A 57,671-nucleotide genomic window follows, 5' to 3' on the forward strand; every position below is an offset into this window, starting at 1 on the left:
ATGCACGTCGGACGCGCCCAGGCGCGCGGCCTCGGCGATGATGCCGTTGATCAGGCGAATGATCGGCGCATCGTCCTGGCTGTCGAGCAGATCGGCGGTGGGGATATCGTCGATCAACGAATCCAGGCTGCCGTGCAGGTCCAATGCCTCGACCTGCACGCCCTGCTCCAGCCCGGCGTCGGCGTAGATCTCCGACACGTGCCGGTCGAATACCGCCGGTGCCAGCGTGCGCACCTGCAATGGCATGCCCAGCGCCCGGCGCAACTCGATCAAGGCCTGCACATCGCCGCCTTCGCGCAGGCCGATCTGCGCAGTGTCCTGTGCGCCAAGCAGCACCACACCATGGCGTTTGGCGAAGGCATAGGAAATGGCGGCGCGTGCGGTGGTCATGGCATCAACGCTGCATGGGACGGCTGGTGGGTGCGGGGGTGACGGCTGGCGCCGGGCGCACGGACGGGGTCGCCGGCAGCTGCGGCGGCTGCGCGCGCAGGTAGTCGCGCACCAGCGCATCGAGCGCGGCCTCCGGGTCGCCATCGGCCAGCTGCCGATCGCGCAGGTAGTTGTAGCGCGGTGCGGTCATGCGCTGCGCATCGGCCGCATCACGGATGATGGTGGGGCGAATGAACACCATCAGATTGGTCTTGTCGCGATTGCGCGACTTGTGCCGAAACAACGCGCCCAGGCCCGGTACGTCGCCCAGCAACGGCACTTTCTCCACGGTCTGGCGATCGTTCTGGTCGAGCAGGCCGCCGAGTGCGACGATGGCGCCGTTCTCCACCACCACACGCGTTTCGATCTGGCGCTTGTTGAACACCAGCTCGGACGACTGCGCGCTGACCGGCCCGGCGATGGCCGAGACTTCCTGCTTGATCGCCAGCGTGATGCCGCCGGCGGTGTTGATCTGCGGGCGCACTTCCAGCTCCACCCCCACGTCCTGGCGCTGGATGGTACGGAAGGGATTGTCGTTGGCCGCACCCAGCACCTCACCGGTGGTGATCGGCACTTCCTGGCCTACCAGGATGCGCGCCTGTTCGTTGTCCAGTGTCATGATCGAGGGCGTGGACAACAGGTTGGAGCCGGTGTCGCTCTTGACCGCATCGATGATCATGCCGAACACCGCATCGTTGCTTTGTCCGGCCAGGCCGATCAGTCCGCCGCTCAAACCCAGCAGGGATTGCGCGGCCACATTGCGCGCCTGTTCCAGCACCGAATCGTCGTCGTCGTTGCCGCTGCGCGTACCGGCCGCCGCTGCGGCCAGCGGCACGATGCCCGGCGAGGCACCGCTGTACTGCGTGGCGATCAACGGCACGGTGCCGTTGCGGCCCGCCAGCAAGAGCTGCACGCCCAGGCGCTTTGCGGCGGTGTCGGAAATCTCCACCACGATCGCTTCCACCAGTACCTGCTCGCGATGCACGTCCAGCTGGCGGATCACATCCATCAGTGCGCGCTGCGTCTCCGGGTCGGCATTGATGATCAGGGCGTTGGAGCCGGGGTAGCGCACGATCACCGGGCGCTTGCCTGCCGCCGGTGCAATCACTTGCGTCTGCGCAGCGCCGCTCACCGCTGCCACATCCACCGCAGTCGAACGCGTGTCCTGCCCGGGCTGCGCCTCGTTGCCGGGCGTCTGCCCAACCAGCTGCTGCAGCACCGGCAACAGCTGTTCGGCACTGGCGTGCTGCAGCCGTACCACGCTGACATCGCCGCGGCGCTCGGCGCGCCCATCCAGATCCACCGCGGTGCGCACCACCCGCTGCACCAATGCCGGGTCGCCGCGCACGATCAGCGAATTGCTGCTCTCCACCGGCAACACCGACAGCACCGCGCTGCGCTCGCCGCCCTGGCCGAACAACGAGGTCAAGGTGCGCGCCAATTCCTGCGCGGAACTATTGCGCAAGGTCACCGTGTCGATCGCCGCGCGGTCGGTATCGATCTGCGCCACCAACCCGCGAATGCGCCGCAAGTTGTCGGCGTAGTCGGCGATCAGCAGGCTATTGCCTTGCGGCATCGCCATGATCACCCCACCGCGCCCGACCAGCGGCTTGAGGATTTCCGCGGCGCTGCGCGCATCCACGCGCTGCAGGGTGAACACCTGGGTGGCAAACCCCAGGTTGCCACTGGCCGCGCTGCCCGGCTGCTGCGCGGCGGTGTCGTCGGGAATGATGCGATACGTCGACGGGCCGCTGGACACCGCAATCAGGCCATTGGCGCGCAACACCGCCAGCAACATGCCGAGCAGATCGGCTTCGCTCATCGCCTGCGCGCGCGCCACGTTCACCGTGCCCTGCACGCGCGTGTCCACGATGAAGGTGATGCCGGTGGCGCGCGAGACATCCTGGATGAAGGCACGCAGATCCACATCCTGCAGGCGCACCGCCGGGGCATCGGCCGCGCGCAGCGAGACTGCCGGCATGACAGGGAGTGCAAACAACAACGTGGCCGAGATCAGCCAGAGAGGACGAACGGCAGTCATTGCGGGCGCTTCAAGGTCATGGTGTGGGTCTGGCCATTGCGGCGATAGGTCAGCGTGGCCGCCTGGCCACCGCGCAGTTCGTCCTGCAACTCGCGCAGGTGTTCGGCATCGAGGGTGCGGCCGTTGATCTGGGTCAGCACATCGCCGGCCGCCAGGCCGGCCTGGCGCAGCAGCGCGCCATCACCACGCGGCATGATCGTGAAGCCGCTGCCGTCCTCGCTTGCGCGCAGCCCGGCGGTGCTCAGCAGCTGCTGCGGGTCCACGCCAGCGGCAGAGGCGGCATTGGTCGCGTTACCCACGTTCGACATCACCGCAGCGGCGGTGCCTGCCGTTGTCGTGCCCGCTACCGGTGCTGTGGAGGCGGGCACCTGCGGTGCGGCATCGATCAACGCCAGGCGGCGCACGCCACTGCCGGTGCGCAGCAGCACATGGTCGGCAGCGATCGCCTGCACCACCACACCGGGCAGCACCGCATCGCCCACACGGTAGGCGCCCTGCCTGCCCTCGCCGTCACTGAGATAGACCGCCGCTTGCGTGCCGCCCGCACGCACGCCATGCAGCACGACGCCCTCGCTGTTGACGTCGCTGACAGTGCGATAGAACACATCGCGGCCAAGCGCAGACAGATCCGATGTCGCCTCGATGGCAGGCGAGTGCGTGCCCAACGGGCCGATCGGCGTCACCACCAGCCACACCAGGCGCAGCGCCTGCACCGCCAACACCACGGCCAGCACACAGACCACGGCCGTGCGCGCACCGCGCAGCGACATGACGGTATTCAACGAGGGCAACACGCGCTGCAAAGCAGACATCCGTCTTGAGGATTGCGAACGGATGACAGAATGCGGCAGCAATGTGTCAGTTAGAAGAAACTGATGACACAGGCCGACACATACCGATGTACGGTGAAACGCAAACGCCCGCCGTGCCAGGCACAGCGGGCGTTTGCGGCGCTTCCCGCGCGCTGCGGATCAGAAGCGCGCTGTCACACTGATGTCATAGCTGATGCCGGGCTGGTAGGTGTACAGGTCCACCCGGTTGCTGCCCACCTTCTGGTATTCCTGGTACTTGGTCTTGAGCAGATTGCGTGCGGCAAAGTTCACCGACAGCGTATCGCCCGACCAGACCAGGCCTTTCTTGATCACCAGATCCAGCGAAGTGCCCGGCTTGTCGATGTAGTCCGGCTGGCCGGGGCGGCCGCGCGCCGACACCCGCTCGCCCACGTAGTTGGCGATCAGGGTGGCCTGGCTGTTGGTGCTCTCGCTCTCCACGCCGATCTGCAGGTTGGCGATGTCGTCCGACTGCCCCTGCAGTGCGGAGCCATCGCGAATGAACAGCGTGGCCTGCACCGGCGCGCTGAAACCGAACGGCTGCACGGTGTCGCCGGCGCTGGCACTCACCTCGGAGGTGGTGCGCGTGTAGTTGCCGGACACGAACAGGCGCTTGTCGCCCCACCAGTCGGCAGCGATCGGCAGGTCCAGATACTTCTTGGCTTCCAGCTCGATGCCGTACAACGTGGCCTTGGGGGCGTTGATGAAGCTCTGCACGATGCCGCCACCGGGCGCGTCGTTGACGATGGCTTCGATTGGCTTGTCGATGTCCTTGTAGAACGCACCGACGGTGACGTACTGGCCCGGCTCGAAGAACCATTCGTAGCGTGCATCCAGATTGACCAGCTCGCTGTCGACCAGGAACGGGTTGCCGAAGAACTGGCGGTCGATATCCGGGTCCAGATACTGCTGCGGCGCCATTTCGCGGAACTGCGGCCGCGCGATGGTCTTGGACGCACCAAAGCGCAACTGCTGGTTGTCGGCGAAGTTCCAGGTCACCGTGGCCGACGGCAGCGCGTAGCTGTTCTCCAGCGGCGCCACGCTGTCCTGGCGCGTGCCGCTGAAGATGTCGTACGGATGCACCGCTTGCGTGGCGTCTTCGTAACGCACGCCCAACGTGGCACGCAGGGTCGGCACGATCTCGCCTTCGGCTTGCAGGTACGCCGCCTTGACCTTCAAGGTTGCGTCGTAGGCCGCCGCACCGAAGCTGCCGGTGGTCTCGCGCAGCCGCAGCAGATCGTTGCTGAGGTTGTAGTCGGAGATCAGGTAATCCACGCGCTGATACTGATTCAGGAACGGCAACGGGCCATCCAGCGCCAGGAAGCGGAACTCGCGGCTCCACGCGGTGCGGTCGTTGTCCAGATACGCAAGACCGCCCTTGACGGTGATGTCGTGCTCGATCGGCAGGCGCCAGGTCACATCCACGCCGCCGCTGGCGACTTTGTCGTCGACCTTGCTGAAGCGGGTGTAGTTCTGCACGCGCGAGGCATCGTGCGCCCAGTAACCATCCAGCAGTTCATAACGAATGCCGGTCTCGTAGGGCACATCGCGGCTGGCGTTGGCCACCGCGGCACGCCATTCGACCTTGAGGTCGTCGTATTCGCCAAACGCATGCGAGCCCAGCAGCTGGTTGTTGATCAGCTGGCGTTCGTACCACTCGGTGTTGTCATCGCGCACATCGAAACCGGCCAGCTCATCGCGGCCGGCACGGCTGCGCGCCACCTTCAGTGCATCGTGCACATACAGGGTGGTCCAGCCGATGGTGTGGCGGCCATATTCCCAGCCCAGGCCGAGCATGCCGTTGGTGCGCACGTTGTTGCGGGTGGTGGCGAAATCGTAGTTGGAATTGAACTCCACGCTATCGCCGACGAAGATGCCGTCCTGCTGCTTGCCGGTGCGGGTACGCCATTCGTTGTCGTAGCTGGCCACCGCCAGGATGCCCAGCTTGGCTTCGCCGATATCCATGCTGTAGCCGGCGCTGGCGCCCACATTGACGTCCGGGTCGAGGCTGTCCTTTTCCTGCAGCACATACAGGTTGGCATTGTTCATGCTGCGCCCGATGCGGCGGATGTCATCGCGCGAGAAATTGCCCAGATCCACGCGGCGCCCGCTGGCGATGGCATCGCGCAATGCGCCCGGCTGCTTGCGCGTGCCGTCATCAAAGCCCCACTCGTCATCGCCGGAGCCGTAATAGGTCAGGCCCTTCTCGCCGGTGCTGACGCTGTTGGCGCCGCCGCCTACGGTGAGCGAGAGGAACGGTTTGTCCGGCACGGTCATCGATTGCAGATCGATCACGCCGCCGCCGAATTCGCCGGGATAATCGGCCGAATAGGTTTTTTGCACGGTCACGCTTTGCAGCACGTCGCTGGGAAACAGATCCAGCGGAACCACGCGCTGCATCGGCTCGGGGCTGGGCAACGGCGAGCCATTGAACAACGCGGACGAATAACGCTCGCCCAGGCCACGCACATACACATACTTGCCGCGCGACAGGCTCAGGCCGGTCACACGCGTCAGCGCCACCGCGGCGCTGCTGTCGCCGGTGCGCTCCATGTCCTCGCGGGTGACGAACGAGGCCACTTCGGAGGTCTGCAGCATCGGCTCGGGAATGTATTCGCCGCGCACCACGACCTGGTCGAGTTGCTTGGGCGCGATGGCAGCAGCACTGGAACTGCTGCCGCCGGCAGCATCGCTGGTAGTCGACTGCGCCAGTGCGGCGCCGGACATCAGCAAGGTGGAAATGGAAAGAGACAGGCCCGTCCGCGAGAGACGGGCAACAGTGGAGGTTCGCATCGTGGGAGCCCTGGCAACAGAAAGATGAAGCGGGACGCATCGCGCGGCGGCATCGGGTCGCCGCGCGATGCCGTGCCTCAGCAGGGACGATCGGCGGTCAGGCCGCAGGTCCAGCCCTGCCACCAGGTGTCGTTGGCATCACGCACGCCACCGATGTAGTTCACCTGCTGGAAGAAGCTGCTCACCCCGTTCAAGCCCTGGAAGGCCGGCACGGCGCTTTCGTTGGCGCCATTGACGAACGTGTTCTGCAACGTGGACACGCCATTGGCGACATTGTTGGTGCCGGCTGCGAACTGGGTGGCCGCACGCGCGTCGCTACCGAAGGCCGTCGGGCAGGCGAAGAACACCGAGTTGAAGGTACCGAGCGTGTCGGCATCGGCAAGGTTGAAGCACACCAGACCATCACCGGTGCCACCGGCCGGACGCGTGACGACCGAGTTGTAGAACGCGGCCTGCGTGCCCTGGTTGAGCATGATTGCTGCACCGGCGCGCGTATTGCCCACGTAGGTGAAGTTGGCCACCTTCGGGCGCGAATACGGCTGGCGACGCAGGCTGCTCCATTCGTTCATGCGGTCGCCGCCGCCGGCGCGCTGCACCACGATGCCGAACTGCAACGCACCGCTCCAGCCAGCATCGGTATCCAGCGAATCGTCGTCGGCGCCGGTGATCACCACGTGGCTGCCGTTGACCGTGCCGCCGAACCATTCGATGCCGTCATCGGAACTGTTGTGGATCTGCACGTAGTCCAGACGCGTGCCGCTGCCCACGCCGGCCAGGGTGATGCCCTGCAGCTCGTTGTTGGGCGAAATTTCGAAGCCCGAATACATCACGCGCAGGTAGCGCATCGACCCGCTGTTGTCGGTGGCGCTGTTGCCGCCGTAGAACGCGTTGGTGCCTTCCACCTGCGCCTGACACTCCGGCGTCCCCGACACGGTAGCGCCCGGGCAGTTGTTGATCGCCGCGCGACCCAGCACCACGATGCCGCCCCACAGGCCGATGGTGTTGGCGTTGACCTGGCCTTCCAGCGCCTGGCGCGCGGTGAACACGATCGGCGCAGTGGCGCTGCCTTCGGCAAAGATCTGCGAGCCGCGGTTGACCACGATGTAGTCGCTACCCGAAGAGCCATACAGGGTGACGCCCGGCTCGATGGTCAGCACGCCCTGCACGCTGCCGGCGGCCGGCGCGGTGGCGTTACCGCCACGGTCGGTACCGACGTTGACGCGGCCGCTGATCGAATACGCAGTACCGGCGCGCGCAGGCACGACCAGATTGCCGCTGACGGTTTCCGGCAACTGACAGGCGCGCAGCGTGTTGTTGGCGATGGTGCCGACGTTGGAGAAACCGGTCGGGCAATCGGCGGCCGGGCCGGTCGGCGATGGCGTGGGCGTCGGTGCAGGCGTGGGCGCCGGGGTCGGCGCGGGCGCCGGTGCGGGCGGAAACGCGCCCTCGCCCGGCGAAGCGACGCGGTCGGCACCACCACCGCAGGCCGACAGGGCCAGGGCGGTACCAAACGTCATGAGAAGTGTCTTGCTGCTGTTGCGAACGGACATGCGGCTGATCTCCAGGTCAAAAGGTCCGGTATGAAGAGGAGTCGTCAAGAATTGGTTGCGTTCCGCTCACTGCAGTGGCGAGCACGTTCAAGATCCCCGTCACCTTTATAGGGGCCGTCTGTTGCATTTGTCTTACCGCGACACATTTGACATATCACTGACACACGCCGACATGCACTGTAGTGGGATGACATCCACCGTAATTCCTAGCCCACTGGCCGACTGGATCGTGGCGCAGGCACTGGCCGGCCAGCCGCCCGAACAGGCGTTACAGCCGCTGATCGATCAAGGCTGGAACGAACAGGACGCCATCGACGCGGTCGAGGCATTGGTGCGCGACCATATCCAGCGGCATGCACAGGCCAACGGCCTGCCGCTGCCGGTCCGCGTGCCCGCGCTGCTGCAACACGACGATGCCTCGTTGCTGGACCTGGGCGACCGCCAGGTGCGTGTACTGATGAGCCTGCTACTGCCACGCGTGGTGGTGCTTGGCAGCTTTCTCGCCGATGACGAGTGCGATGCCTTGATCGCGCTCGCACAGCCGCGCCTGGCACGCTCGCGCACGGTGGACAACGGCAGTGGCGCGCAGATCGTGCACGCCGCACGCACCAGCGACAGCATGTGCCTGCAGCTGGGCCAGGATGCGCTGTGCCAACGGATCGAGGCACGCATTGCGCGCCTGCTCGACTGGCCGGTGGCGCACGGCGAAGGACTGCAGGTACTGCGCTACGCCACCGGCGCGGAGTATCAGCCGCACTACGATTATTTCGACCCCGACGCGGCCGGCACGCCGGTGCTGCTGCAGGCTGGTGGCCAGCGCGTCGCCTCGCTGGTGATGTACCTCAACACGCCCGCACGCGGCGGCGCCACGCGTTTTCCCGATGTGCACCTGGACGTTGCCGCAGTGAAGGGTAACGCGGTGTTCTTCAGCTACGACCGACCGCATCCGATGACGCGCAGCCTGCATGCCGGCGCGCCGGTGCTGGCCGGCGAAAAATGGGTGGCGACCAAATGGCTGCGCGAGCGCGCAGTGCGCATGCCTGGCTAAGGGCGGAGATCAACGCTTACGCATTCGCCAGGTGGACGACCATCGTCCTGAAATGACCCACCCAGATGATCGGATCGGCTCCTCGCGACCGGGGTGTTGCATCGTGGCGGGGATACCGTCAAAAGCCGAGTGGGCCGAGCGCGCGGTGCCCTCGCCACTCGCGGGACACGCGGTGAACCCATCCATGGTGGCTCGATGGCGGCATCCATGCCGCAAGCGGCAAGGACACCGCACCAGAACGTTGACTGTCGTTTTATCGAAGAGCGACACGCTGCTTCGCCAGCTTGCTGATTGCGTGTTGAAAGCCTTGCACACCGGCCATCTCGACTGGTCCTTGCCTACCCACCGTCGCGGGACCTTACGCACCATGGATGCCGCCTAAGAGCTGACAAGGACGTACTTGCAGCATGTCCCACGATGGCGGCGGGCAAGGGCCCTGCAGTGAATCTGCAACCCCCACTCGCGCCGTCTTGCGAAACGATCAACGCGACCCGAACAAGCGCTGATCGATCCGCAGCATCACAAACCGCAACGGCGTCCACGCCAGGCACACGCCAGCCAGGATGCCCAGCGTATCAGCCAGCGCATCGTAGGGATCTGCGCTGCGATTGGTGGTCAGCGCACCCTGCGCAATCTCGATCCCGATCCCCAGCAGCACCAACCCGAACGCGGCCAGCAACAGCGCACGACGGGTTGCGAACAACTGCACGGCGCCCCAACTCAGCAGTGCGAAACTCAGGAAGTGCTCGACCTTGTCGCTGTTGGACGGCAGCTCGGGAAATTCCGGTGGTGGTCCAAGACACACAGCGATCAGTACCACGATCGCCGCGATCCACAGCCCCATCCACAGCGCCGGCCGGTGGAACGGCCGCAGCGCCACCGTCACAGCCGCCACGTGAGATCGCCAGCCAGGAAGGCAGGAGCGAAATCCACGTCGCGCGAGAAGCCCATCACCTGGAAACGCTCGCCCATTTCGCTGGGCAGGGTGAGCTGCTTGACCTGCTGACGCAGGCGCATGCGCCCGACTTCATCGGTGCGCGCATCGGCCTGGGTCAGCAAGGTATCCAGACCATTGCCCAGCAGGAAACTGGCCTGCGTACAGTAACCGGCCAGTTCGAAACCGGCGCCGGTGCCGGCCTCGGCCAACGCAGTGAAGTCCACCGAGGCGGTCAGGTCCTGCAGACCCGGCCAACGATACAGATCCTCGTGCATGCGGTGGCGATAGAAGGCGCGCAAGGTGCCGTCCTCGCGCTGCGCACGATAGAACTCGCCACGCGGATAACCGTAGTCGACGAACAGCATCGCACCGCGTTTCAGTCCACCAGCCACCGCCTGGATCCAGTACGGCAGCTGCGGCAACAGCTCGGAGCGGTAGCCTTCGGCGAACGGCTGTTCCAGATAGCGCTCCAGATGCCGTACCGCCGCGCTCAGCAAGGCATCGGCCGGCTGCTCGCCGCGCGCGAACTGCTGCTGCGCATCCAGTACCACGGTTTCCTCATACACCTGCCCATCGCGCAGCGCAAAGCGTGGCGTAGGCAGGGCATCGATCACCTCGTTGGCGAACAGCACGCCGTCCCAATCGTCGGGGAATGGTGCGTCCAGCCACTCGACCAGATCGAACACCGGCGGAATCAGGCTGCGTCCCAGGCGCTCGCGCTGGCGTTCGCGCAGGTCGGCACTGGGCTCGAGAATCGCATAGCGCTCCGGCAACGCATCCAGTTCCAGCAACCGCTTGAGCGTGACCTCGGCAAACGCACCGCTGCCGCCCCCCACTTCCAGCACCCGCGCCTGCGGCCCCAGTTGCTGCAGCACCGGCGCCAGCGCACCGGAGACGGTGGCGGCGAACAGCGGCCCCAGCTCGGGCGCGGTGACGAAGTCGCCGGTCTCGCCGAACTTGCTCGACCCGGCGCTGTAGTAGCCCAGGCCCGGCGCATACAGCGCCAGCTCCATGAAACGCGAGAACGGAATCGCTCCGCCGGCCGCCTGGATCTCGGCGCGCAGATGTGCGGCCAACCGCTCGCTATGCGCCAGGGCGTCCGGATCGGGTGTGGGAAGGTCGGCGTGCATGCGGGTACCGGTTGCGAAGACAATGCACAGGATAGCCGAGCCCTCCGCAACGCCGAGCGAGTACGCCATGACAGACAGTTCCAAGGTGGTGTTGATCACCGGTGCAGGCCGCCGCATCGGCGCGCAGATCGCCACCACGCTGCACGCCGCCGGCTACCGCGTCGCGCTGCATGCGCACCGCTCCGGCCAGGCGCTGAGCGCGCGCGTGGCTGCGTTGTGCGCGCAGCGCGCCGGGAGTGCATGCGCCCTGCAGGCGGACCTGCGCCTGCCGCAGGCGCCGGCGCAGCTGGTGGATGACTGCATCGCCACCTTCGGCCGCCTGGATGCGGTGGTCAACAACGCCTCGGCGTTCTATCCCACCGCGCTGGGCCAGGCCACGCCGGCACAGTGGGACGAATTGTTCGCCGTCAACGCACGTGCGCCGTTCTTCATCGCCCAGGCCGCCGCCGCGCAGCTGCGTCTGCACCGCGGCGCCATCGTCAACCTCACCGACCTGCATGCCCGGCAGCCGATGCGTCATCACCCGCTGTACGGCGCCTCCAAGAGCGCACTGGAAATGCTGACCCGTTCGCTCGCACTGGAGCTGGCGCCGGACGTGCGGGTCAATGCGGTGGCGCCCGGTGCGATCCTGTGGCCGGAAGAAGGCAAGGCCGCCGAGGCCAAGCAGGCACTGCTTGCACGCACTCCGCTGGCGCGGATCGGCACGCCGGACGAAATCGCCGAGGCGGTGCGCTGGTTGCTCGATGACGCCAGCTTCGTCACCGGCCACACGTTGAATGTGGATGGCGGCCGTCAACTGAGCTGAGAACCGCTGCCCACACGGCTGCGCTCACCGCCATGCGGGCGCGGCCGCTGCTCGGTGACAGGTGCGCGTGGCTACGGGTACATCCCGATCCCAAGCGCGCCATCCACACCCGCCTGACGACCCCTCGATACCTAGCGTGCGCCGCGCGAAGGCAGACGAAGCACGCACACGCTGCGCGACATGCCTCGGCAGCGATCGGCAGGCGCATGCGCAGAAGCCAATCTGCAAAGAGCCCGACGTGAGCTCGCTTGGTGCAGCACGGCCAGCTGCACGCACACCTGCGCTACTGCGCAGCATTCAGCGCAGGCGCGTCCAGCTCTACTGTGGTGAATGCACTGCCATGCTGCGGATGCGCCTGCCATAGCGCGGCCAGCGTCTGCCCGCTCAACGGGTCCACGAAGTCCGGCGCGATATCGGCCAATGGTTTGAGCACGAAGGCATGCTTGAGCTCGGGCCGCGGAATGCGCAACTGCCCGGGTCCTTCGACGATGCTGTCGCCGAAGAACACCACATCCACATCCAGGGTACGGTCGCTGAAACGCGGCCCGCTGCGATCGCGGCCATGCGCATCTTCCAGCGCATGCAACCACTGATCCAGTGCCTGCAAGCCCAGCTCGGTCTGCAGTGCCACTGCATTGTTGACGAAATCCGGCCCATCGAAGCCCACCGCCGGCGTGCGGTACGCCGCAGACACAGTGAGCGGGCCAAAGCGCGCGCGCAGGGCTGCCACGGCCAGGCGCAGGTAATGGGTCGGCTGGACGTTGCTGCCGAGACTGAGGAGCACGGTGGTCATGCGGTATTCGCGCATGCGGCCGGCGTCAGCGTCAACTGTTGCAAGCGTGCCCACTGCCAAACAACGGGCACACCGCACGCGACGCTCCGGCTCAGGCCACTTCGAGCGCGTGCGCCACCGCGCGGAACACGCGGCGCATTTCCAACGGCTTGCGCAATACGTGCACCGGGATGTCCGGCGGGAAGTGCACCCGCTGCAGCGGCGAGCCCATGTCTTCCAGCACGATCGCCGGCCCCTGATAACCCAGCTCCTGCATGCTCAGCAGCACGTTCACTGCGGACAGCTGGATGATGTCGCTGTCGATGATCACCAGGTCCGGCATCGCATGCTGCTGTACCAGCTGCAGCGCCGCAAAGCCATCGGTGGCCAGCTGCGGCTGGTATCCCTGGCTGGACAAGGCATTGCCCAGCAGCGACAGGCGCGTGGCCTCGCCATCCACTAGCAGGATGCGCTGCCCATGGCCCAGCGCGAGCGGCAGTTCGGTATCGGCGATCGCTACCGCCGCTGCGCGCATCGGCACGATCATGTCGAAGCGCGTGCCCTCACCCAGCCGGCTATCGACCTGGATGCTGCCGCCGTAGCTTTCCACGATGCGCTTGCACGAAATCAGGCCCAGCCCGGTGCCATCGGCCTTGGTGGTGAAGAAGGGGCTGAACAACCGCGCGCGGGTTTCATCGCTCATGCCCACGCCGGTATCGGCCACGCTCATGCGCACGCGGGTGGCATCGAAGCGATCGGCCGACAGCATCAAGGTGCCGCCGCCGGGCATCGCCTGGATCGCATTCAAGCCCAGGTTGAGCAGGCATTGCTGCAACTCGGTGTAGTTGGCTTCGATGGTCAGGTCGGCGGCGATCGGGTCCATCTGCAGGCGCACGCCATCGGGCAGGCTGCTCTTGAGCAGCATCTGCACCGCCGAAAACAGGTTGGCGATGGATACCTGCTCGCGCGGTTTGTTGGAGCCACGCACGAACGACAGCATCGACTCGGCCATCTCATGCCCGCGGCGGCCGCATTCGGCCACCACGTTGGCCAGCTGGCGCAGCTGCGGGTCGTCGGTACGCCCGGCCAGCAGATCGGGCACGATCAGCAACGGTTGCAGGATGTTGCGCAGGTCATGGCTCAGCCCGGCCGCCAGCATCGCCAGGCTTTCCAGGCGCTGCGCACGCATCAGCTCGCTCTCCACGCGCTGGCGCTCCAGCTCCGCACGCGCCTCGCGGATGGCGCGCATCACCGCGCTCGGCAACCGCGTGGGGTTGTGCTTGATGATGTAGTCGTTGGCGCCGTCCTGCAGCGCCTTGACCGCGGTCTCCTCACCCATGGTGCCGGAGACGAAGATGAAAGGGATGGCGCCGTTCTGGCGCACCAGGCGCAACGCCTGGTGGCCGGAAAACCCGGGCATGCTCAAATCCGACAGCACGATGTCCGGGTGAAAGACGTCCAGCACGCTGCGCAACGACGGCTCGCTGTCCACGCGCTCGAACACGGCATCGATGCCGGCATCCAGCAGCTGATCGGACAACAGCTCGGCGTCTTCGGGTGAATCTTCCACCAGAAGGATCTTCAGCTGCTCCAGTTTGCCCCCCTCATGCGGCATGGCTCAGTCCAGCTCCGGTGCCTGGTTGATGACTGCCCAGAAGGTGCCGAGCGTCTTGACCGCGTTGAAGAACTGGTCGACATCCACCGGTTTGACTACATAGGCATTGACGCCCAGGTCCCAGCTGCGCGCCAGGTCGCTCTCTTCGCGCGAGGACGACAGGATCACCACCGGCAGGCGCTTGAGCGTTTCATCGCTGCGCACCTGCTTGAGCACTTCCAGTCCGTCCAGGCGCGGCATCTTGATGTCCAGCAGCAGCACCGCCGGCAAGCCTTCCTCGCGGTTGGCGTAGGCGCCACGGCGCAGCAGGTAGTCCATGGCTTCCACGCCGTCCTCGACGTGCACGATGGGGTTGGCCAGGCGCGCATCGCGCAGAGCGTCGACCGCCATCTCCGCGTCGGCCGGGCTGTCTTCTGCCAGAAGAATGGTACGAATGGCACTCATACGGTGAACTCTTGGTTGGGCGCCTCATGCGCAGGGGGAAGCTCGAAATAAAACGTGGCGCCTTCATCGACGACACCTTCGGCCCAGATGCGGCCGCCGTGACGCGTCAGCACGCGTCGCACGCTGGCCAGGCCAATCCCGGTGCCGGCGTACTCGCTGGCCTTGTGCAGCCGCTGGAACACACCGAACAGCTTGGCGCTGTACTCCATATCGAAGCCGGCGCCGTTGTCGCGCACGCTGAACCGGTGACCACCCTCGGGCGTCGGGACATAGGTGATCTCGATCCTGGCCACCTCGCGCTTGGCGCTGTACTTGACCGCGTTACCCAGCAGATTCATCCATAGCTGGCGCATCATGTTTTCGTCGGCCACCAGTACCGGGAGCGGCGCGATCTGCCACTCCACACGGTGGCCGGTGTTCTCGCTCTTGACGCTGGAATCCAGGATCGCGCGCGTTTCGGCGACCAGCGATTGCATGTCCACCGCCTGCAGCCGCAGCGCACCACGGCCCAGGCGCGAATACACCAGCAGATCGTCGATCAACGACGCCATGCGCCGCGCCGAGCTACTGATCACTTCCATGTAATGGCGCGACTTCTCATCGGCGGCGTCGCCCAGATGGCGCGCCAGCTTGTCCGAGAACCCGGCCACATGGCGCAGCGGCGCGCGCAGGTCGTGCGAGACCGAATAGCTGAAGGCCTCCAGTTCGCGATTGACCTCCGACACCTGCTCCACCTTGCCCTCCATCTGCCGATTGAGCTCGGTGATGCGCAGCTGCGAGGCCTTCTGCAGGCTGATGTCGCTGACCGTCATCAGCACCACGTCCTCGTCCGCGGTATCGGGCAGCGGCATGCGCCGCGCATTGATCAGCATGGTGCGCAGCACGCCATCGGCGCCGCGTTGCTCATGCTCGAAGTCCCACAGTTCGCGCCCGCGCAGCAACACGTCGGCCAGGCGCTGGTGAATCTGCTGGTCGCGCCAGACGCCGTCGCCTACATCTTCCAGCGCCATCAATTCATTGCCGCGTTCTTCCAGGCCGTACAGCTCGGCGAACGCGGGGTTGTGCAGCACGATGCGCTGACTGGCATCCAGCAGCACGATCGGCTCGCGCACGGTCTGCAGCACCGAGCTGGCGCGGCCGTTGGCGCGCAGGTATTCCTGCTCGGCCGCCAGCCGGCGCCGGATCTGCCGTTGCAGCAACCAGATCACCGTGGCCAGCAACAGCAGCTGCACCGCCAGCGCGGCCCAGCTCAGCACCGTGTAGTGCATGCGCTCGGTGTCCGCGCGCGCGTTGCGCAGCGCCAGCAACCGGCCTTCGGCACCTTGCAGGTCGTCGATCAACACGCGGATCGGGTTGTTCACCGTCATGTCGTCGATCAGCGTGCGGATCTGCTCCGGCTCGGTGGTCACGGCGATCCGCTCGGCTAATAGCAGCCGGCGCTCGATCGTGCTCTGGATCCGCCCCATGCGCACCAGCTGCGGCGGGTTGTCGTTGGTCAGCGCCACCAGACGGGCCACTGCTGCCATGGATTCGCGCCGGCCCCGGCGCATGCGTTCCAGCAACGCCGGGCGCTCCACCCCATGCGAGCGCATCAGCGCGGCCGATTCGGTGTCGCGCATCGCCGCTTCCAGCCGCTGCGCGGTCTCCTGCACTTCCTGGCTATGCGACACCCACACCGCTGCCCGGTTGGCGTTGCGCGCCATCTGCTGCAGCAGCAAGGACGGCACCACCACGATCAGGCACACCGCCACCGCCAATGAAGGCAGTCGCCAGCGATCCCATTTCTCTGCTTGGGCCGTTGTCTGCATTACCAGGTCTGTGTCCGCTCGCTGCAAGTGCCCAGGTCGGGTCGGCATTGTCTCCGATCGCGCCCCAAACGAGATGAATGATTCAGCAAATTTCGGTTACCACCGTGACATAGCTGAATGGGCATATCATAAGTGCAGCAAAGGTGAAAATGGCGCGAGAAGGCCGCCGTCTGTCGGCGTCGTGGCCGGCGATGGGCCTGCGGGCGCATCGGGTTGATCGAATCGGGCCGCCCAGGCTGATGAAGCACAATGCGCCAGCTCTGACGGCCCTGCATCGTGCGATTGATCCTACGCCCCAGCCAGTGATCCCCAACGCGTGGCCACTGCTCCATTCTGCTTACCGCTCCAAGTGCCACCGCTGGCTGTGCGGCCTGAGACACCAGTCTTGCGCCCAACTCCCATGCGCAGCTGCAGGCTCCACATCGATGCCGCCGGGGCGCCTTGCTGAACCTCCGGCACCCCGTATCACCGCTGCAGCGAATTGTGTTCTGACGAACGGTTCCGCTATACAGGAACCCGTCCAAGGTTTTGCAACGTACGCAGCTGATGAAAGACATCAAGACATTGGATCTGAACCTGCTTAAGGCCTTGGATGCGTTGCTGGACGAGCATAACGTCACCCGTGCCGCGGCCAGATTGGGCGTCACCCAGCCAGCCATGAGCGGCATGCTGACGCGGTTGCGCAAGACCTTCGACGACCCGCTCTTCGTGCGCGCGCAGCGCGGTATCGTGCCCACGCAGCGCTGTCTGGAATTGGCCGGGCCGCTCAAGCAGGTCATCGGCGAGATCGGTGCCCTGTTGCAACCCTTGGTGTTTGAGCCGGCCACCGCCACGCAGACCTTCACCATCGCGGCTACCGATTACGCGTTGCGGGCAATCGCCATTCCGTTCCTGGCCGCACTCAAGCAACAGGCGCCGCAGATCCGCGTGGCCCTGGTGCCGGTGGACGACCGGCAGATCTACGCCCAGCTCGAACGCGGCGACATCGACCTGGCCCTGCTGACGCCGGACAGCACGCCCCCGGATCTGCACGCCAGGGCCTTGTTCCACGAGCGCTATGTCTGCGTCTTGCGCAGCGATCATCCTGCCTTGCAACGTAGCCGCAAGCGATTGAGCATCGATCAGTTCTGCGCGCTCGACCATGCACTGGTGTCGTACCTGGGCGGCGGATTCCGCGGCGTGACCGACGCGGCGCTGGCAACGCTCGGCAAGCACCGCCAGGTCACCCTGTCGGCGCAGTCCTTCCTCATCGTTCCCGAGATTTTGCGCGCCAGCGATAGGGTGGCGATCCTGCCGAGCCGGCTGGTTGCCGGCTTCGACGGGTTGACGATGCTCGAGCCGCCCATCGATGTCCCGGGCTTCACCAAGGTTGCCGCCTGGCATGCGCGCACCCACCGCGATGCGGCACAACGCTGGCTGCGCCAGTTGCTGTTCGACCATTGCGGGGACCGCGCCACGCACCGCCGACAATAGGCTGCATTCGCGTTGCAGGCTGTGGGCACCCGCCGGCGACACGCCATCGTAGCAACCGGAAAATGCCGCGCTTACCGGGCAGCGCGGGCAGCGGCGACCAGGCCGTCCAGCCAGTCCTGGTGGCCGTTGATCATCGGATTTGGCCTGGCGTTGCGTAACGCTTCGGCCGGCTTACCTTTCTGGGTTTCCTGCGTGAGGATGCGTACGCGGCCGCCATCGAGGTCTTCCACCAGCCAGGCATGGTGCACGTCCAACCGTGCGGAGCTGCCTTCCTCGCCCGACCAACCATGCCATGCAACGCGTCCGGGCTGGCTATCGGTCGGCGGGACGAACTCATTGCATCGGGCATGCACCGGAAACCCGAAGGTCTCGAAGTAAAAGCGCACTCCCTCGCAGAGCTGCGGACCTGCTGCATCCTCAAAACGCACGTTCGCCGAGTTGGCGTAATAGCTGGGCCAAAGCGATGGCTCGCTCAGCAGCGGCCAGATCTGGGCGGCGCATAAGCCGGCGACGACCACCTCGTTGGACGCAAAGTTTTCGGTGAAACCCGGTACGTAGCCTTCCGGCCAGACGATGGCAGTGGCATGCGCGAGGTTGGTTTGCATAAGGACAGTCCTGAGTTCGATGAAAGTGGGTTGGAAGGCAGTGCTGCGGCCGTGCGATTGCGGGCCGCGCCTGTCTGCCCGGTCAACGATGGCGACCGCTCAGATATAAATCCAATCCTTACTTTTTATATTCCCCATCATCCAGCCCGATACCAGCGAGCAAGCGCCTTGTGCGATCCGCCGCGCACGCCCGGACGATCATTGCTGGAATGCAACAGCCGGGCTGCCCTAAACCGGCAGCGCTACTGCGCCAACGGGGCGTATGGACTGAAGAACTCGGCACCGGCCCAGGCCGGCATCTGGAAGTCGATAGCCGGGCCGCGCACGAAGCTGGATGCCTTGCCTGGGTCGCCCTTGCCGTCCCACGCCGTCGTAGACGGCCAGGGATAAACCGGACGCGCTCGCACGGTCTGCGCAGTCGTCCGCTTGTCCGGCCCAAGCGCCGCCGCCTGCGCTCCTGGCGCAGGCGCCGTGCGTGCTGCGTGCATTCCCCCTGCACCGCGCGGCGCTCCAAAGTCGCTCGCGGCATCCAGCTGCGGTTGGCGCGCCTGGATCGCATCCGGCGCAGTGCCGCGCTCGACCCAGGCCATCAGCGGCGTCAGCAGATCCATCTGATAAGGCCCCTCGCCGTTGGAGCAGTGGTACATGCCGGGGAACGCGTACAGGCGCGCAAAGCTGTCGGCACGCCGGGGGCGCAGGTGTTCGCGCATCGCGGTGTAGTAAGCAATGCTGTTGATCGGCGAAATATGCGGGTCGGACCACCCGTGGAAGAGGATCAGCTTGCCGCCGCTGTCGGCAAACGCCGACAGGTCGGGGTTGGTAGCGTCGAACAGACGATGCCGAACGCGAAGCTTCTGAAAGGTCGCCAGATCGAACTGCATGTCGGCCAGCGTGAAATCGCTCGGCGGATCGACCTCAAACGCCATGTTGCGCAGGACCGGCAGGCTGACCTTTTCACTGAAGATCGCATCGTTGGCCGACTGCGGCACATACACGCCGGCCCAGGCCAGTTCCGACCCGTATTGCGGGCCACCCGGACTCAGGCGCGTGCCGGTGGCCTGATCGCGTGGGCCATCGTAGAACTTGCGGACAACCGCAATCTCCGCCGCACTCAGGCAGGCAGAACGCTCACTCGCAGCGGCTGGACACTGCAGCGTTGCCGGATCGAAGTGGCACGCCAGCGGATTGCCGATCACCCCGTCGGCCAGCCCGTCGAGCGCATCACAGGCCTTCAACACCGCGGCATGCAACACCGGCAGCCGCGCTGCCAGCAACACCGGCTTGCCGTCGGCACCGGTATTGGCACGTGCCTGCCACGCATGGAAGACCGCGTTCTGTACAACGAAATTCAGCGCCCCCGCACCGGCGATGATGCCGTCGAAATCGTTGGGATAACGCTGCGCCTCGATCAATCCCTCGCGCCCGCCATCGGAGCAGCCGCTGAAGTACGCGTAGCGCTGCGAGCGGCCGTAATACGCGCGGATCAATGCCTTGGCAGCGACCGCAGTGAGGTGCTGACCCCGATAGGCGAAGTCGGCGCGTTTGCGTGCGTCCTTGCCGAATGTGCCGTCCTGATCCTGATGCCCCATGTCGGTGGACGCCAACACGAAGCCGCCACTGTTCAATGGCGCGCAGCCGTCGGCCGCGCCAACGTTGCCGGCAATGCTGCCGCACAGGCCGCCACAGCCAATCTGCAGATAGCGCTGCGTCCACGTCTGCATCGGCAACTGCACCGCGAAGTCGATTGCAGGCAAGAGCGTGCCTTCGACTGCGCAGATGGACTGGCCCGCCTGGTTGGTGGTCTCGACAGCAGCGGTGATCTTGCTGCCTGCCCCTGCGATAGCGGAAAGGTCGAAGCGGCCCAGGTCCGCGCAGGCCATCACCGGCTTGACCACTGCCAGCGCAGTCGATTGTGCTTGCGGCCCCGTCGCCGTCACTGCGGCAATGGACGCCTCGTGGGTGCGCGCGCACCCTTGCAGCCCGCACCCGAACAAGGCGACGACCGCAGCCGCCCTATGCGCGTAGAACGTGTTACTGCGCCTGTTGGCATTGCTCGGGCTGAACATGATGCGGATCCTCTTTGTTCAATGGACGATCGGCAGAAGCCTGCAGTCGCGCTCCGGCCTATGCCCAGGGACTGCGATGATTCAAGGCGAAACAACGCGCTTTGCGCATCGCAGGTAACCGTCGAGCGTAGGTTGATCAGGCGGCCGATCATCGGCAGATACGCAGCATCCGATTGAAGCAAGCAGCCCAGGCTGGTGTGGCGGCACATGCTCTGCAATGTTGCGCAATCACGCATCGCATCAATGAGCGCTACAACCATGCGCGCCCTGCATTCAGGCGTAAGCACCCGCCGAATAGGTCAGCTCATAACTATGACTGTAGATTTCCAGGATGTTGCCGAACGGATCTTCCATATAGACCATGCGATACGGCTTTTCGCCCGGAAAATACTCGCGTACCGGCATCCGCTGCCTGCCCCCGGCGGCGACGATCTTCGCCGCCAGCCCTTCGACATCCGGGTCCTGAATACAGAAGTGAAAGACACCGCTCTTCCAGTACTCGAAATTGTTGGCAGGCTTTTCGGCGTTGCGAAACTGGAAGAGTTCCACTCCCATGCGATCGCCCGTCGACAGGTGCGCGATACGGAACGAGCCCCACCCGGCACCGAAGACATCCGTGCACATCACGCCAATGGCACTGTCGTCTTCGGTGATCCCGGTCGGCGGCATGATCAGATACCAGCCTAATACATCGGTATAAAACGCAACCGCCGCCTCGATATCAGTGACCGACAGACCGATGTGGGAGAAATTTCGCGGATATGGGGCAGTCATGGACAGGCGCATAGCGAAAGGGGACTTGATACTAAATGGCAACGACAGCCATGAGACCCGGCCCCGACTTATGGCCACGATAAGATCCTGATATGAGCGCGGCTGGCATTGCAGCGACAAGCACCTGCCAGCAATACACAACACGCCATCTGCCGAAGCTGATCGCGCAAGCGTCGGCGAGAACGCGCCAACAAAAAAAGGCGCACTCCGTGGAGTGCACCTTGAGCTCGGTCCCGCCGCCTCGCCTCGGCCGGACCGGCATTCGCAGCAGCTGCGCTTACTTCTTCGCAGCAACGACCTTCAGGCCGGTCGACTTAACGCTCTTGACGCCTTCGATGCCCTTGGCCACGGCCACGGCCTTGTCGTGCTCAGCCTGGGTGGCGACCGAACCGGTCAGCGTCACGATGCCGTTCTTGGTCTCGACCTTGACGTCGGTGCCCGACACGTTGTCGGTGGCCAGCAGATCGGCCTTGACCTTGGTGGTGATCCAGGTGTCGGTGACCGGCTTCTTGGACTCATTCATGCCAGCGGCATGGTCCTTGTGGGCGCCCATGTCCTGCGGCGCGGCAAAGGCCTGCGTGGCACCCAGGGTCAGGCCCAGCGACAACGACAGCGCCAGCAACTTGCGTGCATGCTTCATGTTCTTCATCCGAGACACTCCTGTTGAACGTGGCTGCAGCTTGCGGCGGTGCTCGTCGAGCAGACGTGACCGCTGCATGCAGGCGCCGTGAACCCGGCGAACACGGGTGGGTGCAATACCATGCAGGTTCCTTCCGTCGTTGCGATGAACCGTTTTCAATGCCTAAACCGTTCAATCTGGCTGTCGTCGGCTACGGCTATGTCGGCCACACCTTCCATGCACCGCTGATCGCCAGCACGCCCGGCCTGCAGTTGCACAGCGTGGTGTCGTCCAAGCCGCAACAGGCGCAGGCGGACTTTCCCGGCATCCACGTTGTCGCCGACCTCGCCACTGCGCTGGCCGATCCCGCACTCGATGCGGTGGTGCTGGCCACGCCCAACCAGACCCATGCACCGTTCGCGCTGCAGGCGCTGGCAGCCGGCAAGCACGTGCTGGTAGACAAGCCCTTTGCGCTGGATGCCACGCAGGCGCGCAGCATGGCAGAGGCCGCCACCGCTGCCGGGCGCATCGTCAGCGTGTTCCAGAATCGCCGCTGGGACGCCGACTTTCTGACCTTGCGCCGCCTGATCGACGAAGGCCAGTTGGGCGAGGTGGTGGAATTCCACTCGCACTTCGATCGCTATCGCCCGCAGGTGCGCGACCGCTGGCGCGAAAGCGATAGCCTCGGCGCCGGCCTGTGGTACGACCTGGGCCCGCATCTGCTCGACCAGGCCCTGCAACTGTTCGGCATGCCGCAGGCGATCGGCGCAGACCTGCAGCGCCAGCGCAGCCAGGCGCGCAGCGACGACTATTTCCACGTCACCCTGCACTACCCGCGGCTGCGGGCGATCCTGCACGCCGGCTCGCTGGTGGCCGACAACCGCCTGCGTTTTGCGGTGCATGGCACGCGCGGCAGCTATCTCAAGCATGGCCTGGATACGCAGGAAGATCAGCTGCGTGCCGGGCGTCGCCCCGGCACGGTCGGCTGGGGCGTGGATCCGTTGCCGGGCACGCTGACGCGCGTGGACGAAGAAGGCCGCGTGCATACCCATCAGCCTGAAAACCTGCCCGGCGATTATCGCCAGTGTTACGCCGCCTTCCGCGACGCGCTGGCCGGCACCGGTCCGGCGCCGGTCGCCACTGACGACGCGGTGCAACTCATGCATCTGCTGGAGCTGGCCCAGCGCAGCGCAGCAACCGGCCAGGTGCAGTGGCTGGAGGGCATGCGCACGCCCTGATGTAGGCGCAGCCAGCTGCGTGCGCTTGACGGCGCATAGCCGGCTGCGCGCAAGACATCGGCTATTGGCGTGACGGTTTACCGCACTCGCGTTCGACGTTCACAGTTCGATGCCGACAGTATGTGTGTTCAAGGCACGCTGGCCGGTGTGCAAACGCTCCGCCGGGCTAGCGGCCGAGCATGTTGCGTGCGCGACGTACTGGAAGCCGACGCCATCGCTGCGGGCATTCAATCGACGGGCTGGATTCGCAGCGCGGCGATCTCCAGCCAGCGAGCCTTGCAACGCCTTGAAGCGCGGCCGCTACGCTCAAAACAGCGTTGCATCCACCGGCATGCTGCTCAGCCATGACTGCGCCTTGCAACAGGCGCAGTCACCGAAGGCCGCTTATGCGTCCTTGCTGCCGATCGTCGGGGAGGCCGCCTTGGTGGTCATCACCGCATGCCCGCCGAACTGGTTGCGCATCGCTGCCAGCAACTTGTCGGTAAACGAATCCTTGTCGCGCGAGCGCAGCCGCTCCATCAGCGACAGCGTGATGATCGGCGCCGACACTTCCAGATCGATCGCCTCGGCCACCGTCCAGCGGCCCTCGCCCGAATCGGCCACGAACGGCGCGATGCCATCCATCGCGGGATTGTGCCGCAGCGCATCGGCGGTGAGATCCAGCAGCCACGAGCGCACCACGCTGCCGTCGCGCCAGATCTCCGATACCTGGTGCAGATCCAGCGCAAAGTCGGTCTTGTGCTGCATCAATGCGAAGCCTTCGGCATAGGCCTGCATCATCCCGTACTCGATGCCGTTGTGGACCATCTTGGTGAAGTGGCCGGCACCGCTCGGGCCCACCCGCCCCCAGCCTTTGTCCGGCGCAGGCGCCAGCGTGGCCAGGATCGGATGCAGCGTGGTCACCGCAACCTCTTCGCCGCCGACCATCAGGCTATAGCCTTCCTTCAAGCCCCACACGCCACCACTGGTGCCGCAATCGACGAAGGCGATGCCGCTTTCCTGCAGCAGCGCCGCGCGACGTTGCGAATCCTTGTAGTACGAATTGCCGCCGTCGATGACGATGTCGCCGGCCTGCAGCAGCGGCAGCAACTGCGCCAGGGTGTCATCGACGATTTTGCCGGCCGGCACCATCAGCCAGACCACGCGCGGGCTCGGCAATGCGGAGACCAGCGCTTCCAGCGCCTCGGCAGTCACGATCCCCTTGGCCTGCGCACTGCTACGCGCGCTCGCGCCTGGATCGTAGCCATGCACGCGGTGCCCGCCGTGCACCAGACGCTCGGCCATGTTGGCGCCCATGCGGCCCAAACCCACCATACCCAGTTCCATAACCACTCCTCAATGCTCTGATCAGTGCAGGGTGCCACGCCCGGCGTACGCCGGCGTGGCGGAATTCTCAATGGATTGTTCCGTGGCGGTGCTGGTGGCGCACTGTTGCAGCTGCCAGTCGATCCAGCGCCAGTACAAGGTGGTACGCAGATTGTGCAGCGTCAGGTCGATGGCGTAGGGCGTGCGCGGGTTGCGGTCCAGCAACCGCGCCACGTGATAGCCGATCGGCTTGATGCCCTTGGGATGCACGTACACCAGAAACCCTTGGTAGAACGGATCGTCCAGCAGCGTCTGCAACTCCTGCAGCTGCGCCTGCTGCTGCGGATCCAGGCTGGCGCGCAGCGAGGCGTCGCGCTCATACAACAAGCGTTCGAAGCGTCGCTTACCCGGCCCGCGCAGCGACTTGGACACCTCCCAGATCCGCCGGTTGAGTGCGTCGTAGTGCGCAAAGCCACCATGCTTGGCCAGTGCCTGCGCCGCCGCATCGCTGACATCCACCACCACGAAATTTTCGGCCTGGTTGTGGATATCGTCCAGGTAGGCCTTGTCGAACACGTGCGCGATGAAACCCGGCGCACCCACAAAGGCCTGCCGCCCCAGCTGCGCGGTCTTGGTCGCCTTGCCATCAGCGAACAACGTGCCGGCGTGCGCGCCAAGCAGAATGCTGTCGGTGTCGTGCAGGGTCAGGAAGGTGCCGATCGACAACTCGCCGGGCGTGAACACCCGATCGAATCCGGCATCGCCATACAACTCACGTTGGGTGGCGAGCTGGGCCACCTGCCGCCCCACCCCGCATTCGGAGCGCACATGGCCGCGGTAGAACGCATCCAGTGCCTGCGCATTGCTGCCGTGGGGCTGATAACCGCGGCCGAAGCTGCGAAACCCGCTCCAGCCCTGCGCCGTCGCGCCGCGCCAGCCAAAGCCGATCCAGCCCAGCTGCACTGCCGAGAACCGGTAGTTCGGATTGTTCTGCAGTTGGGTCACCGCGCGCCGTGTTGCGGCCCCGACCTCGAACCCATAGGCGCAGTGCGTGGCCGGATCATCCAGCAGCGCGTTCAGTGCGGCGCGGCGTTGCGGCGTGCCCCAGGCTGCCGGCAAGGTTGCCTGCAGGTCGCCGGCCGCGTGCGCCTGCGCCAGCGATCCCCGTGTGCAGGGTGCGCCGCGCGCAATGACCGGCGCGTCGACCGCTGCTTGGCGAATGGTCCAACCCAGGCGTTGCAACAGCGCCTGCACGCAGTCGGCGCTGGCTGCGCCTGCCGCATCGCCGGGCGCAGCGGTCGCTGCCTGCAGCAGCTGCGCCGCGACCAGCACCATGGCACAGCACCGCGTCGCCAAACGGGTACGCACGCTATGCCGCGTGGCCACGCAGATGGAGGGCGACGCACGCTGACGGCACGGCAGCTGAAGGTTGCTCATTCGCACAACGGCGGAGATTGAAGGCGTTGTCTTCTTGACTACAACAGAAAGCCCCGGCATGGCCGGGGCTCTGCGGATTCACTGCATCAGGCTCAGCGGCGTTCGCAAACGCGCTCGACGCGGCGGTTGCCGTTGGCCTGCTGGCGGTTGCCCTGGATGGTGCGGCCTGCCGCGCCACCTGCCACTGCACCAGCAACCGTTGCGAGCTTCTTGCCGTTGCCGCCGCCCACCTGGTTGCCGAGCAGGCCACCGATGGCCGCGCCGGCCACGGTGCCGCCAATGCGATTGGGGTCGGTTGCATTCTTCTGCACTTCCACGTTGCGGCAGCGCACGCGTGTGCCATCGGAAAACTTGCGGCCTTCGTCGGCTTCCGTATACGACCCCTGATGCGAGTAGCGCTGTGCCTGCGCAAGCGTACTGGTCGCCATCAGGCCGATCATGGTCAGGCCCAGCAGGGATGTCTGGATTTTCATCGTCGCTCTCCATCGTTCTCGCCCGCTCGGCGAGTCATGGCCCGCACTCTGTTCGCCTGGTCGAGAACACAACGTGAAGCGCGCTTACGGCTATTCAGGCTTTGGAGCGGAGCATGAACCGATCGTCACGGCTGCGTCGACGGCTCGTGTTGCGGTTCCTTTGCCGGCGCCGGCGGCGGGTCCTGCGCCTCCACCGGCAACGGCGCCACCGGAGGCTGCGCCACCGTCGCTGGGGACGCAGTGGCCGAAGCAGCGGCCCCCACCGGCGCATTGGCAGCCGACGCCTGCGCAGGTGGCGCTGCGGGCGCCAATGGTGCGGCAGGTGCTGCAGGCGGATGTGTCGGCACCGGTGCGGGCGCTGGCGCCGCCGCAGCGGGTACCGCTTCGGTCACCTTGGGCAGATACGAGGTCAGGCGCTCGAAAAAGCGCTTGTAGAAGGCCGCGTCCTGCACGGTGGTGCTGGACACGCGCACCAGCGAATCGCCACTGCTGCCTACCGGCAGCGACAACGACCCCAGCACCCCCACACCAACGCTGGCGGAGGTCGAACTCTTCTTCAGCGCATACCGGTCCTGCAGCGCACTGACGAACACCTGCGCCTTGCCGCCGTCCTGAGTGGCGCAGGAGATCCGCAAGTTGAGTTGCTCGCTCTGGTCGGCTTCCTTCAACTGGAAGTTCTTGCTGCCCTCCACCGCCGCCGCATCGGCACGGGTGACGGCGTAGCCCTGGCTCAACAGCACGCGCCGAGCCGCTTCGCAGGCCTGTGGCGAGCTGGCCGCCACGCTGCGGGAGTAGGTGTCGTCGGAATTGAACGACTCACGCATCAGCATCGTGTCGCCCTTGCTGCCACCGCAGCCGGCCAGGGTTGCCAGCGCGCCAAGCAGTGCGCCATGCGCGATCAGGGAAGTACGAGACATGGGAAGCTTCCATCATCCAAAACCGGCCAAAGCATAGCCGCAACGCATGTGCGCGCGGTGTCGCCTCGCCTGCTCAGGGCATCGGCGGTTCATCCGCTGGCAGTTGCAGGTCTACCTGCAGGCGGCTGCCATCGGCACCGATGCGTTCGGCGCGTAGGTAGTGATGCGTACGGACCGCCGCCAACGGCACCGGTGCCCGGCACGGCTCGCCCCACAGGCTCAAGCTGAAGCCCTGCGCCTGCAGCCAGGCGGTCAGCCGGTCCCATAACGGCTGCTCGGCGCGCAGCATCAGGTCCAGGTCGGCCGGCCCGTCAGGCACCAGGGTGGGCGACTGCAGCCAGCGTGCGTAGCTGCCATGCACCCGCACCGGCACCCCCAGCGCCTGTAGGGCCAGCACCAACTGCGCGGCCTGCGCCAGGTCCAGTTGCGCCCGGCAGTGCTGGAAGATCAGCGCGTATTCGTGGCTACGGTTGCTGTCGGTGCGTGCATGGGCAATACCACCGGCTGCGCGCCGGTAGCACAGCACCCGCTCTTCGTGCAGCGTAAACAGGCTGCCCAGGACCCGGCCAAGGTCCCAGGCCTGCGGAATCAGTCGCCCGCCAAGACAGATGTTTTCCACCATCACTACGCCGAATGCGCCTGGGCGTAGCCGCCGTCGCAGCGCATGGAACACCGCGCGCATGCCGGCAAGATAGCCCACGTAGTCGGCACTGGCGTACAGCTGGCCTGCCTGCGCTTCACCCTGCCACTGGCAGCCGAAATACGGCACGTTGGTCAGGCACAGATCAATTGCCGCTGCGGGTGGCGTCTGCACCAGGCTGCCAAGCACGACCGGCGCATCCACCCCATGCCGCTGCAGCCGTGTGCGCGCCACCTGCGCCCGCGCGGCATCGATTTCCATACCGTGCGCGTTGCGACCTTCAAGGGCCGCGGCGAGCAAGGTGGTACCGAATCCGCAGAACGGGTCGAACACCTGGTCGCCCGGCAGGCTGAAGTGGCGCACGAACGGGCGCATCTGATTGACCCAGCCGCAGTCGCGGCCGTGCAGCGGATCGCTGGCACGCAGATCCTCCGGCAACGCCCAGGCGGCATCGTCGGCGCTCGGTGTCCACCAGCTACGCTGATCGAACTCATCCATCGGCCGGCTCCCATAGCACGTCGGCGTCGGGGTCCCAGCCGGCGCACAGGCGGCCATTGGCAAAGAACACCAGCTTGTAGATGTCGCCGGTGGCATGACGCGCATGCATGGCCGCGTAATCGGCACTTTCAAAGACCACCTGCAGGCCGTCGTCGCCACGCAGGCGCACATTCCAGAAGTAATACCCTTCGGTCATGCCATCGAGCTGCCACTGCGCCCACCACGGCTGCTGCATGCAGTCGGCCAGCAATGGCTCCACGCCGATGCGCTGCTGTTCGATATAGCGCCAGGTGCCGTTGCTGCGATATGCCTCGTCCAGCCGCGACAACTCGCGGAAGATGACCTGGCTGGCGCCGCAGCGGCGTGCCCACGCGATGTAGTGCGCCACGTCTTCGGCACAGCAGATGCCATCGCGTTGCACGATGCAGACCAGCCGCACCGGCAGGCGTTCGGCAATGCTGCGCGCGGTACGCATGAAGGTGGCCGCATCGGCGATGGGCTCGTCCGCCCGAAACCGCATGATGGCATCGTTGCGCGCCTGCAACGGATGGTGTCGCGATAGTTCGATCCACGACAAGCCGAACTGGCTCAGCGCATCCAGCAGGCGCCCGCCTTGCGCACGCGCCAGGCCCGCCCCGTTGCTGTAGAGCACGCGCTGCTCCACGCGCGGGCCATCCGGTGTCTGCGACAAGGTCTGCAGCAGGGTCTGCAGCCAGCCCGCGTCATCGGTCATCTCCAGACCCGACAACGAATACGACAACGGCACTGCGTGCAGCACCTGCAAGGCGGCACGCAGCTGATCGAAATACGCCGGACCAGGCCGCAGCATGGACGCCGTCAGGCCACCGCCGTGCTGGCGCAGGTTTTCCGAACAGAACCCGCAGCGTGCCGAGCAGGGGCGCACCGACGCATACGGGGTGAAGGTGACCGGCAACGCCATCCGATAGCGGCGTTCGCCGATACGCAAGTGGTGCCAGCGGTTGCCCTCGTCCTGCAGCGGCACACGCCGCTGCAGGCTGGGGACTGCCGCGCGCAGCTGCGTCAACAGCGGCGAGGCCGGCGACAGCGATGCGTCGTCGATGGAAGCGGGCACGAGCATGCCTGCGTGCTGCCGGTCAGCGGCGCGCAGCGTCGGCGCGCGCACGCACCTGCTCCAGCGTCCACTCCTGCTGCATCGCCCCGTTTTCCCACACCGTCACCAGTGCATCTTCGCTGTCGGCGCTGGCGGCCAGCTCGTCCAGCAGTGCACTGCGGTAACTACCATCGCGACGATTGCGCAGCAGGGTCAGCCGACCGCGCTTGCTCTGCTTGCCCTGGTCGGTGATCGGATCCTTGTAGACATCGATCCACTGCCCGTCCACACGCACCGCCGAGCACTTGAGCGCGAACTTCTGGGTGTCGCGGTCCACCTTCTGCAGCAAGGCACCGCCCATGCCGAAGGCGACGTTGTCGGCGGCATAGCCGGCGGCGGTGATGCGCTCCAGAATCGCGCGCAGCGACTGCGGGTTGATGCCATCGCCCTGGATCACGCGCACGTGGTTGAGCACCTTGTAGCCCTTGCCGTTGAGCTGATGACCGAAGGCCTCGTCCAGCAGCAGCAGGCATTGTTCGACCACATCCACCGGGTCGCCGGAATCGGGGCGGATCACCACCGTCGCGCCGGAGGCAACGATCTCCTCGCGCAAGGTGGTGCCCCAATGCTCGGCAATGGCACGGTAGATGTCGTAGCTGTCCGAGACCACCGCCACGATGGAACCGGGCCTTGCGAATTGGGTGAGCATGTTGCGATACGCATCCACCTCGCGCTCGCGGCCCCAGCTGGTAATGGTGCTGTGCTCGGCGGCGGGAATCGAAAACCCCGCCACCGGCGTGTGGTAATGCGCGCGCGCCAGCAACAGCGCCGACAAGGTATCGGTGCCGAGAAAATTCACCAGATGCGCCGCGCCGCCGAGAGCCGCCGAGCCAAGACTGGACACGCCACGCGCGCCGAAATCGTGCAGCTTGAAGGGCAGCTGGCCTTCCGGATCGTCGCTGGTGCGCTCCAGGTAATCGCGCACGATCTGCTTCACCTGCCAGCTCACCGTGGCCACCGTCACCGGATACCACACGCGCAGCAACAGGGTTTCCACATAGGACGGCACCCAGAACGCCTTGGCGTCGGTGGACTCGATCGTCATCAGCACGTTGTGCGTGGGCACCACCGTGCCTTCGGGCACCGCACGGATGCGGATCGGCAACTGGCCACCGAGACGGTCGACGATATCGCGCCAGCCGGCCTCGTTGAACGGCTCGCCATGCGCGGCCAGCAAGGCCTTCGCATCGTCGATATCGGCATGCGTGACCGGACGGTTGATGGCTTCTTTCAGAATCGACTGCAGGCCGAAGAACACGGTCTGGTCGTACACGCCGCCGCGCGATTCGACATAGAAGAACGAGGCGTCTGTACCGGGCGGATATTGCAGCCAGTGGCTGGCCTTGTAGCTATCGGTATTGAGCAGCAGGTTATCGAGGTAATGCATGACGGAAGCTCCTTCGCGTCGGGAAAACCGGCGGTCTGTCCGCCGGCGGGAGGCTGTGCTGCAAGCAACGGCGCATGTCATGCGGCCAGCACCGATCGGTACCGACACGCAGGCGCATGCGGCTGCCTTCAACCACGGCCCAGGAAGAATTCGAGGATATGCAGGTGGTCTTCGTACAGACGCGGGCCCATCGCCATGACCTCGGCGATTGGAATCCAGCGCGCCTTGTCGGCATCGTCGCCACCGCGCACGACAGGCAGCTCGCCAGCCGGAAATTCGAAGTGGAAGGCATGGGTGATGGTGCGCCCGCGCAGGCTGCGGTCGGGATGGTCGAACACCTGGCGGGCACGCAACGAGCCCTTGAGCACCGGCACCGGCAGTTTGAGCCGGGTTTCCTCGCGCAGCTCGCGCAGGCAGCTGTCCAGCAGCCCCTCGTCCTGCGCAACGAAGCCGCCCGGCAATGCCCACAGGCCTTTGCCCGGCTCGGCACGGCGGCGCACCAGCAGCACGTGGCCCGAGTGCACCACCACCGCATCGGTAGTCACGAAGGTGGGCGCATACGGCGCATCCTTCCAGGCAGCGCGGTACTGCTCGATGAAACGGTATTCGGCCACCAGTTGCGCATAGCTGGGCGAATTGCGCCGGAACGCTTCAAGCATGTCGTAGACCGGCGCCGGCACATTGCCGCGCAGCATCAACAACCCGCCATGGAAGCCGATGTCGCCAGCCTCGAACAGATAGCGGCGCAACTCGGTCGCCGACAAGGTGGCGGTGTGCTGCACATCTTCCAGCGGCCACTGTGGGAACTCGCGCAGGTAATAGCTGCTGGCATCCTTGTCCATGCCGATCAGACCGACCCGCGCATCCGGCGCGCCGCCATCGGCCTGCACTGCTTCGGCAACCTGGCGTTGCACGTCGGCAATCCACAGGCTTTCGTTATAAAGATGATCGCGTAATGGACGCAGGATCAATCGCGCGTTCTCGCCCGGCAACGCGGACTCGATCATCACCGCGCGTTCTGCGACAGTCCAGGGATTGCGAATGGTACGTGGCGTGTCGGCCGAGCCGATCAACACAATGAGCTTGCTCGCCTTGCCCAGCGCGTGGCGGGCGACGGCGGCGTGGCCGTTATGAAAGGGCTCGAAACGCCCGATAAACACGAGATAATCGTACTGAAGTGCCATGAGAATCCCTCACGGTTGGTGGGTAGCCGGCGGTCTGTCCGCTGGCTTGGTGCAAATGCTACGCCGATGCGCGGCGGCGTCAAGCAGGCGATCAAACGGGCGATCAAGCAGGCGATCAAGCAGGCGATGGTGTCTGCATGCATCATCAGTGTCGTGACGCAGCGGTCATCATTGCTGGCTAGACTCGGTGCTCTTGTTTCCAGGGAGTTCGCCTGCATGCCACGTCCGATCGCGCAGGTGCTGCTGCGCCGCCTTTTCGCCACCGTTGCAGTGCTATGCATCGCCCTGCCCGCACTGGCGGCAACGCCGAGCGCGCCGCTGCGGGTGATGTCGTTCAACGTGCGCGTGCCGGTCGATACCGACGGCGACAAACGCTGGCAGGCGCGCCGCGATGCCATGGTCGGATTGATCCGTCAGGCGCATCCGGATGTCGTCGGCACCCAGGAGCTGGTACAGGAGCAGGCGCAGTATCTTGCAACGCATTTGCCGACCTATCGCTGGTTCGGCAAGGGACGCAACGCCGACGGCGGCGGTGAACACATGGGCGTGTTCTATGACAGCCGCGCGCTGACGGTGGTGGAATCGGGCGACTTCTGGCTATCCGAAACACCCGACATTCCCGGCAGCAGCAGCTGGGGAACGGACCTGCCACGCATGGTCACCTGGGCGCTGTTCGAACGTCGCAACGACAAGCGCCGGTTCTACCTGTTCAACACGCATCTGCCGCACCGCGATCAGGATGAGCAGGCTCGCGAGCAAGGGGCCCGAGTGATCCTGTCGCGTATCGCGAAACTGCCTGCGGATAGTCCGGTGGTGCTGACCGGCGATTTCAACAGTGATCCGGACAAGCGTACCTACCCCACGCTCACCGCCGTGCTGGGCGATGCGCGCACGCACGCGCGCACGCGCAACGGGCCGGAAAACACCTTCCAGGATTTCAGCACCCAGCCGACCCGGCGCATCGACTGGATTCTGTTCCGCGGCCTGACGCCCACCCGCTTCACCACCCTGGACGACCGCCCCGGCGGCATCCTGCCGTCCGATCATTATCCGGTGCTGGCCGAGTTCGACTGGCCGCGCTGACAGCAGGCACGCAGGCACTTATCGCGCCGGCAATGACGCGCCTGCCAGCGGCGACGGGATCCAATCTTGTGGGTGTTGCGGCCGTTTGAAGCGGCCCAACAACCTCTCAAGCTAGCGTCATGTCGGTAAGGACGGCGCACTTGAATCAGTGGTTGCACCGCCAGGACATTGAAGGTCCGCGCACCGGCCACGCCCGCCTGGCGGCTACGCAGCGATGTGCCGGCCGCTCAAACCGTCTGGATGCCCGCCTGTGCCGCGCTGGCCTGCAGCCATTCCAGCAAGGTCTGCAGGATCGCCGATGGCGTGTCGCGCCAGACGATGGACAGCTCGCGCCGCGCCCAGGTTTCGTCCAGCGGCACTGCCGCCAACTGCTGCCTGACGCTGGAGCACGCCAGCGCCGCGTGCGGCACGATGGCTACGCCCACACCGCGCGCCAGCATGCGGCACAGCGTCTCGATGCCGGGTACGCGCGCGCGGATGCGCAGGTGCACGCCGGCCCTGGCCAGGTGCGTGCGCAGGTGACGCTGCAAGGCGTTGTCGGCCGACAACGCCAGCAACTGCATCTGTGCGATATCGGCCAGGCGCACGCTGCCCGCAGCGGCCAGCGGATGACTGGCGGCCATCGCCACCACCAGGCGATCCTGCCGGAACGGGCGCCGCTGCAGGCCGGTGAAATCCGCATGCCCTGCCACCACGGCCAGGTCCGCGCGTTCATCGCGTACCGCGTCGGCCGCCTCTTCGCTCCCCCACTCGGCCAGGGTCAGATCCACCCGCGGATGCGCCAGCAAGAAATCCGCCACGCATTCGGGTAGCCATTCCGAGAGCGCGGCGGTGTTGGCAGCCAGTCGCAGCGTGACCTGGCCGCCGATGCCATAGTCGCCAAGTTCGCTGCGCATCGCCTGCTCCTGCCGCGCCAGCACCCGTGCGTGCCGCAGCAACACCTGGCCGGCCGCGGTGAGCGTCACCCCGCGCCGGCCACGCTCGAACAGCGCCGCCCCGACCTGCAGCTCCAGCGCGCGGATGCGCGCACTGGCGGCCGCCAGCGACAGCGCCACGCGATCGGCGCCAGCCGTGATGCTGCCGGTGTCGGCCACCGCGACAAAGATCCGCAGATCGACGAATTCCACCTGCATGTGCACTCCAGCCTTCGGCGTGGCCGAAGTCTGCCTCAAACAAAGACAGCTTGCCGGCCCGGCATCGCCACCCGGATCCTGGCGCCCATGAGTGGACATGTTTCGCAGTGGCTGCTGGTTGCAGCGGTCTTCCTGCTGGCCGGCGGCGTCAAGGGCGTGGCCGGCATGGGGCTGCCAACGGTGGCGATGGGGCTGCTCGGGCTATGGCTGCCGCCCAGCCAGGCCGCCGCACTGCTGGTGCTGCCTTCGCTGGTGACGAATCTACAGCAGGCCTGGGGGCCGGCGCCGGCAGCGCTGTTGCGGCGTCTGTGGCCGGTATTGGCACTCGTAGTGGCCGGCACCTGGCTGAGCGCCGGGGTGATGATCGGCGGCAATCCACGCTTCCTGCGCGCCGCGCTCGGCGTGCTGCTGGTGGCCTATGCCCTGCTCGGGTTTGCGCGCCGACAGTGGACGCTGCCGCCACGCCACGAACGCTGGGCCAGCCCGCTGACCGGACTGGTCGGTGGCCTGCTCAACGGCGCCACCGGTGTGCTGGTGATTCCGGTGGTGCCCTACCTGTCTGCGTTGGGCCTGCCGCGTGAGCTGTTGATCCGCGCACTGGCGGCGTGCTTCGGCACGGCAACGCTCGCCCTGGCCATTGCGCTGGTCTGGCATGGCGGGGTGCCGCTCTCGGCCGGCCTGCCATCGCTGTTGGCGCTGGCACCTACCGCAGTGGGCGTATGGGCAGGCACGCGAGTGCGTCGCCGCATCTCTGCCGACGTGTTCCGCCAGGTATTTTTCGGCACCTTGCTGCTGCTCGGCCTGCAGGCGTGCTGGCAGGCACTGGCCTGAGACCTCGCTGACAGCAGATGCTGCACACAAACGAAAACGCCACCGGCAAACGGTGGCGTTGGTGGATCGGATGCGCAGCGGTGATCAGTCTGCCCAGCGCCCCGGTGCCGTGGATTGCGGCAGCACCTGCGCCGAAAGCGGTTGGTCCTGCGACAGCAGGCCCAGCGCATCGGCCAGGATGGCGGCCGACTCGTGCAATAAGGGGTCCGGACGCTTTTCTGCCGCCTTCTCGCGCGCGGTGTCCTTGACGATATCGCGTTCGCTGCCGGTCAGGCCGTCATCGGTGTCGTCGGCAAGCGGATCCAGCGGCAAGCCGAGCTGCTTGCGAATCTGCTGGCGATCCTTGCGCTGCTGGTCCTGCTTCTGGCGCTCGGCCAGGCGCTCGGCCTCGTTCAAGGAAATGTACTTCTTGGCCTTCTCTTCGCGGAATTGCTTGACGTCCTCTTCCCACCACTGGAACTCCTTGTCGGTGGCAATGCGTGCGGTGTGCAGCGTCTGCAGCTTGGGCAGCAGCGGTGCGAAGTTGCCGTACTGGGTGTGCGGCGCGGCGGCGATGCGCGTCCACGGCAGCGCGTTGTCGTAGGTGCTCTCGCCGAATTCGGTGGCATCCACGCTGGCCGGGAACGCGATATCCGGCACCACGCCCTTGTGCTGAGTGCTGGAACCGCTGACGCGGAAGAACTGCGCAATGGTGAGCTTGACCTGCCCGTAGCGCTGGCCTTCGGCGGCCGGCCACCGGTCCAGGTCGACGATGTTCTGCACCGTGCCCTTGCCGAAGCTGGTTTCGCCGATCACCAGGCCACGGCCATAGTCCTGGATGGCGCCGGCAAAGATCTCCGATGCCGATGCCGAACCGCGATTGATCAGCACGCCCAGCGGGCCATCCCAGGCAACCTTGGGATTGCTGTCGCCATTGACGGTGACCCGGCCGCCGGATTCGCGCACCTGCACCACGGGGCCCTGTTCGATGAACAGGCCGGTCAGTTCGATCGCCTCATCCAGCGAGCCGCCGCCGTTGTTGCGCAGATCCAGCACCACGCCGTCGACCTTGTCGGTCTTGAAACCAGCCAACAGCTTGGCGACGTCGCGCGTCGCAGATGCGTAATCGGTCGCGTTGCGACGACGCCCTTCGAAATCCTGGTAGAAGCCCGGCAGCTTGATGATGCCGATGCGACGTTCCGGCTGACCGCCCTGGGCCGGCAGCGTGATGGTTTCGCCCTTGGCGGCCTGTTCGGCCAGGCGCACCTTCTGCCGGGTCAGCGTGACCGTGCGGTGCTTGCCGTCGATACCCGATTCGGCCGGGATGTATTCCAGGCGCACCTGGGTGTCCTTGCTGCCACGGATCTTGGCCACCACGTCGTCGATACGCCAGCCGATCACATCCTCGATGGCGCCATTTTTTGCCTGGCCCACGCCGACGATGCGATCGCCCGGCTTGAGCGTGCCATCCACCGCTGCCGGACCGCCCGGGATCACCTCGCGGATCACCACCATGTCGTCCTGCTTCTGCAGCTGCGCGCCGATGCCTTCCAGCGACAGCGACATCTGCTGATTGAACGTCTCGGCGGTGCGCGGGGTGAAATAGTCGGTGTGCGGGTCAACTGCGTTGGTGTAGGCGTTGACGAAGAACTGGAACACGTCCTCGCCCTTGAGCTGCTTGACCGAGTCGGCGAGCGAGGCATAACGCTTATCCAGCGTCTTGCGGATGTCGTCGGGCTTCTTGCCGGCCAGCTTCAGACGCAGCCAGTCGTTCATCACCGACTGCCGCCACAGCACATCCAGCTGCTTGTCATCCGATGCCCAGGGCACGTCCTTGCGGTCGTACTCGAACTTGTCGCTGCCGTTGAAATCGAAGTCCTGCTTGAGCAGGTCGCGCGCGTACTTGACCCGTTGATCGACGCGCTTGCGGTACACCGCAAAGACCTGGAATGCCGGTTCCAGGTTGCCGCCGCGCAATGCATCACCCACCCCAGCCTGCAGCGGCGCAAAACCGTCGATATCGGCCTGGGTAAAGAATTGCTTGCCGCCATCGAGCGCTTCCAGATACCGCTTGAAGACATCCTTGGCCATCGCCTCGTCCAGCGTGCGCGGCCGATAGGCATAGCGACTATCGGACAGCAGGCCATAGACGAGTTTGGTCGCGGTCGCCTGCTCAGGCGTGGCGGCCGCCGGCAGCGCCGTGTCGGCGCGTGCGAGCAATGCCATCGGAGTGGTCAACACCAGCGCCAGCAGGCCGGCCTTCATGGACGCAGAAACGTTGTAGGTCATCGAATGGCTCTCGGCACGGGGCCGATGAAAGAAAGGCGGTGATCGGATCAGACAGCATGACAGTGCCGAAAGTTGCTGGCGTTGTCATCCACTGGCTGAATGAGCCTAGCGCCGGGCACGTAGCGGATTGTGAACGAGACCGTACCTCGCTCAGTTGGGCGCCGCCGCCGAATACAACACGGCCCCGTGCGGTGCACAGGGCCGAATCGGGCGAACCAGCAATGTTGGTAGAAACAGCATCACGGCCGTCAATGCGCGATTGCGCATCCGGCATTGGCTGGCCGCGCCGACCAGCAGCACGCGACGGCGATCACCTGCCGGCCACCGGTACTGCCGCTCAGGCGGCGACGCCGGCGCCTGCGGCCTGCCGGTCGGCGTGATAGGACGAGCGCACCATCGGGCCGGACGCCACATGGCTGAAGCCCAAGGCGTTGCCGTAGTCTTCCAGCGCCTTATATTCCTCAGGCGTCCAGTAGCGCATCACCGGGTGATGGTGCGGCGTCGGCTGCAGGTACTGGCCAATCGTGATCATGTCCACATCGTGTGCGCGCAGATCGCGCAAGGTGGCCTGCACCTGCTCCATGGTTTCGCCCAGCCCGAGCATGATGCCGGACTTGGTGGCGATGGCCGGATGCTGCGCCTTGAAGCGCTGTAGCAGGGTCAGCGACCACTGGTAATCCGCGCCGGGGCGCACGTTCGGATACAGGTCCGGCACGGTTTCGATGTTGTGGTTGAACACGTCCGGCGGGCTCAGCGCCAGGATCTCCAGCGCGCGATCCATGCGGCCCTTGCCGCGGAAATCCGGGGTCAGGATCTCGATGCGGGTATTGGGCGAACTGGCGCGGATGGCGGAGATGCACTCCACGAAGTGCTGCGCACCACCATCGCGTAGATCGTCGCGGTCCACGCTGGTGACCACCACGTATTTCAGGCCCATGTCGGCCACCGTGGTCGCCAGGCTGGCCGGCTCGCTGGCATCCGGCGGTTTGGGCCGGCCGTGCGCAACATCGCAGAACGAGCAGCGCCGCGTGCACACCTCGCCCAGGATCATGAAGGTGGCGGTGCCGTGGCTGAAGCACTCGTGGATGTTCGGGCAGCTGGCCTCTTCGCAGACGGTGACCAGGCGGTTTTCACGCAGTTTGGCCTTGAGGTTCTGCACCGCATTGCCGGACGGGATCCGCACGCGGATCCACGACGGCTTGCGCAGTACCGGTGCATCGACAAACTGCACCGGCGAGCGATTGATCTTGTCGCCACCGATCTGCTTGACGCCGGTCTGCAGCGGCGCAGGCGCGGCGGTGTCGCCGGAGACGACCTGCAAGGGGATGGAACGGGCGATAGGCTGGGTCATGACGGTACGGGCGCTCAGGCCGGAAGCGAAAGGTCGGGCAATGCGGAAACGGGCTGCAGCACGAGGCCGAACTGGCGCGCCAGTTGCTCGAGCAGCACCGCCTTGACGGCGTCCATCCCGGAGGGGCCGCCCAAGTCTAGCACCGAGGTCACCTGCAGACCCTGGTAGCCACAGGGGTTGATACGGTGGAAGGGCTCCAGGTCCATCGCCACGTTGAACGACAACCCGTGAAAGGTGCAGCCGCGGCGCACGCGGATACCGAGTGCGGCGATCTTGGCCGCGCCCACATAGACGCCTGGCGCGCCGTCGCGACGCGCGGCCACGATATTCCACTCGTCCAGCGTGTCGATCAGCGCCTGCTCGATCTTGCACACGTAATCGCGCACACCGATCCTGAGCCGGCGCAGGTCCAGCAGCGGATAGACCACCAACTGGCCAGGGCCGTGATAGGTCACCTGACCGCCACGATCCACCTGCAGCACCGGAATCTCGCCCGGCGCCAGCACGTGCTCCGGCTTGCCGGCCTGGCCCAGGGTGAACACCGGCGCGTGCTCGACCACCCACACCTCGTCGGCCGTGTGCTCATCACGCGTATCGGTGAAACGCTGCATTGCACGCCACACCGCGGTGTAGTCCTGCTGACCCAGGTCGCGCAACTGCGCCGGCGGGATGGCGACCGGCGCCACGACCGGTTCGGCCGCTACAGCGTCCACTTCACTTCCGGATGATCGCGCAGCGCCTGGTGCGCGGCGTCGAACTGCTCCCGGCTCTCGGCGCGGAAGCCGATCTTGACCGAGACATACTTGCCGCTGGAAGAGTGCTTCCAGCTGATGCTTTCCTGCAGCAGCTCCACGCCGGTGGCGGCGAGCAGACGCGGCAATTCGGTTTCCAGGCCACGATCGGCCGCGCCCATGGCGCTGAGCTCGAAGGTGCCGGGAAACTGGAAGCCGTGATCGGGGTTGTCGGTGCTGATATCCATCGCCCCATTATCGGGCCGGTGGAGGGCAAACCCAAGTCCGTACTATCAGAAACGACCAGCGGAGCCATGCGCCTGGCATGGACACCGCCACATCGCGCCGGGCGTCGCGCGCCCGGCAGGATTCGGACAGGCAATCGCGCCATGCGGATTGTCTGGCGGTGTCGCCAGACAAAGCCAGGAAACAGACCACCATGGATGGCAGATGCCCACTGGATCTCCAGCCGACACCCGCGCACGCCTGATGGCGACGCGGTTGTCCTCCCGCACTTACTTGGACAGTTCCAGCATCGCCGACGACACCCAGCCGCGATTACCCATCTCGTCCTCGACTTCCCACATCACGCCTTCCTTGGTGCCGGTGGGATACAGCATCATGCCCGGCTCCAGCGTGCGGACCGCCGCGCCAGTGCCCTTGGCATTGGCCAATAGGCGCCCTGCGCGCGTCACGGTGACTGCCTGCTGGGTGTTGGACGCAGCAGGGTTGCCGGACAGCCCGCCAAGCTGGCTGACGATGTCGGTATAGGCCTGCAGATACGCCAGCGTGATCACCTGGCCGATCTCAGTGTTGGCATAACCGCCGGCACCAGCCGCGCCGAAATCGCCGCCAGTGAACAGGTTGCCACGCGCCCCCCAGCCCAGGTCGGTCTTCTTGGCGTTGCCTTCAGCCATGGCCACCTGTTCGGACGAGCGCACATCGGTGATGGTCAGGACCACGTCAGCGGTCTTCTTGTTGAGATTCAGGCCGCCCACCAAGTTGCCGGCATTGCCACCGACCAGGCCGCCCAGCATGCCGGCAATCGCGCTGCCGCCCGCATTGCTGTTCTGCGAAATGAGATCAGGCGTCATGACGTAATCAGCTGCGCGGATCTGGCCCTTGCCAATATTGGAGCGTGCACGCAGATCACCATTGGCCGCCATATCGCGCTCGCGCTGCGATGCCGCCATGCCGGCGCCACGGTCCACCAGGGTGAAGCAGCGCGACTTGTTGACGAATACCTTGATCAACTTGGACGGTGCCGGGAGCTGCTGACCCGACCACCAGTTGACCGCATCTTCCGGCTCGATCACCGACAGGCTACCCAACGGCTTGGTGCACGTCGGGATCTGCGCGACACCCTCCTTGCGCTGGTCCTGCGCGGAGCCTTTGAAGGCGTCCTTGAACCCGGCCGATGCCGGCGCGCTGACGCTGGCCAATGCAATACCCAGCATGCTGGACAGTACCGCCGCGCTGACAGAAATCGTCTTGCTCATATTTAGTCCCCTGACACCTGCGCTGCCGTGGGCAAACGCGATCCGTTGGCGATGAATAGCCTGCAAAGGCTGCCGTTCCTTGGGGCTTCTTCCCCGGGGACGGATCATATGCTAATCGCGCAGGCTTTTCATCGCTGCCCTGCGGCAGCGCCGCCACGCCGCCGATGAAACGGACTGGTGCGCAAGACGCGCCACGCTGTGTGGCGAGATGATGCTGCGTATGTTCACGCCGCGCAGCACTGTGCGCAGGCACCTTTGCTGAACCTAGTCCACCTTTACTCCCCCAGGCCCTCCATGCTCCGACCGCGCGCGTTGTCTGCTGCCCTGCTGCTTTCTTTCACCGGGTTGTCGATGCCCGCCCTGGCGGCGGATCAATGCGACTCGAGCCGGCTGGGGCGTACGCCACCGGCGGTGAATTTCCGCGTCGACAACGACCTGTTCGGGGGGGAGGACCAGGATCAGGGGTATTCCAACGGCGCGGTGCTGACCCTGGTGTCGCCCAACCTGGTGGACTACACCGATGACCCCTGCCTGCCACGCACCGCGCGCTGGGTGAACAGCTACCTGGAACGCCTGCATCCGGGCGAATTCGATCAGCAGAACATGGTGTTCTCGATCGGCCAGGCAATCTTCACCCCGACCGATTTCACCCGTCGCGACGTGATCCCGGACGACCGCCCCTACGCAGGCATTCTGCTGGCAAGTTTCGGCTACAACGCGCGTAACGATGCGCACTTGCGAACCACCCAGTTACAGGTCGGCGTGGTGGGCCCCTGGGCCTTCGCGCAGGAGGCCCAGGATGCGATCCACGACGCATTGGGTGACGAAAAATTCCAGGGCTGGGACAACCAGTTGCACAATGAGCCACTGATCAATCTGGTCCACGAGCGCATGCGTCGCTGGCCGGCCGATGCCAGCGGCAATGCCGATGGATTCGGCTGGGATTTCATCTCTCACTGGGGCGGCGCGGTGGGCAATATGGCCACACATCTGAACGCCGGTGGCGAAGCACGTTTTGGCTGGAAACTGCCCGATGACTTCGGCAGCACCCCCACCCGCCCGGCGGGCGAAAACACGGCCCCGAGCCGGCTGGGACGTGCCAGTGGCTGGTCGGGGCATCTGTTCGTGACCACCGACGCACGCTGGGTGATCCGCGACATCACCCTGGACGGCAACACCTTCCGCAACAGCCACAGCGTGGACAAACGCCCGTTCGTGGGCGATGTCGGTTACGGCCTGGCCATCATGTACGGCCGCTGGAAGTTCGCCCTCGCCCGCTACCACCGCACCCGCGAATTCGAGACCCAGCGCGAGACGCCGGTGTATGGGAGTTTCACGATCAGCCGGATGCTTTGATGGCTGGGAATCGGGAGTGGGGAATCGGGAATCGCAAGAGCAAACGCTGTGCTCCTGCATTTACCGATTCCCAATTCCCCATTCTCGATTCAAAAAAAAGCCGGCTTTCGCCGGCTTTTTTGTTACTCCGATTCCCACCACATCCAGAAGGAATCCCAGAGGCGCTTGAAGAAACCGCCTTCTTCCACTGCGTTGATGGCGACCAGCGGGGCCTGGGCGATGATCTTGCCGTCCAGGCTGACCTTCACGGTGCCAACCTGCTGGCCCTTCTTGATGGGCGCCTGCAGGTTCTTGGCCACTTCCATGCTGGGCTTGAGGTCGTTGTAGCGGCCGCGCTGCAGGCTTACCAGCAGCGGTTGGGCCACGCCCAGCTGCACTTCGTCCTGTGCACCCTTCCAGACCTTCTGCTTGGTCACGACCTTGCCCGGTGCGTACAGGCTGTGGGTCTCGAAGAAGCGGAAGCCCCAGTTGAGCAGCGCCAGGCTATCGTCGGCGCGCTGGCGCTCGGAGCTGTCGCCCATGACCACCGCGACCAAGCGCTGATCGCCGCGCTTGGCCGAGCTCAGCAGGCAGTAGCCGGCCTCGGAGGTGTGGCCGGTCTTGATGCCGTCCACGGCCGGGTCGCGCCACAGCAGCAGGTTGCGGTTGTTCTGCTTGATGCTGCCGACCTGGAATTCCTTGATCTTGTTGTAGGCGTAGGTTTCCGGGTAATCGCGCACCATCGCGCGGCCCAGCAGGGCCAGATCGTAGGCAGTGGAATGGTGGCCTTCGGCGCTCAGACCATGCGCGTTGACGAAGTACGAGTTCTTCATGCCGATCTTGGCGGCGTAGCTGTTCATCAGCGAGGCGAAGGCTTCTTCGCTGCCAGCCACATGCTCGGCCAGTGCAATCGCGGCGTCGTTGCCGGACTGGATCGCCATGCCCTTTTCCATGTCTTCCAGACGCGCGGTCTGGTTAACCGGGAAGCCGCTATAGCTGCCATCGGTGCCTGCGCCACCTTCGCGCCAGGCGCGCTCGCTCATCATGACCTGGTCGTCGCGGGTGACCTTGCCGTTCTTGATCTCGGCGGCCACCACGTAGGAGGTCATCACCTTGGTGATCGAGGCCGGCGCCAGTTGCTGGTGGATGTTTTCACCGGCCAGCACCTGCCCGGTGGCGTAGTCCATCAGGATCCAGGACTTGGAGACGGCCGGCGCGGGCGCGGGCGGAACCGGCAATGCAGCCGGGGCAGCAGGCGCGGCGGCCGCAGCGGGGGTCGGCTGCGGCGCGGGCGTCTGGGCGCAGACCAGGCCGAAGGCAAACGTGGCCACGGCAGCGGCGGCGAAGCGGAATTTCATTGAAGAACGACTCCTGACGGGCCCGAAGGCTGGGTAATGCGAAATTGTAAAGCGCTGCAGCAACGAGGGCGACGCATCAGACCACGCAGGCGCCTGCGCAGTTCAGCGATGACGGCGGGTGGCGCGCCATGCCGGCCTGGGCGGCAATCTGACAGGGCGGTCGGAGCGAACAACCGCGGGCGGTAGCAGAAGGGTGTGGTTGCGGTTGCTGGTTGCAACCGTGTCCGCCACTGATCTGGCAGGCACGGCCGGGGCGCTTAGTTGGCGACGATTTGCGGGCGCCCGAAGCCCAGGCCGGCGATGCGCTGCGCGATTTCGGACGCGTTGGCGTGATCGCGTGCATTGACGCGCAAGCGCCACAAGGTACGCCCGCCGCTGACAATATCGCTGACGCTGGCGCCTGCAATGCCGGCCGATGCCAGCTGCGATAGCGCGCGATTGGCATTTTCGCGGCTGGCGAAACTGGCAACCTGCAACAGGATGTCGCCCAGCGCGGATTCGGCGGCGCTGGGCGCCCTGGCCGGAACCGGATCGACCTTGACCGGGCGCGCAGGCGCGCTCTCCGGCGCCTTGACCACCGCAACGGCGACAGGCGCAGCAGCAGCCGGACGCGGTGCCGCGGCCGCCGGCTTGCCGGTGGCCACACGTACGCCCTGCGCCTTCATCCAGGCATCGAAATTGTCGGCATTACCGGGCTGGCGCGAATCGGCCACGCGATAGCGCCACCGTTCGCCGGCCGGGATGACCACAGCGCCACCCGAGGCAGCGGCAGGCGCGGCAACCACCGTACCCGCGCTCGCCGCCGCACGTGGCGGCACGGTGCGGGTGGGCAGGCGCTGCACCAGACCATCGATCTGGCTGCTGCCCGCAGCAGGCCGCGCCGTGGCAACGGCTGTAGAGGCCGGCTGGCCGCTGCGGCGCTTGGCCAGCAGATTGCCATTATCGGCTTCGGTCAGCCCGCGCACTTCCACATTGCCGGTGCCCTTGCCGGTGATCCCCAACTTGACCGCCGCGGCGTAGCTCAGATCGATCACGCGTCCATCGTGGAACGGGCCGCGGTCGTTGACGCGCACCACCACCGAATCGCCGGTGTCGGTATTGGTGACCAGCGCGAAACTCGGCAGTGGCAGGGTCTTGTGCGCGGCGGTGAAGGCGTACATGTCGTAGACCTCCTTGTTGGAGGTCAGCCGGCCGTGGAATTTGCTGCCGTAATACGAGGCAGTGCCGCGTTCGACATAGTCGCCGGGGCTGTCCATCACAACGTAGCGCTTGCCCAGCACCTCATACGGCGAGCGATTGCCCACCGCAGAGCGCGGCTCGTTGGTGACCAGGGGTTCGGGAATGCAGGCCACGTTGGGCACGTGGTCCGGCGTACTGTCCTTGACGCCGGGTTTGTACAGACCGCCGGCGGTGTAATCGCCACGCGTGGACGGGTCTTCCTTGGCCGCCGCGTACGGCGATGTGGAGGGGCATCCGGTCGCAACATATGCCGGCCCCTTGCCATCGACCTTGACGCCCTTGATGGCACCGCTACCGCTGCTGCCGGCACCTTTCTTCGGTGCGCTGCTGCAGGCCGCCAGGCCCAGCATCAATGCCATCGGGATCAGCCACTTGGGGCCTGTCATGCTGTTCATGCCGGGGGTAACTCCTTGCCGGCGATGGCCTCGGACAGCTGGAACACGGCCATCGCATACATCTTGGAAATGTTGTAGCGGGTGATTGCGTAGAAGTTCTGGAAGCCCAGCCAGTACTGCTTGCCGTTGGCGTCATCCAGGCTGATCGGGGTGGCGGTGCTGCCCGCCACCACCGGCGCACCTGGGTGGTACCCGCGCGCGGACAGATCGGCCAGCGTGTACACCGGCGACCAGTCGGTGGGATTGAATTCCTCGTGGCCGGCGGCCAGCGTAGCCGGCACCGCGACCTGTCCGTCGCGCACCCAGCCGCCCTTCTTGACGAAGTAATTGGCGATCGAGGCGAACACGTCGTTGTAATCGGTGAACAGATTGCGCTTGCCATCCGCATCGCCATCGACGCCGAACTGGCGATAGCTCGATGGCATGAACTGGCCCATGCCCATCGCACCGGCGTAGCTGCCGATCAGCGCGGTGACATCGAGCTGCTCTTCCTTGCCGAGCGCGAACAATTGACCAAGTTCATCGCGGAAAAACAGCTCGCGCCGCACTTCGCGCTCGAGCTTGGCTGGGTCGCCGCTGCGCGGATAACGGAACGCCAGCGTGTATAGCGCGTCCAGTACGCGGTATTTGCCTGCGTTCGTGCCGTAGCTGGTTTCCACACCGATGATGGCCACGATCACTTGGGCGGGCACCCCGGTGGCAGCCTCCACCTTGCTCAACTCGGCACGATGTTCGGCCAGGAACTTGCGGCCGCCATCGATGCGCGCCTGGGTGATGAACATCGGCCGGTATTCGTTCCACGGCTTGACCCGTTCGGCCGGACGCGACATCGCGGTGACGATGGCGTCCTTGAACTGTGCCTGCGCCAGGGTCGCCTCGATCTGCGCTGCATCGATGCCGTACCTGGCAGCGGTGTCGCGCACAAAGTTGGCGCGGGCGATCTCGAACGGCACCGGGGTCAGATCCACTGGCGGCAAGGCGGGCGCCTCGGCAGCAGCGCTGGCGGGCGTTGCGGACGCTACAGGCGGACCGGGCGGCTTGGCCGGGGGCGCACTGGCTGCCGGCGGCGGGGACGGAGGGCTGGGCTGGGTCGCGCAGGCGACAAGGCCGAGGGTGAGCAGGCAGGTCAGAGTGCGTCGAATCATCGGCCGAGGGTAACAGACATCAGATGAACTTCTGGCAATAAGGCCATGAAACGCAAAGACTTTGGATCAAGTCAAGGGGTGTTGCAGCAAATTCGGGAATGGGGAGTCGGGAATCGGGAATCGGGAATGGGGAGTCGGGATTGGAAAGACGCAGATGCAGTAGCGGGAGGTCGCGATCAGGAAGGAAGCTTGGCTTTTAGGGTTGAGGCTGCACCCCAGGGCCGGACTTGGCGGGCTGCTGTGGGGCCAAGGCCAAGACCAAGTCGTATGGTTTGGCTTAGGGCGGTACCGAGCCGTGCGGTTTGGCTCTGGCTGACTGATGGGCAGAAGCCTGGAACGGCAAACTCGTGAGCGCGGTCGTCGCCTGCGCTTGTCGACAACATGGAGGCACGACTACGCGCGCTACTCACCCAGCTGCGTAGCAGTTGCGCATGCGACGTGGATTGGCGGACGACGCTTTCGCACCTGCGCCGCCTTGGTGGGTGCAGCGCTGCGCGGTAGCCGCTGTTCCGGCGCGGCCGTTGGAGGGCCGCGCCGGGTGTCTCACAGCGCCGGGAAGCGGGGAGCGCCCGAGCAGGTGGGGATCGCGCCGCTGACCTGTACCGGGCCGGTGGTGACTCCGGTGCCGGTCGGTGTCAGTGCGCTGTTGCTGAGCCCGATCTGCGCATTGCTGGCGGTCACCGTCACCGAGGTGCTTCCGATGGCCACATTGGCCAGCACCAGATCCAGCGGTGTCTGCGCGTCGTAGCCGCGCAGGATCCACCCCTTGCCGCCGGCGTCGTTGGCGCTGCGCAATCCATCCACGACGATGGCGCTGAAGGTCGGCTTGGTACCGCTGCTGCCGCCGGCATAGAACGGGTTGATCACCACCGGGCTGGTCACCCCGTACAGGCAGGTGTTGCGATAGGTCACCTGGCTGACCGGCCCGCCCTTGACGATGCTGGTCTTGATGCGCAGGCCGTTGTTGTCGGTGCTGCGGTTACCTGCATCGTCGGTGGACACCAGCGCATTGTTGTCCACCAGCACGTTGCTGACGCCGGACATCACTTCGCTGCCGATCGAGATGCCGTGCGTGCCATAGCAGCGGCTGTTGCGCACGGTGATGTTGGCCGACCTGGAGGCGATGGTCTTGATCGCCACGCAGTCGTCGCCCCCCATCACATCGCTGTCGTGGATGGTGGCGTTGACCACGCTGTCCAGATCCAGTCCGTCGGTGTTGGGGCTGCTGGCGGGTGATTTCACCCGCACGCCCCAGATGGTGAGGCCATTGACGATATGCGAGAAGAAATGGAAGTAGGCCGCATTGATCAGGTTGACGTCGTAGAGCGTGAACTCGCTGGAATTCTGCACCTTGATCAGGTCCGGGCTGTTCTGCACCTGATTGGCTTTCTTTGCGTTTTCGCCGAACTCCCACCAGGTGGTGCTCTTGCCCAGCATGGTCTGATCGCCGCGCCCATCGATGGTGCCCTGACGCCCGCCGGTGCGAATGCCCATCACGCCTGCGTTGTTGCCCTTGACGCTGATCAACGGCAGGCACGCACCGCTCTTGGAACCGGCGGTGCCGCAACCGCTGCCGTAGTCGGCCGGGTTGCGCGAGCCGTACAGGGTGACGCCCTGGTCGATGACCAGGGTGACGTTGGCCGGGATGGACAACGGCCCGGTCAGAAACGCGTTGCCACTGCCGCTGGTCAACAGCACGCTTCCGTTCTTGCAGGCGTTGAGCGCGGCCTGGATGGCCTTGGTATCAGGGGGCGCGCTTTCCAGCGCGGCGTCGAATTGCCGCCCGGTCGGCGTCTGGCTGGCCTTCAAGGATGGCTGGCAAGCGGCAGGAATCGCTGGTTGCGCGACAGCGCGCGTATCGCCGGTAGCAAACGTAACGGCACCGGCTTGCGCAGCAAGCGTCAGACAAGCGCCGCCGATGGCAGCGGTAAGCAGTTTCATAGAAGAGATCACCCGAAAGAGAAAGTGCGCGTGCCCGTGCAGGCCACGCGGTGCGCACCGCCATCGCTGCAGCGGCGTGGCGGACTCTACGGAGCGTGGTGCACGCCTGTAGCAGACGAGCGAATCGGGCACCGTGCGAGCGAAGTCATGCCCGCGCGCTGCGCGCTCCTTGCAACACAGCGCGCAAAACACGACACAGGTGCCGAGCTGTCAGCGCGATGACATGCGCGCGTCACGACCGTCAACAACACGTTCGTGCAGGCCTGCTGCGCGCGGAGTGATTGGTGTGACGCACGCCAGGCACTCTGCCTGGCGCTCACTAACCGTAAGCACGCGATGCAGCGCAGCTGCGCGGCCTCAGTACCCATGCACCGGGCGATGCGACTTCACCGCCATCACCAGCCCCAACCCGGCCAGCAACGACACTGCCGAGGTGCCGCCATAACTCATCAGCGGCATCGGCACGCCGACCACCGGCAGCAGGCCGGAGATCATGCCGCCGTTGACCAGCACGTAGACGAAGAACGCCAGGCCGGTGGCACCGGCGACCAGGCGCGAATAGGTGTCGCGTGCCTGCGAAGCGATCCACAGGCAGCGGCCGATGACGATCAAATACAAGGTCAGCACGGTGGCCACGCCGATCCAGCCGAATTCCTCGCTGAGCACGGAGAACGCAAAGTCGGTGGTCTGCTCGGGAATGAAGTTCAGATGCGATTGCGAGCCCAGCCCCCACCCCTTGCCATCCAGCCCGCCGGAGCCAATGGCGATCTTGGACTGGATGATGTTCCAGCCGGCACCGAGCGCGTCGTTTTCCGGGTTGAGGAACATCATGATGCGGTCCTTCTGGTACGGGCGCAGCAGCCAGAACCAGGCCACCGGCGCGGCCGCCGAGACCCCCCCGATGCCCACCGCCACCCACCACCACGGCAACCCGGCCAGCAGCAGCACGAACACGCCGCTGGCGGCGATCAGCACACCGGTGCCGAAGTCCGGCTGCAGCATGATCAGTGCGGTCGGCACGCCGATGATCACCCCGGTCACCAGCACGGTGGAAATGCGCGGCGGCAGCGGCATGCGATGCAGATACCAGGCCGCCATCATCGGCAGGCTGATCTTGAGCAGCTCGGCCGGCTGCAGGTAGAACACTTTCAGGTCCAGCCACTGGCGGCCGTACTTGCCCGTGCCCAGTGCGAAGACCGCCAGCAACGGCAGCATCGACAGGCCATACACCCATGGGGTCCAGGCACGCAGGCGCAGCACCGACATGCGCGAGATCCCCCACATCGCGGCCATGCCGATGACAAAGCGCACGCCCTGCGCCATCACCAGGTGATCGCCATTGACGGCGCCGCCAGCGCTCTTGAGCACCGACAGGCCGATCGCCATCAACGCGCCGAGTGCCAGGCACAGCACCCAGTCCAGGCTGCGCGTGAAGCGCGCGGCCATGTCCACCAACCAGCGCGCGATGTCACTCAATGGTCGGTCTCCTGCACCGCATCCGGCACGTCCGGCACCACCGGTTGCGCGGGCGTGCTGGGATCCAGCGCCACCGCAGTCTGGCCGATCACCACCGGCAGGTCTTCCAGCGTGGCAGCGGCCGTATCGCCGGCCTGGCGTGCATCGGTGGCGCCGGCTTCGAACTGGTTGACGCCCACCGCGGTCATGCCCAGCTCGCTGTCCAGCGGCAGGATGCCCGCAGGCATCTTGCCAAGCAGCCAGGCGTCGAAGATCTTGCGCGCGATCGGCGCCGCCGAGCTGGTGCCGAAGCCACCGCCCTCCACCGCGACCGCCACCGCGATGACCGGATTGTCGGCCGGCGCAAAGCCGACGAACAGGCCACGGTGGCGCAGATGCATCGGCAGGCTGCGCGGGTCCACCGCAGCCACGCCCTTGCGGCTGACCACCTGCGCGGTGCCGGTCTTGCCGGCCATCTGGTACGGCGCGCCGGGCGTGATCGCATACCCGGTGCCGCCCGGGCGCATGGTGTCCATCATGCCCTCGCGCACCACCTGCAGGTGCGCTGCGCTCGGGCTGACCGGCTTGCCCGGCGGCTGGATCATCGGCTGCCAGGGATGGTCGAAGCCGGTGCGCTGCTCCAGCACCAGGTGCGGGCGCAGCAGCAGCCCGCCGGCGATGGCCGATACCCCGCGTACCAGCTGCAGCGGGGTCACTTTCCAGTCGCCCTGGCCGATGGCGATATTGACCGTGTCGCCGGGATACCAGCGCTCCTTGCGGGTCTTGTACTTGTAGGCCGGCGACGGCAGGATGCCGCCGATTTCGCCAAGCAGGTCCACCCCGGTGGGCTGGCCGAAGCCGTAGTCGGCCATGTAGTGGTCGAAGCGCTCGATGCCCATGTCCACCGCCAGGCGGTAGTAATAGGTATTGACCGATTGGGCGATGGATTTGCGCAGGTCGGTCCAGCCGTGGCCGCCGCGGTGCGAGTCGCCCCAGCCGCGGCTGACCCCGGGCAGGTAGAACATGCCGGTGGAGAGCACGCGGTCTTCCGGCCGGCGCAGGCCGCTATCGAGCCCCGCCAGCGCAATCAGCGGCTTGAGCGTGGAGCCCGGCGCCACGCCACCCAGCACCAGCCGGTTGAACTGCGGCCGCGACGGGTTGTCGTTGAGCATCTTGAAGTCGGTATGCGAGATGCCGTTGACGAACAGGTTGGGGTCGTAGCTGGGCAGGCTGACCATGCCCAGGATCTCGCCGGTGCGCGGGTCCATCGCAATCGCCGCACCTTCGTGCTCGCCGAACGCCGCCACCATTGCGCGCTGCAGGTCGGCATCCACCGACAGCCGCAGATCCGCGCCGGATTGCGGCGCCACCCGCCCCACGGTACGGATGGCCCGCCCCTGCACGTTGGTCTCGACCTGCTCGTAGCCGACCTGGCCGCGCAGGTCCTGCTCGTAGTAACGCTCCAGCCCGGACTTGCCCATGTGGGTCAACGCGGCATTGCCCTCGCCCAGCACCGCCAGGTCTTTTTCATCGATGCGACCGACGTAGCCGATGATGTGCGCGAACAACGGCCCGAATGGATAGCGACGGGTCAGGTACGGCTCCAGCTCCACGCCGGGAAAGCGCCAGCGCTCCACCGCAAAGCGCGCCATTTCCTCATCGCTCATGCGCAGCTTGAGCGTCACCGGCAGGAAGCTGCGGCGCGCGCGGCGCTCGCGATTGAAGCGCTCCAGGTCTTCCGGCGCGATCGGGATCACCTTGCCCAGCGCGGCCAGCATGGCGTCCATGTCGGCGACCTTGTCCGGGGTCACGTCCAGGCGGAACGCCGGCACGTTTTCGGCCAGCAGCCGGCCGGTGCGGTCGTAGATCATGCCGCGCCCGGGCACCACCGGTTTGGGCTTGATGCGGTTGGCTTCCGAGCGGGTGGCGTAGACCTCGTGGTCGAGCACCTGCAGCTTGAAATACCACCCACCCAGGCCGACCAGGCAGATCACCACCATCACAAACCCCAGCACCGCGCGCCGGCGGAACTGCTCGGCCTCGGCATGCGGGTTCTTGGGCTGGCGCCGACCGTGCATGGGCTACTTCTTGCTCCGCTTGCCCAGCCGCACCGCGTCCAGCAGCACGAACAGCGGCGGCCACAGCGCCATGCCCAGCAGCGGCGCCCACCAGTAGCTCCACGGCAGGGTCGGCTCGCCGACTGCCAGATGCACCGCCGAAGAGACGATCCGGTCATTCAACAGCAGCCCACCGATCGCCAGCGCCTGCTGCGACACCGGGAAGAAGCGCATCCGCGCGCGGAAGCGCTGCAGGATGAAGGTCATGATCACCAGCCGCAGCGCCTGTTCGCCAAGCAGCCCGCCATACAGCAGGTCGGCCAGCACGCCGGCCACGAAGGCGATGCCCAGCCCGACCCGGTCCGGCTCCTCGATCACCCAGTAGGCCAGCACCAGCGCCACCCAATATGGGCGCAGCGGCTGCACCACCGCCGGCAACGGCAGCAGGCCCAGCACCAACGCGATGAAGATGCTCACCGGCAGGATCCAGGTATTGCGCATGCGGGTCATTGGTCCGTCTCCTGCGGAGCCGGACGGGAATCGGGAATCGGGATTTGGGAATCGGTAGGAGCGGTGTTCTGCGGCGGTGAGGCGCTGCGGTTACCTGTTCCGAATGCGGCACTCCCTGACGCCCGTGAGCCCTGCGGTGAAGCCCGGCGGGCATCGGGATTCTGGATGCTGGATTCGTTCGATGCAGGAGAACGGGCGGGCATGCTGGCCGGGCGGTTGGATGCCGGGGCGCTCGCAGGCTGCGCGCCAGGTGTGGCCGATGGCGGCACGGACTGAGCGCGCGGAGCGGTGCCGGTTGCGGCAGCCGCTGCCGCGCCCGCCGTCGGGCGTGCCGGATCGGTCGCCGCGCTGGAAACTCCACCCGCCGGTGTGCGTGGCGTTGCGGTCAACGGCACGTTCGTTGGCGCGGTGGTGGCGGCGGGCGCGGCACTGCCGTTGCTGCTGCCGTTGCTGCTGCCGATTCCCGACTCCCCATTCCCGATTCCCGGCACCACCCGCAACGGCTTGCCGGCGCGCAGCAGCAACACGTCACGGCCGCGGTCGAGCTTGGCGGCCGGGGTCAGTTCGCCGACCAGGAAGGCGTGGGTGTCGTCGGGGTGCAGTTCGGAGACCTTGCCGACCGGGAAGCCGGCCGGGAAGCGGCCGCCCAGGCCGGAGGTGACGATCTCATCGCCCACCTGCACGCCGGCGCTGAGCGGGATGTCGCGCAGTTCCAGGCGGTCGCCGCGACCGTAGACGATCAGGCGCACGCCGTTGCGCGCCACGCTGACCGGCACCGCATGGTCGGGGTCGGTCAGCAGCAGCACGGTCGAATGCAGCGGGGTCACTTCGATCACCTGACCCATCAACCCGCCGGCATCGATCACCGCCTGGCCCAGCAGCACGCCATCGCGGCTGCCGGCATCCAGCAGCAGGCGCTGGCGGGTGGGGTCCAGGTCGATGTCCAGGATCGGCGCCAGCTGCACGTCCAGGCCGCGGCGCTCGGCCACGTTGAGCAGCTCGCGCAACTGCGCGTTGTCCAGCGCGGCGGTCTGCAGCCGGGTCAGCCGGGCGTTGGCGACCAGCAGCTGATTGCGCAGGTCGCGGGTTTCTTCCACCAGTTGCGCATGGGTGGCGGCGTTGTCGCGCACCTGCGAGCCGATCCGCCCCGGCAACCCGGCCACCGCCCAGATCGGCTGGATCAGCAGATTGGCCTGCAGCCGCACCTGGCTCAACCAGCTGCCGCGGCTATCGAGCGCGATCAGCACCACCGCCAGCACCAGATAGACCAGCAGCCGCAGCGTGGAGGTGACTTCGCCCGGACGGGAGGCGACGGGAGGACCGGCGTAGGAGGGCACTTTCAGGGCCGGGAATGGGGAGTCGGGAATGGGGAATCGGGGAGCAGTCGGCTGTCCCCGAAAAAATTGAGGCGAAAACTCACATGGGCCGGATCGCGTCGCAACCGCTCAGGGCCGCAGGCAGGGAATGCTTTCACGATTCCCCATTCCCGATTCCCCATTCCCGGCTCCATCACTCCGGCGCGAAGAACTCGTTGCCATGCATGTCCACCAGCTCCAGCGCGCGGCCGCCGCCGCGGGCCACGCAGGTGAGCGGGTCGTCGGCCACCTGCACGTGCAGGCCGGTTTCCTCGGAGATCAGGCGGTCCAGGTCGCGCAGTAGCGCGCCGCCGCCGGTGAGCACGATGCCGCGCTCGGCCACGTCGGCACACAGTTCCGGCGGGGTCTGCTCCAGCGCCAGCTTCACCGCGGAAACGATGCCCGACAGCGGCTCATGCAGCGCTTCGAGCACTTCATTGGAGTTGATCTTGATCATCTTCGGCACGCCCTCGGCAAGGTTACGGCCGGAGATTTCCATCTCCTGCACCTCGTCCTGCGGGTAGGCGCAACCGATCTGCAGCTTGATGCGCTCGGCGGTGGCTTCACCGATCAGCATGCCGTGGTTGCGGCGCACGTAGTTGGTGATCGACTCGTCGAAGCGGTCGCCGCCCACGCGCACCGACTGCGAGTAGACGATGCCGTTGAGCGAGATCACCGCCACTTCGGTGGTGCCGCCGCCGATGTCGATGACCATCGAGCCACGCGCTTCGGTCACCGGCATGCCGGCGCCGATCGCTGCAGCCATCGGTTCTTCGATCAGGTACACATCGCGTGCACCGGCCTCTTCCGCCGATTCCTTGATCGCGCGGCGTTCCACCTGGGTGGAACCGGCCGGAACGCACACCAGCACGCGCGGGCTGGGGCGCAGGAAGCGCGACTTGTGCACCTTCTTGATGAAGTGCTTCAGCATCGCCTCGGTATAGGTGAAGTCGGCGATGACGCCATCCTTCATCGGGCGGATGGTGGTGATGTGACCGGGGGTACGGCCGAGCATCTGCTTGGCCTCCGCGCCGACCGCAGCCACCGAGCGCGTGCCGCCGATTGCACGGTCCTGACGCACCGCGACCACCGATGGCTCGTTCAGCACGATGCCCTGCCCGCGCACGTAGATCAGCGTATTGGCCGTGCCCAGATCGATGGACAGGTCGTTGGAGAACATGCCGCGCAGTTTCTTGAACATCGAGGGAGTTGTTCCTGGGTAAGTCGCGCGCCCTGCCGCCAGAGTGGCGAAATTTTGGGCAGAAAACGAAGTCGGCTAGCCTAGCAATCCCCCCCGGGGTGAGCAAGGAAAAATCGGCGATTTCGCCTCTGTTTTCATGTGGCGGTCACGCCGGCCATGGCATGCGGTTGTGGCCCTGATCGGTCGCAGCCGTTACCCTTTGCGCCGCGGCGCGCGCGCCGTCCCGCTGCCATGCCCGGCAACTGGCGGGTATTTCCCTACGCAAAGGCCTGATTCGATGTCCGCACTGATCTGTGGTTCCCTCGCCTACGACACCATCATGGTGTTTCCGGACCAGTTCAAGAACCACATCCTGCCGGACAAGGTGCACATCCTGAATGTGTCGTTCCTGGTCCCGCGCATGCGTCGCGAGTTCGGCGGCTGCGCCGGCAACATCGCCTACAACCTGCACCTGCTGGGCGGCGCGCCGATCCCGATGGGCACGGTGGGCCAGGACTTCGGCCCGTACCGCGAGCACTTCGAGACGCTGGGCATCGACCTGTCGCGGGTGAAGATCATCGAGGACCTGTTCACCCCGCAGGCCTTCATCACCACCGACCATGACAACAACCAGATCACCGCCTTCCATCCGGGCGCGATGATGCGCAGCTACGAGAATCACGTGAAGGACGTGCCGGGCGTGACCCTGGGCCTGGTCGGCCCGGATGGGCGCGAAGGCATGATCCAGAACGCGGACGAGTTCGCTGCCGGCGGCATCCCCTTCATCTTCGACCCCGGCCAGGCGATGCCGCTGTTCAACGGTCCGGAGCTGCGCCAGTTCATCGAGCAGGCCCAGTACGTGGTGGTCAACGACTATGAGTCCAACCTGTTGCAGGAACGCACCGGCTGGGACGAAAAGGACATCGTCTCGCGCGTGCAGGCCTATATCACCACCCAGGGGCCGAAGGGCGCGCTGGTACATACGCCGGAGAAGACCTACGACATCCCGCCGGCACACGAACGCCGCGTGGTCGACCCCACCGGCTGCGGCGATGCGTTCCGCGCCGGGCTGATCTACGGCATCCAGCACAACTACGATTGGCTGACCATCGGGCGCATGGGCAACCTGATGGGCGCGCTGAAGGTGGAGCACCCGGGCACGCAGAACCAGCGCTTCGACTTCGCCGAATTCAACGACCAGTTCAAGCAGCAGTTCGGCTACGCGCTGTAAGCGCGGCCCGGAGCGCGCCGGTGCGACAGCTCGGCCGCGCACCGCACGCTCACCTGCGCCTGTATTGCGCCATGCCGGGCCCGGCCGGGCTTGGTGACGCGGGCCCGCGCGAGCCGTCCATCGCACATTGCCTTCTCCCTCCCGCCGGGAGAAGGTGCCCCGCAGGGGCGGAGGCCGGTCCGCGCGACCTCTGATGCGGCCGGCCGGCACATACGCGTCGAAGGCACCCTCGCACCAGCCCGCACGCCACCCAGCCTGCCCTTGCTCCACTGCCGCGCAAGCCAGGCACCTCGAGCCCCCTCGCCTTCTCACACCGCCAAGAGAAGGGCATGTCAGCCGTCCTGGAAACGCCGCGCGGCAGCGGCCGCCACCGCGCCGCAACGCCCTGGCAGTCAGCCCGAGGAGATTGTCCGGCACGCCGCACGTCGCAGTTTGCTGCAATGCAGTTTGAGCAGAGGCCCGGTTTGTGTCTCTACTGGCGTCTCGCGCCCACCAAGGAACGCTGGCCCATGTCAGAGCCAAGCGTTGTCGCCGCCGCTTCCATCAGCCTGCCGGAGATCGAACCGGATGCCCTCCGGCAGATCCGGCGGCTGCGCGACATCGCGCCGCTGGCGGCGCCACTGTCGCGCTCGTGGCGGCGCTGCCTGGACGATTACGCCCTGCTGCCCGAAGCGACGCCCGAGCCACTGGTGCACGACGCACTGCATGTGCGCGAGCGCCAGCAGCGCCTGGGCGAGGTACTGCGCATCGCCAGGGTGGAGATGGAAAACCTGTACGAGCAGATTGCCGGCAGCGGCTATGCGGTGATCTTCGGCGATGCCGAGGCCACCGTGCTGCACAGCGTGCACGACTCCACGCTGCTGCGCGAATTCCGCCAGGCCGGCCTGTTCTGCGGCGCCAGCTGGGCCGAGTGCCATCAAGGCACCAACGGCCTGGGTACCTGCGCGGCCGAACGCACCGCGGTCAGCGTGCACCGCGGCGAGCATTACCTGACCCGGCACCTGCCACTGTCGTGCAGCGGCGCGCCGATCCTGGACCCGCATGGCGGCCTGCTGGCGGTGCTGGATGCCTCCACCCCCAATGCGCAGGACAGCAAGCAGATCCAGCGGCATACCATGGCCCTGGTCAGCATGTCGGCCGCGCAGATCTCGCGTTCGCATTTCCTCAACCAGTTCGGTCACGCGTTCATCCTGCGCTTTCACAGCCGCCCGGAGTTTGCCGGGTTGCTGCATGAAGCGCTGATCGCCATCGGCGCCGATGGCCGCGTGCTGGCGGTCAACGAAGCAGTGCTGGAGCAACTGGGCAAGCTGGACCGCAGCCAACTGGTGGGCCGCGACATTTCGCAGGTGATGCAGCTGGATTTCGACACTCTGGAACACCGCGCCGGCAGCGATGCAGGCACGCTGTGGTCGATTCGCTGTGCGTGCCACGGGCGGCGTTTCTATGCGCTGGTGCGGCCGCCGCGCGCGCGCGTTGCACCGGCATCGATCGGCGGGGCCGGACAGGTGGCGCCGGAGTGCGAACTGCAGCCAGGTGAGCATGTCGGCTCGGATTCGCGCATGCGCCACAACCTGGCCAATGCACTGAAACTGGCCGCGCATCGCGTGTCGATCCTGCTGCGCGG

Annotated in this window: 47 protein-coding genes (2 of these 47 running past the window's edge); 9 read left to right on the forward strand and 38 right to left on the reverse strand. The window is 66.0% G+C overall.

Features of this window, described 5'->3' with window-relative positions:
• The 5 genes from gspE to A7D17_RS21435 form a co-directional block, all read right to left on the reverse strand.
• Positions 1 to 390, reverse strand: partial view of a type II secretion system ATPase GspE gene (gspE, locus tag A7D17_RS21415; protein ID WP_064510957.1) — the beginning only. 1,098 nt of this gene lie to the left of the window's left edge; 390 of the gene's 1,488 nt are visible here — the first part of the coding sequence; the start codon lies at positions 388 to 390; the stop codon falls past the left edge of the window.
• A 4-nt stretch (positions 391 to 394) separates the two neighbouring features.
• The gene (gene gspD / locus A7D17_RS21420; RefSeq protein ID WP_064510958.1) at positions 395 to 2,470 is read right to left on the reverse strand and encodes a type II secretion system secretin GspD; all 2,076 of its coding nucleotides are present in this window, start codon (positions 2,468 to 2,470) and stop codon (positions 395 to 397) included.
• Complete coding sequence (locus tag A7D17_RS21425) at positions 2,467 to 3,282, reverse strand: PDZ domain-containing protein (protein ID WP_064510959.1); 816 nt, start codon at positions 3,280 to 3,282, stop codon at positions 2,467 to 2,469. The genes gspD and A7D17_RS21425 overlap by 4 nt, the downstream gene beginning before the upstream one ends.
• 159 nt (positions 3,283 to 3,441) lie before the next feature.
• Positions 3,442 to 6,093, reverse strand: coding sequence for a TonB-dependent receptor domain-containing protein (locus tag A7D17_RS21430; RefSeq protein ID WP_064510960.1), 2,652 nt, complete (start codon positions 6,091 to 6,093; stop codon positions 3,442 to 3,444).
• Positions 6,094 to 6,170: 77 nt separating this feature from the next.
• Positions 6,171 to 7,643, reverse strand: coding sequence for a hypothetical protein (locus A7D17_RS21435; protein WP_064510961.1), 1,473 nt, complete (start codon positions 7,641 to 7,643; stop codon positions 6,171 to 6,173).
• Positions 7,644 to 7,830: 187 nt separating this feature from the next.
• Between A7D17_RS21435 and A7D17_RS21440 the strand changes: the two genes are divergently transcribed.
• The gene (locus tag A7D17_RS21440; protein ID WP_064510962.1) at positions 7,831 to 8,691 is read left to right on the forward strand and encodes a 2OG-Fe(II) oxygenase; all 861 of its coding nucleotides are present in this window, start codon (positions 7,831 to 7,833) and stop codon (positions 8,689 to 8,691) included.
• Positions 8,692 to 9,172: 481 nt separating this feature from the next.
• On the opposite strand, the gene A7D17_RS21445 is transcribed toward A7D17_RS21440, so the two are convergent.
• The gene (locus tag A7D17_RS21445) at positions 9,173 to 9,586 is read right to left on the reverse strand and encodes a VanZ family protein (protein WP_064510963.1); all 414 of its coding nucleotides are present in this window, start codon (positions 9,584 to 9,586) and stop codon (positions 9,173 to 9,175) included.
• Positions 9,574 to 10,827, reverse strand: coding sequence for an SAM-dependent methyltransferase (locus A7D17_RS21450; protein WP_193395382.1), 1,254 nt, complete (start codon positions 10,825 to 10,827; stop codon positions 9,574 to 9,576). The genes A7D17_RS21445 and A7D17_RS21450 overlap by 13 nt, the downstream gene beginning before the upstream one ends.
• On the opposite strand from A7D17_RS21450, the gene A7D17_RS21455 reads away from it, so the two are divergent.
• Positions 10,826 to 11,563 (forward strand): pteridine reductase, encoded by a 738-nt coding sequence (locus A7D17_RS21455; protein ID WP_064510964.1) that lies wholly within the window; start codon positions 10,826 to 10,828, stop codon positions 11,561 to 11,563. The two genes, A7D17_RS21450 and A7D17_RS21455, sit on opposite strands and share 2 nt — an antisense overlap.
• A 283-nt stretch (positions 11,564 to 11,846) precedes the next feature.
• Here the strand turns inward: A7D17_RS21455 and folK are convergent, their stop codons facing one another.
• The 4 genes from folK to A7D17_RS21475 all read right to left on the reverse strand — a co-directional run bounded on the left by folK (position 11,847) and on the right by A7D17_RS21475 (position 16,202).
• Entirely contained in the window at positions 11,847 to 12,356 is a 510-nt protein-coding gene (gene folK, locus A7D17_RS21460) for a 2-amino-4-hydroxy-6-hydroxymethyldihydropteridine diphosphokinase (RefSeq protein ID WP_064511012.1), read from the reverse strand.
• 91 nt (positions 12,357 to 12,447) lie between these two features.
• Complete coding sequence (locus A7D17_RS21465; RefSeq protein WP_064510965.1) at positions 12,448 to 13,950, reverse strand: ATP-binding response regulator; 1,503 nt, start codon at positions 13,948 to 13,950, stop codon at positions 12,448 to 12,450.
• A gap of 3 nt (positions 13,951 to 13,953) precedes the next feature.
• Complete coding sequence (locus A7D17_RS21470; protein WP_064510966.1) at positions 13,954 to 14,394, reverse strand: response regulator; 441 nt, start codon at positions 14,392 to 14,394, stop codon at positions 13,954 to 13,956.
• The gene (locus tag A7D17_RS21475) at positions 14,391 to 16,202 is read right to left on the reverse strand and encodes a sensor histidine kinase (protein WP_064510967.1); all 1,812 of its coding nucleotides are present in this window, start codon (positions 16,200 to 16,202) and stop codon (positions 14,391 to 14,393) included. Before A7D17_RS21475 ends, A7D17_RS21470 begins: the two co-directional genes overlap by 4 nt.
• A 546-nt stretch (positions 16,203 to 16,748) precedes the next feature.
• Here A7D17_RS21475 and A7D17_RS21480 point away from each other — a divergent pair.
• The gene (locus A7D17_RS21480) at positions 16,749 to 17,675 is read left to right on the forward strand and encodes a LysR family transcriptional regulator (protein WP_064510968.1); all 927 of its coding nucleotides are present in this window, start codon (positions 16,749 to 16,751) and stop codon (positions 17,673 to 17,675) included.
• Positions 17,676 to 17,746: 71 nt separating this feature from the next.
• Here A7D17_RS21480 and A7D17_RS21485 read toward each other — a convergent pair whose 3' ends face one another.
• The 4 genes from A7D17_RS21485 to A7D17_RS21500 form a co-directional block, all read right to left on the reverse strand.
• Positions 17,747 to 18,280: an SRPBCC family protein gene (locus A7D17_RS21485; RefSeq protein WP_064510969.1), complete on the reverse strand. Its 534-nt coding sequence runs from the start codon at positions 18,278 to 18,280 to the stop codon at positions 17,747 to 17,749.
• A 242-nt stretch (positions 18,281 to 18,522) separates the two neighbouring features.
• Positions 18,523 to 20,346, reverse strand: a complete 1,824-nt coding sequence (locus A7D17_RS21490) for a tannase/feruloyl esterase family alpha/beta hydrolase (protein WP_064510970.1) — start codon at positions 20,344 to 20,346, stop codon at positions 18,523 to 18,525.
• A gap of 273 nt (positions 20,347 to 20,619) precedes the next feature.
• Positions 20,620 to 21,120: a lactoylglutathione lyase family protein gene (locus A7D17_RS21495; protein WP_064511013.1), complete on the reverse strand. Its 501-nt coding sequence runs from the start codon at positions 21,118 to 21,120 to the stop codon at positions 20,620 to 20,622.
• 277 nt (positions 21,121 to 21,397) lie between these two features.
• Entirely contained in the window at positions 21,398 to 21,769 is a 372-nt protein-coding gene (locus A7D17_RS21500; protein WP_064510971.1) for a BON domain-containing protein, read from the reverse strand.
• Between the two features lie 149 nt (positions 21,770 to 21,918).
• Here A7D17_RS21500 and A7D17_RS21505 point away from each other — a divergent pair, with 149 nt between their 5' ends.
• Complete coding sequence (locus tag A7D17_RS21505; protein ID WP_064510972.1) at positions 21,919 to 22,977, forward strand: oxidoreductase; 1,059 nt, start codon at positions 21,919 to 21,921, stop codon at positions 22,975 to 22,977.
• Between the two features lie 384 nt (positions 22,978 to 23,361).
• Here the strand turns inward: A7D17_RS21505 and gnd are convergent, their stop codons facing one another.
• The 8 genes from gnd to A7D17_RS21545 form a co-directional block, all read right to left on the reverse strand.
• Positions 23,362 to 24,303, reverse strand: a complete 942-nt coding sequence (gnd, locus tag A7D17_RS21510; protein ID WP_064510973.1) for a phosphogluconate dehydrogenase (NAD(+)-dependent, decarboxylating) — start codon at positions 24,301 to 24,303, stop codon at positions 23,362 to 23,364.
• A gap of 21 nt (positions 24,304 to 24,324) precedes the next feature.
• Entirely contained in the window at positions 24,325 to 25,617 is a 1,293-nt protein-coding gene (locus A7D17_RS21515; protein WP_425479652.1) for a hypothetical protein, read from the reverse strand.
• 194 nt (positions 25,618 to 25,811) lie between these two features.
• Complete coding sequence (locus A7D17_RS21520) at positions 25,812 to 26,192, reverse strand: glycine zipper 2TM domain-containing protein (protein WP_064510975.1); 381 nt, start codon at positions 26,190 to 26,192, stop codon at positions 25,812 to 25,814.
• Positions 26,193 to 26,317: 125 nt separating this feature from the next.
• A complete protein-coding gene (locus tag A7D17_RS21525) occupies positions 26,318 to 27,109 on the reverse strand; it encodes a DUF2242 domain-containing protein (RefSeq protein WP_064510976.1) in 792 nt (263 codons plus the stop codon).
• Positions 27,110 to 27,182: 73 nt separating this feature from the next.
• Positions 27,183 to 28,247 (reverse strand): DNA methyltransferase, encoded by a 1,065-nt coding sequence (locus tag A7D17_RS21530; protein WP_064510977.1) that lies wholly within the window; start codon positions 28,245 to 28,247, stop codon positions 27,183 to 27,185.
• Positions 28,240 to 29,340, reverse strand: coding sequence for a hypothetical protein (locus A7D17_RS21535; RefSeq protein ID WP_064511014.1), 1,101 nt, complete (start codon positions 29,338 to 29,340; stop codon positions 28,240 to 28,242). The genes A7D17_RS21530 and A7D17_RS21535 overlap by 8 nt, the downstream gene beginning before the upstream one ends.
• 22 nt (positions 29,341 to 29,362) lie before the next feature.
• The gene (locus tag A7D17_RS21540) at positions 29,363 to 30,766 is read right to left on the reverse strand and encodes a nicotinate phosphoribosyltransferase (protein WP_064510978.1); all 1,404 of its coding nucleotides are present in this window, start codon (positions 30,764 to 30,766) and stop codon (positions 29,363 to 29,365) included.
• A gap of 128 nt (positions 30,767 to 30,894) precedes the next feature.
• Positions 30,895 to 31,950, reverse strand: coding sequence for a bifunctional nicotinamide-nucleotide adenylyltransferase/Nudix hydroxylase (locus tag A7D17_RS21545; RefSeq protein WP_064510979.1), 1,056 nt, complete (start codon positions 31,948 to 31,950; stop codon positions 30,895 to 30,897).
• A gap of 216 nt (positions 31,951 to 32,166) precedes the next feature.
• Between A7D17_RS21545 and A7D17_RS21550 the strand changes: the two genes are divergently transcribed.
• Positions 32,167 to 33,033: an endonuclease/exonuclease/phosphatase family protein gene (locus A7D17_RS21550; RefSeq protein WP_064511015.1), complete on the forward strand. Its 867-nt coding sequence runs from the start codon at positions 32,167 to 32,169 to the stop codon at positions 33,031 to 33,033.
• A gap of 227 nt (positions 33,034 to 33,260) precedes the next feature.
• Here the strand turns inward: A7D17_RS21550 and A7D17_RS21555 are convergent, their stop codons facing one another.
• The gene (locus A7D17_RS21555; RefSeq protein ID WP_064510980.1) at positions 33,261 to 34,166 is read right to left on the reverse strand and encodes a LysR substrate-binding domain-containing protein; all 906 of its coding nucleotides are present in this window, start codon (positions 34,164 to 34,166) and stop codon (positions 33,261 to 33,263) included.
• A gap of 87 nt (positions 34,167 to 34,253) precedes the next feature.
• Here A7D17_RS21555 and A7D17_RS21560 point away from each other — a divergent pair, with 87 nt between their 5' ends.
• A complete protein-coding gene (locus A7D17_RS21560; RefSeq protein ID WP_064510981.1) occupies positions 34,254 to 34,997 on the forward strand; it encodes a sulfite exporter TauE/SafE family protein in 744 nt (247 codons plus the stop codon).
• 84 nt (positions 34,998 to 35,081) lie between these two features.
• Here the strand turns inward: A7D17_RS21560 and A7D17_RS21565 are convergent, their stop codons facing one another.
• The 5 genes from A7D17_RS21565 to A7D17_RS21585 form a co-directional block, all read right to left on the reverse strand.
• Positions 35,082 to 37,241, reverse strand: a complete 2,160-nt coding sequence (locus A7D17_RS21565) for a carboxy terminal-processing peptidase (RefSeq protein ID WP_193395385.1) — start codon at positions 37,239 to 37,241, stop codon at positions 35,082 to 35,084.
• Between the two features lie 361 nt (positions 37,242 to 37,602).
• Positions 37,603 to 38,616: a lipoyl synthase gene (lipA, locus tag A7D17_RS21570; protein WP_064510983.1), complete on the reverse strand. Its 1,014-nt coding sequence runs from the start codon at positions 38,614 to 38,616 to the stop codon at positions 37,603 to 37,605.
• 14 nt (positions 38,617 to 38,630) lie between these two features.
• On the reverse strand, positions 38,631 to 39,329 hold the full coding sequence (gene lipB, locus A7D17_RS21575) for a lipoyl(octanoyl) transferase LipB (protein ID WP_064510984.1): 699 nt from the start codon (positions 39,327 to 39,329) through the stop codon (positions 38,631 to 38,633).
• A complete protein-coding gene (locus A7D17_RS21580) occupies positions 39,317 to 39,595 on the reverse strand; it encodes a YbeD family protein (RefSeq protein ID WP_064510985.1) in 279 nt (92 codons plus the stop codon). Before A7D17_RS21580 ends, lipB begins: the two co-directional genes overlap by 13 nt.
• A gap of 267 nt (positions 39,596 to 39,862) precedes the next feature.
• Positions 39,863 to 40,846 (reverse strand): CsgG/HfaB family protein, encoded by a 984-nt coding sequence (locus A7D17_RS21585; protein ID WP_064510986.1) that lies wholly within the window; start codon positions 40,844 to 40,846, stop codon positions 39,863 to 39,865.
• 294 nt (positions 40,847 to 41,140) lie between these two features.
• On the opposite strand from A7D17_RS21585, the gene A7D17_RS21590 reads away from it, so the two are divergent.
• Entirely contained in the window at positions 41,141 to 42,202 is a 1,062-nt protein-coding gene (locus A7D17_RS21590; RefSeq protein WP_064510987.1) for a lipid A deacylase LpxR family protein, read from the forward strand.
• A 122-nt stretch (positions 42,203 to 42,324) separates the two neighbouring features.
• Here A7D17_RS21590 and A7D17_RS21595 read toward each other — a convergent pair whose 3' ends face one another.
• From A7D17_RS21595 to A7D17_RS21635, 9 genes are all read right to left on the reverse strand, one after another.
• Entirely contained in the window at positions 42,325 to 43,539 is a 1,215-nt protein-coding gene (locus A7D17_RS21595; protein WP_064510988.1) for a D-alanyl-D-alanine carboxypeptidase family protein, read from the reverse strand.
• 257 nt (positions 43,540 to 43,796) lie between these two features.
• Entirely contained in the window at positions 43,797 to 45,173 is a 1,377-nt protein-coding gene (locus A7D17_RS21600; RefSeq protein ID WP_064510989.1) for a septal ring lytic transglycosylase RlpA family protein, read from the reverse strand.
• Entirely contained in the window at positions 45,170 to 46,318 is a 1,149-nt protein-coding gene (gene mltB / locus A7D17_RS21605) for a lytic murein transglycosylase B (protein WP_064510990.1), read from the reverse strand. The genes A7D17_RS21600 and mltB overlap by 4 nt, the downstream gene beginning before the upstream one ends.
• Positions 46,319 to 46,861: 543 nt before the next feature.
• On the reverse strand, positions 46,862 to 48,259 hold the full coding sequence (locus A7D17_RS21610; protein ID WP_064510991.1) for a glycoside hydrolase family 28 protein: 1,398 nt from the start codon (positions 48,257 to 48,259) through the stop codon (positions 46,862 to 46,864).
• Positions 48,260 to 48,616: 357 nt separating this feature from the next.
• Positions 48,617 to 49,735: a rod shape-determining protein RodA gene (gene rodA, locus A7D17_RS21615; protein ID WP_064510992.1), complete on the reverse strand. Its 1,119-nt coding sequence runs from the start codon at positions 49,733 to 49,735 to the stop codon at positions 48,617 to 48,619.
• Positions 49,732 to 51,792 (reverse strand): penicillin-binding protein 2, encoded by a 2,061-nt coding sequence (gene mrdA / locus A7D17_RS21620; protein ID WP_064510993.1) that lies wholly within the window; start codon positions 51,790 to 51,792, stop codon positions 49,732 to 49,734. The genes rodA and mrdA overlap by 4 nt, the downstream gene beginning before the upstream one ends.
• A gap of 3 nt (positions 51,793 to 51,795) precedes the next feature.
• Positions 51,796 to 52,281 (reverse strand): rod shape-determining protein MreD, encoded by a 486-nt coding sequence (mreD, locus tag A7D17_RS21625; protein WP_064510994.1) that lies wholly within the window; start codon positions 52,279 to 52,281, stop codon positions 51,796 to 51,798.
• Complete coding sequence (gene mreC / locus A7D17_RS21630; protein ID WP_064510995.1) at positions 52,278 to 53,618, reverse strand: rod shape-determining protein MreC; 1,341 nt, start codon at positions 53,616 to 53,618, stop codon at positions 52,278 to 52,280. The genes mreD and mreC overlap by 4 nt, the downstream gene beginning before the upstream one ends.
• A gap of 172 nt (positions 53,619 to 53,790) precedes the next feature.
• A complete protein-coding gene (locus A7D17_RS21635) occupies positions 53,791 to 54,837 on the reverse strand; it encodes a rod shape-determining protein (protein WP_003482734.1) in 1,047 nt (348 codons plus the stop codon).
• 277 nt (positions 54,838 to 55,114) lie between these two features.
• Here A7D17_RS21635 and A7D17_RS21640 point away from each other — a divergent pair, with 277 nt between their 5' ends.
• Positions 55,115 to 56,047, forward strand: a complete 933-nt coding sequence (locus A7D17_RS21640; RefSeq protein WP_064510996.1) for a carbohydrate kinase family protein — start codon at positions 55,115 to 55,117, stop codon at positions 56,045 to 56,047.
• 509 nt (positions 56,048 to 56,556) lie between these two features.
• Positions 56,557 to 57,671 carry the 5' portion of a sigma-54-dependent Fis family transcriptional regulator gene (locus A7D17_RS21645; protein WP_064510997.1) on the forward strand. 859 nt of this gene lie beyond the right edge of the window, so 1,115 of the gene's 1,974 nt are visible here — the first part of the coding sequence; it begins with the start codon at positions 56,557 to 56,559; the stop codon falls past the right edge of the window.

Source organism: Xanthomonas floridensis (genome assembly GCF_001642575.1).
Taxonomy (GTDB): Bacteria; Pseudomonadota; Gammaproteobacteria; order Xanthomonadales; family Xanthomonadaceae; genus Xanthomonas; species Xanthomonas floridensis.

Coding starts and splice junctions, on each gene's coding strand:
- gspD (WP_064510958.1), bottom strand. CDS start 2,470: ATGACTGCCGTTCGTCCTCTCTGGCTGATCTCGGCCACGTTGTTGTTT.
- A7D17_RS21425 (WP_064510959.1), bottom strand. CDS start 3,282: ATGTCTGCTTTGCAGCGCGTGTTGCCCTCGTTGAATACCGTCATGTCG.
- A7D17_RS21430 (WP_064510960.1), bottom strand. CDS start 6,093: ATGCGAACCTCCACTGTTGCCCGTCTCTCGCGGACGGGCCTGTCTCTT.
- A7D17_RS21435 (WP_064510961.1), bottom strand. CDS start 7,643: ATGTCCGTTCGCAACAGCAGCAAGACACTTCTCATGACGTTTGGTACC.
- A7D17_RS21440 (WP_064510962.1), top strand. CDS start 7,831: ATGACATCCACCGTAATTCCTAGCCCACTGGCCGACTGGATCGTGGCG.
- A7D17_RS21455 (WP_064510964.1), top strand. CDS start 10,826: ATGACAGACAGTTCCAAGGTGGTGTTGATCACCGGTGCAGGCCGCCGC.
- A7D17_RS21450 (WP_193395382.1), bottom strand. CDS start 10,827: ATGGCGTACTCGCTCGGCGTTGCGGAGGGCTCGGCTATCCTGTGCATT.
- folK (WP_064511012.1), bottom strand. CDS start 12,356: ATGACCACCGTGCTCCTCAGTCTCGGCAGCAACGTCCAGCCGACCCAT.
- A7D17_RS21465 (WP_064510965.1), bottom strand. CDS start 13,950: ATGCCGCATGAGGGGGGCAAACTGGAGCAGCTGAAGATCCTTCTGGTG.
- A7D17_RS21470 (WP_064510966.1), bottom strand. CDS start 14,394: ATGAGTGCCATTCGTACCATTCTTCTGGCAGAAGACAGCCCGGCCGAC.
- A7D17_RS21475 (WP_064510967.1), bottom strand. CDS start 16,202: ATGCAGACAACGGCCCAAGCAGAGAAATGGGATCGCTGGCGACTGCCT.
- A7D17_RS21480 (WP_064510968.1), top strand. CDS start 16,749: ATGAAAGACATCAAGACATTGGATCTGAACCTGCTTAAGGCCTTGGAT.
- A7D17_RS21485 (WP_064510969.1), bottom strand. CDS start 18,280: ATGCAAACCAACCTCGCGCATGCCACTGCCATCGTCTGGCCGGAAGGC.
- A7D17_RS21490 (WP_064510970.1), bottom strand. CDS start 20,346: ATGTTCAGCCCGAGCAATGCCAACAGGCGCAGTAACACGTTCTACGCG.
- A7D17_RS21495 (WP_064511013.1), bottom strand. CDS start 21,120: ATGACTGCCCCATATCCGCGAAATTTCTCCCACATCGGTCTGTCGGTC.
- A7D17_RS21500 (WP_064510971.1), bottom strand. CDS start 21,769: ATGAAGAACATGAAGCATGCACGCAAGTTGCTGGCGCTGTCGTTGTCG.
- A7D17_RS21505 (WP_064510972.1), top strand. CDS start 21,919: ATGCCTAAACCGTTCAATCTGGCTGTCGTCGGCTACGGCTATGTCGGC.
- gnd (WP_064510973.1), bottom strand. CDS start 24,303: ATGGAACTGGGTATGGTGGGTTTGGGCCGCATGGGCGCCAACATGGCC.
- A7D17_RS21515 (WP_425479652.1), bottom strand. CDS start 25,617: ATGGTGCTGGTCGCGGCGCAGCTGCTGCAGGCAGCGACCGCTGCGCCC.
- A7D17_RS21520 (WP_064510975.1), bottom strand. CDS start 26,192: ATGAAAATCCAGACATCCCTGCTGGGCCTGACCATGATCGGCCTGATG.
- A7D17_RS21525 (WP_064510976.1), bottom strand. CDS start 27,109: ATGTCTCGTACTTCCCTGATCGCGCATGGCGCACTGCTTGGCGCGCTG.
- A7D17_RS21530 (WP_064510977.1), bottom strand. CDS start 28,247: ATGGATGAGTTCGATCAGCGTAGCTGGTGGACACCGAGCGCCGACGAT.
- A7D17_RS21540 (WP_064510978.1), bottom strand. CDS start 30,766: ATGCATTACCTCGATAACCTGCTGCTCAATACCGATAGCTACAAGGCC.
- A7D17_RS21545 (WP_064510979.1), bottom strand. CDS start 31,950: ATGGCACTTCAGTACGATTATCTCGTGTTTATCGGGCGTTTCGAGCCC.
- A7D17_RS21550 (WP_064511015.1), top strand. CDS start 32,167: ATGCCACGTCCGATCGCGCAGGTGCTGCTGCGCCGCCTTTTCGCCACC.
- A7D17_RS21555 (WP_064510980.1), bottom strand. CDS start 34,166: ATGCAGGTGGAATTCGTCGATCTGCGGATCTTTGTCGCGGTGGCCGAC.
- A7D17_RS21560 (WP_064510981.1), top strand. CDS start 34,254: ATGAGTGGACATGTTTCGCAGTGGCTGCTGGTTGCAGCGGTCTTCCTG.
- A7D17_RS21565 (WP_193395385.1), bottom strand. CDS start 37,241: ATGAAGGCCGGCCTGCTGGCGCTGGTGTTGACCACTCCGATGGCATTG.
- lipA (WP_064510983.1), bottom strand. CDS start 38,616: ATGACCCAGCCTATCGCCCGTTCCATCCCCTTGCAGGTCGTCTCCGGC.
- A7D17_RS21580 (WP_064510985.1), bottom strand. CDS start 39,595: ATGGATATCAGCACCGACAACCCCGATCACGGCTTCCAGTTTCCCGGC.
- A7D17_RS21585 (WP_064510986.1), bottom strand. CDS start 40,846: ATGAGCAAGACGATTTCTGTCAGCGCGGCGGTACTGTCCAGCATGCTG.
- A7D17_RS21590 (WP_064510987.1), top strand. CDS start 41,141: ATGCTCCGACCGCGCGCGTTGTCTGCTGCCCTGCTGCTTTCTTTCACC.
- A7D17_RS21595 (WP_064510988.1), bottom strand. CDS start 43,539: ATGAAATTCCGCTTCGCCGCCGCTGCCGTGGCCACGTTTGCCTTCGGC.
- A7D17_RS21600 (WP_064510989.1), bottom strand. CDS start 45,173: ATGAACAGCATGACAGGCCCCAAGTGGCTGATCCCGATGGCATTGATG.
- mltB (WP_064510990.1), bottom strand. CDS start 46,318: ATGATTCGACGCACTCTGACCTGCCTGCTCACCCTCGGCCTTGTCGCC.
- A7D17_RS21610 (WP_064510991.1), bottom strand. CDS start 48,259: ATGAAACTGCTTACCGCTGCCATCGGCGGCGCTTGTCTGACGCTTGCT.
- mrdA (WP_064510993.1), bottom strand. CDS start 51,792: ATGCACGGTCGGCGCCAGCCCAAGAACCCGCATGCCGAGGCCGAGCAG.
- mreD (WP_064510994.1), bottom strand. CDS start 52,281: ATGACCCGCATGCGCAATACCTGGATCCTGCCGGTGAGCATCTTCATC.
- A7D17_RS21635 (WP_003482734.1), bottom strand. CDS start 54,837: ATGTTCAAGAAACTGCGCGGCATGTTCTCCAACGACCTGTCCATCGAT.
- A7D17_RS21640 (WP_064510996.1), top strand. CDS start 55,115: ATGTCCGCACTGATCTGTGGTTCCCTCGCCTACGACACCATCATGGTG.